Source organism: Paenibacillus taichungensis (assembly GCF_003287275.1).
GTDB lineage: Bacteria > Bacillota > Bacilli > Paenibacillales > Paenibacillaceae > Paenibacillus > Paenibacillus taichungensis_A.
On record NZ_QEVW01000006.1, the window covers coordinates 634386 to 692056 of the forward strand.

48 protein-coding genes and 1 pseudogene (1 of these 49 only partly in view) are annotated in these 57671 nt (G+C 45.8%); 8 read left to right on the forward strand and 41 right to left on the reverse strand.

Going from position 1 to position 57671, the window contains the following annotated elements; all coding sequences use genetic code 11:
- Positions 1–140, reverse strand: partial view of a sensor histidine kinase gene (locus tag DC345_RS11990; protein ID WP_113053280.1) — the beginning only. It extends 1078 nt beyond the left edge of the window; 140 of the gene's 1218 nt are visible here — the first part of the coding sequence; it begins with the start codon at positions 138–140; its stop codon lies off the left edge, out of view.
- 273 nt (positions 141–413) lie between these two features.
- Positions 414–1553 carry a 5-methyltetrahydropteroyltriglutamate--homocysteine S-methyltransferase gene (locus tag DC345_RS11995; RefSeq protein ID WP_113053281.1) on the reverse strand — a complete coding sequence of 380 codons (1140 nt, stop codon included), beginning with the start codon at positions 1551–1553 and terminating at the stop codon, positions 414–416.
- A 242-nt stretch (positions 1554–1795) separates the two neighbouring features.
- On the opposite strand from DC345_RS11995, the gene DC345_RS12000 reads away from it, so the two are divergent.
- Both DC345_RS12000 and DC345_RS12005 read left to right on the forward strand, forming a co-directional pair.
- Positions 1796–2182, forward strand: coding sequence for a MerR family transcriptional regulator (locus DC345_RS12000; protein WP_113053282.1), 387 nt, complete (start codon positions 1796–1798; stop codon positions 2180–2182).
- Positions 2183–2198: 16 nt separating this feature from the next.
- The gene (locus tag DC345_RS12005) at positions 2199–2960 is read left to right on the forward strand and encodes an SDR family oxidoreductase (protein WP_113053283.1); all 762 of its coding nucleotides are present in this window, start codon (positions 2199–2201) and stop codon (positions 2958–2960) included.
- A gap of 149 nt (positions 2961–3109) precedes the next feature.
- Here the strand turns inward: DC345_RS12005 and DC345_RS12010 are convergent, their stop codons facing one another.
- The 4 genes from DC345_RS12010 to DC345_RS12025 form a co-directional block, all read right to left on the reverse strand.
- Positions 3110–4963 (reverse strand): hypothetical protein, encoded by a 1854-nt coding sequence (locus DC345_RS12010; protein ID WP_113053284.1) that lies wholly within the window; start codon positions 4961–4963, stop codon positions 3110–3112.
- 11 nt (positions 4964–4974) lie between these two features.
- Positions 4975–7266, reverse strand: coding sequence for a glycosyltransferase family 2 protein (locus tag DC345_RS12015; protein WP_181586565.1), 2292 nt, complete (start codon positions 7264–7266; stop codon positions 4975–4977).
- A complete protein-coding gene (locus DC345_RS12020; protein ID WP_113053286.1) occupies positions 7266–8363 on the reverse strand; it encodes a bifunctional glycosyltransferase family 2/GtrA family protein in 1098 nt (365 codons plus the stop codon). The genes DC345_RS12015 and DC345_RS12020 overlap by 1 nt, the downstream gene beginning before the upstream one ends.
- A 233-nt stretch (positions 8364–8596) precedes the next feature.
- Complete coding sequence (locus DC345_RS12025; RefSeq protein WP_113053287.1) at positions 8597–9130, reverse strand: YceI family protein; 534 nt, start codon at positions 9128–9130, stop codon at positions 8597–8599.
- 224 nt (positions 9131–9354) lie between these two features.
- On the opposite strand from DC345_RS12025, the gene DC345_RS12035 reads away from it, so the two are divergent.
- On the forward strand, positions 9355–10077 hold the full coding sequence (locus tag DC345_RS12035; protein ID WP_113053289.1) for a YheC/YheD family protein: 723 nt from the start codon (positions 9355–9357) through the stop codon (positions 10075–10077).
- 93 nt (positions 10078–10170) lie between these two features.
- Here the strand turns inward: DC345_RS12035 and DC345_RS12040 are convergent, their stop codons facing one another.
- The 3 genes from DC345_RS12040 to DC345_RS12050 all read right to left on the reverse strand — a co-directional run bounded on the left by DC345_RS12040 (position 10171) and on the right by DC345_RS12050 (position 11609).
- Positions 10171–10509 (reverse strand): hypothetical protein, encoded by a 339-nt coding sequence (locus DC345_RS12040; protein ID WP_113053290.1) that lies wholly within the window; start codon positions 10507–10509, stop codon positions 10171–10173.
- Between the two features lie 444 nt (positions 10510–10953).
- Positions 10954–11262: a hypothetical protein gene (locus DC345_RS12045; RefSeq protein ID WP_113053291.1), complete on the reverse strand. Its 309-nt coding sequence runs from the start codon at positions 11260–11262 to the stop codon at positions 10954–10956.
- Entirely contained in the window at positions 11253–11609 is a 357-nt protein-coding gene (locus tag DC345_RS12050; protein WP_113053292.1) for a collagen-like protein, read from the reverse strand. Before DC345_RS12050 ends, DC345_RS12045 begins: the two co-directional genes overlap by 10 nt.
- Before the next feature lie 219 nt (positions 11610–11828).
- Between DC345_RS12050 and DC345_RS12055 the strand changes: the two genes are divergently transcribed.
- The gene (locus tag DC345_RS12055) at positions 11829–12398 is read left to right on the forward strand and encodes a DUF4062 domain-containing protein (protein WP_113053293.1); all 570 of its coding nucleotides are present in this window, start codon (positions 11829–11831) and stop codon (positions 12396–12398) included.
- A 199-nt stretch (positions 12399–12597) separates the two neighbouring features.
- On the opposite strand, the gene DC345_RS12060 is transcribed toward DC345_RS12055, so the two are convergent.
- The 3 genes from DC345_RS12060 to DC345_RS12070 form a co-directional block, all read right to left on the reverse strand.
- A complete protein-coding gene (locus DC345_RS12060) occupies positions 12598–14721 on the reverse strand; it encodes a 5'-nucleotidase C-terminal domain-containing protein (protein WP_113053294.1) in 2124 nt (707 codons plus the stop codon).
- Between the two features lie 185 nt (positions 14722–14906).
- The gene (locus DC345_RS12065; RefSeq protein ID WP_181586566.1) at positions 14907–15767 is read right to left on the reverse strand and encodes a polysaccharide deacetylase family protein; all 861 of its coding nucleotides are present in this window, start codon (positions 15765–15767) and stop codon (positions 14907–14909) included.
- 435 nt (positions 15768–16202) lie between these two features.
- The gene (locus tag DC345_RS12070) at positions 16203–16850 is read right to left on the reverse strand and encodes a hypothetical protein (RefSeq protein WP_258530631.1); all 648 of its coding nucleotides are present in this window, start codon (positions 16848–16850) and stop codon (positions 16203–16205) included.
- Positions 16851–17405: 555 nt separating this feature from the next.
- Here DC345_RS12070 and DC345_RS12075 point away from each other — a divergent pair.
- Together DC345_RS12075 and DC345_RS12080 are read left to right on the forward strand one after the other, a co-directional pair.
- Entirely contained in the window at positions 17406–18401 is a 996-nt protein-coding gene (locus DC345_RS12075; protein ID WP_113053297.1) for a YndJ family transporter, read from the forward strand.
- Between the two features lie 154 nt (positions 18402–18555).
- Positions 18556–19008 carry a HEAT repeat domain-containing protein gene (locus DC345_RS12080; RefSeq protein WP_113053298.1) on the forward strand — a complete coding sequence of 151 codons (453 nt, stop codon included), beginning with the start codon at positions 18556–18558 and terminating at the stop codon, positions 19006–19008.
- Positions 19009–19274: 266 nt separating this feature from the next.
- Here DC345_RS12080 and DC345_RS32425 read toward each other — a convergent pair.
- Positions 19275–19448 (reverse strand): annotated as a pseudogene (locus tag DC345_RS32425) (aldehyde dehydrogenase family protein); the annotation flags it as partial.
- Between the two features lie 543 nt (positions 19449–19991).
- Here DC345_RS32425 and DC345_RS12085 point away from each other — a divergent pair.
- On the forward strand, positions 19992–22595 hold the full coding sequence (locus DC345_RS12085; RefSeq protein WP_113053299.1) for an S-layer homology domain-containing protein: 2604 nt from the start codon (positions 19992–19994) through the stop codon (positions 22593–22595).
- A 189-nt stretch (positions 22596–22784) separates the two neighbouring features.
- Here DC345_RS12085 and rlmH read toward each other — a convergent pair whose 3' ends face one another.
- The 4 genes from rlmH to DC345_RS12105 all read right to left on the reverse strand — a co-directional run bounded on the left by rlmH (position 22785) and on the right by DC345_RS12105 (position 26159).
- On the reverse strand, positions 22785–23264 hold the full coding sequence (gene rlmH, locus DC345_RS12090) for a 23S rRNA (pseudouridine(1915)-N(3))-methyltransferase RlmH (RefSeq protein ID WP_053781980.1): 480 nt from the start codon (positions 23262–23264) through the stop codon (positions 22785–22787).
- A gap of 296 nt (positions 23265–23560) precedes the next feature.
- On the reverse strand, positions 23561–23728 hold the full coding sequence (locus DC345_RS12095; protein WP_063870633.1) for a CxxH/CxxC protein: 168 nt from the start codon (positions 23726–23728) through the stop codon (positions 23561–23563).
- A gap of 324 nt (positions 23729–24052) precedes the next feature.
- Positions 24053–24574 carry a hypothetical protein gene (locus DC345_RS32170; protein ID WP_258530632.1) on the reverse strand — a complete coding sequence of 174 codons (522 nt, stop codon included), beginning with the start codon at positions 24572–24574 and terminating at the stop codon, positions 24053–24055.
- Positions 24575–24881: 307 nt separating this feature from the next.
- A complete protein-coding gene (locus DC345_RS12105) occupies positions 24882–26159 on the reverse strand; it encodes a S1C family serine protease (protein ID WP_063567361.1) in 1278 nt (425 codons plus the stop codon).
- Positions 26160–26888: 729 nt separating this feature from the next.
- On the opposite strand from DC345_RS12105, the gene DC345_RS12110 reads away from it, so the two are divergent.
- Entirely contained in the window at positions 26889–27101 is a 213-nt protein-coding gene (locus DC345_RS12110) for a hypothetical protein (RefSeq protein WP_053781978.1), read from the forward strand.
- Here the strand turns inward: DC345_RS12110 and DC345_RS12115 are convergent.
- From DC345_RS12115 to DC345_RS12235, 24 genes are all read right to left on the reverse strand, one after another.
- A complete protein-coding gene (locus DC345_RS12115; RefSeq protein WP_062327768.1) occupies positions 27070–27876 on the reverse strand; it encodes an MBL fold metallo-hydrolase in 807 nt (268 codons plus the stop codon). The two genes, DC345_RS12110 and DC345_RS12115, sit on opposite strands and share 32 nt — an antisense overlap.
- A gap of 6 nt (positions 27877–27882) precedes the next feature.
- On the reverse strand, positions 27883–28626 hold the full coding sequence (yycI, locus tag DC345_RS12120) for a two-component system regulatory protein YycI (RefSeq protein ID WP_091001357.1): 744 nt from the start codon (positions 28624–28626) through the stop codon (positions 27883–27885).
- Between the two features lie 274 nt (positions 28627–28900).
- Positions 28901–30181: a YycH family regulatory protein gene (locus DC345_RS12125; protein WP_113053300.1), complete on the reverse strand. Its 1281-nt coding sequence runs from the start codon at positions 30179–30181 to the stop codon at positions 28901–28903.
- Positions 30165–32015, reverse strand: a complete 1851-nt coding sequence (walK, locus tag DC345_RS12130; RefSeq protein ID WP_076287197.1) for a cell wall metabolism sensor histidine kinase WalK — start codon at positions 32013–32015, stop codon at positions 30165–30167. The genes DC345_RS12125 and walK overlap by 17 nt, the downstream gene beginning before the upstream one ends.
- Positions 32015–32737, reverse strand: coding sequence for a response regulator YycF (gene yycF / locus DC345_RS12135; RefSeq protein ID WP_062327757.1), 723 nt, complete (start codon positions 32735–32737; stop codon positions 32015–32017). Before yycF ends, walK begins: the two co-directional genes overlap by 1 nt.
- 263 nt (positions 32738–33000) lie before the next feature.
- A complete protein-coding gene (locus tag DC345_RS12140; RefSeq protein WP_113053301.1) occupies positions 33001–34533 on the reverse strand; it encodes a peptidoglycan DD-metalloendopeptidase family protein in 1533 nt (510 codons plus the stop codon).
- A gap of 458 nt (positions 34534–34991) precedes the next feature.
- A complete protein-coding gene (locus DC345_RS12150; protein WP_113053303.1) occupies positions 34992–35762 on the reverse strand; it encodes a hypothetical protein in 771 nt (256 codons plus the stop codon).
- Between the two features lie 223 nt (positions 35763–35985).
- On the reverse strand, positions 35986–37272 hold the full coding sequence (locus DC345_RS12155; RefSeq protein WP_076287194.1) for an adenylosuccinate synthase: 1287 nt from the start codon (positions 37270–37272) through the stop codon (positions 35986–35988).
- 445 nt (positions 37273–37717) lie between these two features.
- Positions 37718–39079 carry a replicative DNA helicase gene (gene dnaB / locus DC345_RS12160; protein WP_062327745.1) on the reverse strand — a complete coding sequence of 454 codons (1362 nt, stop codon included), beginning with the start codon at positions 39077–39079 and terminating at the stop codon, positions 37718–37720.
- A gap of 1 nt (position 39080) precedes the next feature.
- A complete protein-coding gene (rplI, locus tag DC345_RS12165) occupies positions 39081–39524 on the reverse strand; it encodes a 50S ribosomal protein L9 (protein WP_024629550.1) in 444 nt (147 codons plus the stop codon).
- On the reverse strand, positions 39521–41509 hold the full coding sequence (locus DC345_RS12170) for a DHH family phosphoesterase (RefSeq protein WP_113053304.1): 1989 nt from the start codon (positions 41507–41509) through the stop codon (positions 39521–39523). The genes rplI and DC345_RS12170 overlap by 4 nt, the downstream gene beginning before the upstream one ends.
- Before the next feature lie 11 nt (positions 41510–41520).
- A complete protein-coding gene (locus DC345_RS12175; protein ID WP_076287681.1) occupies positions 41521–42432 on the reverse strand; it encodes a DUF2232 domain-containing protein in 912 nt (303 codons plus the stop codon).
- A gap of 5 nt (positions 42433–42437) precedes the next feature.
- Positions 42438–42740 carry a MazG-like family protein gene (locus DC345_RS12180; protein WP_024629547.1) on the reverse strand — a complete coding sequence of 101 codons (303 nt, stop codon included), beginning with the start codon at positions 42738–42740 and terminating at the stop codon, positions 42438–42440.
- Between the two features lie 264 nt (positions 42741–43004).
- Positions 43005–43430 (reverse strand): CBS domain-containing protein, encoded by a 426-nt coding sequence (locus DC345_RS12185; protein WP_063567369.1) that lies wholly within the window; start codon positions 43428–43430, stop codon positions 43005–43007.
- 184 nt (positions 43431–43614) lie between these two features.
- The gene (locus DC345_RS12190; protein ID WP_063567370.1) at positions 43615–44649 is read right to left on the reverse strand and encodes an LCP family protein; all 1035 of its coding nucleotides are present in this window, start codon (positions 44647–44649) and stop codon (positions 43615–43617) included.
- Between the two features lie 320 nt (positions 44650–44969).
- Positions 44970–46559, reverse strand: coding sequence for an MFS transporter (locus DC345_RS12195; RefSeq protein WP_113053305.1), 1590 nt, complete (start codon positions 46557–46559; stop codon positions 44970–44972).
- A 234-nt stretch (positions 46560–46793) separates the two neighbouring features.
- Positions 46794–49214, reverse strand: a complete 2421-nt coding sequence (locus DC345_RS12200; RefSeq protein ID WP_258530640.1) for a S9 family peptidase — start codon at positions 49212–49214, stop codon at positions 46794–46796.
- A 164-nt stretch (positions 49215–49378) separates the two neighbouring features.
- On the reverse strand, positions 49379–50269 hold the full coding sequence (locus tag DC345_RS12205) for a D-alanyl-D-alanine carboxypeptidase family protein (RefSeq protein WP_113053307.1): 891 nt from the start codon (positions 50267–50269) through the stop codon (positions 49379–49381).
- Positions 50270–50517: 248 nt separating this feature from the next.
- Positions 50518–52344 carry an oligopeptide ABC transporter substrate-binding protein gene (locus DC345_RS12210; RefSeq protein WP_113053308.1) on the reverse strand — a complete coding sequence of 609 codons (1827 nt, stop codon included), beginning with the start codon at positions 52342–52344 and terminating at the stop codon, positions 50518–50520.
- A gap of 19 nt (positions 52345–52363) precedes the next feature.
- Entirely contained in the window at positions 52364–53269 is a 906-nt protein-coding gene (locus tag DC345_RS12215; RefSeq protein ID WP_113053309.1) for an ABC transporter permease, read from the reverse strand.
- Positions 53270–53298: 29 nt separating this feature from the next.
- Positions 53299–54261, reverse strand: a complete 963-nt coding sequence (gene opp4B, locus DC345_RS12220; protein ID WP_099857737.1) for an oligopeptide ABC transporter permease — start codon at positions 54259–54261, stop codon at positions 53299–53301.
- 7 nt (positions 54262–54268) lie between these two features.
- Positions 54269–55201: an ABC transporter ATP-binding protein gene (locus tag DC345_RS12225; protein ID WP_113053310.1), complete on the reverse strand. Its 933-nt coding sequence runs from the start codon at positions 55199–55201 to the stop codon at positions 54269–54271.
- Positions 55202–55205: 4 nt separating this feature from the next.
- A complete protein-coding gene (locus DC345_RS12230) occupies positions 55206–56204 on the reverse strand; it encodes an ABC transporter ATP-binding protein (RefSeq protein WP_113053368.1) in 999 nt (332 codons plus the stop codon).
- Between the two features lie 732 nt (positions 56205–56936).
- Positions 56937–57530, reverse strand: a complete 594-nt coding sequence (locus tag DC345_RS12235; protein WP_113053311.1) for a M15 family metallopeptidase — start codon at positions 57528–57530, stop codon at positions 56937–56939.
- Positions 57531–57671: the final 141 nt, after the last annotated feature.

The window sequence follows — 57671 nt, forward strand, 5'->3', positions numbered from 1 at the left end:
AAAAAATGGATAACATACCCTGCTGTAATTCCGCTTAATTCTGTCGTTGATAGGATTAATCCAGATAGCATAAGAGCAATGAGAGTTAACATGGAAATATAATATGTTTTTCGGTTCACCTGACTGTACAATTCTTTCATTCACTCACCACTTTAAATTAATGTCGACACCTTCGGTATGTATGTAATCCTTTTCATTCCTATATTTAAAGGCATCCAACTGGATGCCCTTATCTATAATAGCATTGTATCTCATTTAACTAGCTATACAATATGAAAATTTGAAATAAACGATTCCCTACAATATAAACCCTCCATTGGTCATACTTAGGCAAGGCTTAGAATGCGAAGTAGCCGTACGGATCACTGTCCGTACGGCTACTCCCGTGTAAAAAAATGCTTTCAGCTTATGGATTATTTCCAGAGCTCTTCTGCAATTTCCTTGATAAACGCAAGCTTCTGCCACTGCTGCTCTTCTGTCAGATGATTACCTTCTTCTGTGGAAGCGAATCCGCATTGCGGGCTCAGGCAAATCCGATCAAGATCCACATATTGCTTCGCTTCTTCGATACGCTTCAGAATATCTTCCTTATTTTCAAGCTCACCAAATTTGGAAGAGAACAAACCAAGCACAACCTGTTGGTTGTCCTTCAGGAAACGAAGTGGCTTGAAATCGCCTGCCCGTTCAGTATCAAACTCCAGATAGTAACCGGAGTAGTTATCAATGTTCAGGAGCGTTTGCGCGATCGGCTCATAACCTCCACCAACACCGGCATATGTTGATACGTAATTCCCACGGCATACATGTGTCGTTACGACGAGGTCCTCCGGCAAACCGGATACAACTTCCTCGTTCAACTTTGCAAGTTCGTTCGCATAATCGGCCACATTTACGCCAATCTGCTCCATGAATGCCATGAACTGCTGGTCGCAGAGTGCGCCCCACGTGCAATCGTCAATTTGAACGCTTCGGCATCCCACTGCATACAAGGCCAGAATCGCCTCTTTGTAAGCTTTGGCAATATCCGAAAGAAGTTCTTCCCGGTTCGGGTAAATGGCTTGCGTACTTTCCTTATTTTCTGCCCGGTCCAATTCAAACAGGAACTGTGCTGCAGCAGGGATGGATTGACGCGCAACGACGTCATCCCCAGCAACGCTTTTTAAGAATGCATAATGTGAAACAAACGGATGGCTGCTGAAACTTACTTTGCCCGTCAGACGTGCTGTTTCGGGTCTGGATTTGGCACCGTTAAACTCATAGCCTTGATCAATGATGGTCCGGTCAACACCGTCAAGTCCCCAGAAGAAGTCCAGATGCCACCAAGAGCGACGGAATTCCCCGTCAGTTACAGCTTGAAGGCCAACTTCTTTTTGTTTCTGCACGAGCTTCACAATCTCAGCGTTTTCTACTTCCTCTAGTTGCCCAGAAGTAATTTCACCGTTTTGGTATTTCGCTCTCGCCTCTTTCAACGTGGTTGGGCGCAAGAAGCTGCCTACAATATCATATCGAAATGGAGTGACAGTCCGCTGTTTAGGTTCTGTTTGAATGCTCATCGTTTAATCTCCCCGTAAATTAATTATAAGATTAAATATAACATATCCGATCGGATTTACTGTTATATGAAAGGACTATAGCAGGTTATAGTTATTAGCTATAGCTGAGTTCAACTTTCCTTTTACCCGTCAGGCTTAGTCCATCCAAAAGAGAAATTTAATTACCTTATTGACTTAAACCATAGTTTAAGTCGTATGCTATTCCTGTCGACAGAGTTAACACCTATTTGGAGGTCTCCAACATGAAGTACTTTTCCATTAGCGAAGCTTCAGCTCAATTGAATATTCCAGATTCAACGTTACGTTTTTATGAAAAAAAAGGACTTCTGCCTATGATTGAGCGTGATGATGCTGGCAGAAGATTATTTTCAGAAGTTCAGATGGCTTTATTGGAAACCCTTGTTTGTTTAAAAAACACGCATATGCCCATTAGTCAGATTAAGCAATATATGGATTGGATCATAGAAGGGAACTGTACGCTTGAGGCAAGGCTTGAAATGATGCAAAATCACAAGCAGGCAGTGCTGGATGAAATTTCGTTGATGCAGGAATCCCTCAAGGGAGTAGATTTTAAAATTACACGTTACACCCGTCAAATACAGGAAAGAAACGAAGAAAAAGATACCTAAGAGGAGAGTTACTCTAATGAAACTTTCGGGAAATACAATACTCATTACCGGTGGAAGCTCTGGGATCGGATTAGCATTTGCAGAACGCTTCTTAAGATCTGGAAATACAGTTATTGTTACTGGACGACGTGAAGCTGTACTTCAACATGCGAAAGAAATACACCCCCGCCTTATTACGTATGTAAATGATCTGAATATTGAATCCGAGCGGGTAGCATTGTTTGATTGGGTAACCGCGAACTATCCGGAAGTGAATGTGTTAGTTAACAATGCCGGTATTCAACAACGTTTTAATATCCTGACAGCGGATGCGAAGAATGATTGGAGTTATTTTGCCAAGGAAATTACAACGAATATTGAAGCTCCTTTTCATCTGTCCATGCTGTTCGCTCCTTATCTTGCAACCAAAGAAGAAGCCACAATTATTAACGTTACCTCGGGATTAGCCTTTACACCGTTTGCCATTGCTCCGATATATTCAGCAACCAAAGCGGCACTTCACTCCTTTACGATCAGTCTGAGACATCAGCTTTCGGATACGTCTGTAGAGGTCATTGAAGTTGCTCCTCCGGCAGTAAGTACAGATCTGGGTGGAGCAGGACTGCATACGCATGGAGAGCCATTGGATGCCTTTGCAGATGGAATTTTCGAAGGATTACAAGAAGGTCATAAGGAAATTGGATACGGTACCTCTGTTGCCCGCATACGCATGTCCCGAGATGAAGTCGATGAATACGCCAAACAGATGTATAACGCAACGAAAAACCTCATTGAATAACTCGCCTGCGAGTCATGTGCTGCTATTGAATCGGTTCATCACATACTTTCGTGTGCTTTAAATAGAAGAGGCAGATGCAAGCTAAACGCCGCATCTGCCTCTTTTTCATGCTATCCTTGACCCGTGAACAGTCCATTATCATGTTGATCTCAGGTCAACGTAAGAATGATCTGTTCCCCGGAACGGGTAATCTTGTAGATTCCCTCTTGCATGTCAATGCCATAGTGCTTTTTCAGCAGCCACTTTGCGTTTCGATCCGTCTCCACGACGACCAGATAATCGTATCCGCTCAGGAGATTGTCCATATTATCCTCATAGAACAACACGATCCCATCCACATGCGGGGCATACAAGAAATACTTCCCGACATACTGCATGTAATAATTCGTGACCTGCTGGTCCTTATCCGAGGCATAGAACAGATATCTGTTGTTGTCCTCCTGACCACCTTTATACCAGCGATCGCCGGTAACCGCATGGATTTTGTAAGGGAGCGTTGTATCGTACGTTTTGGCAATCGAGACAATCCCGTTGTATTCCGACAAAAGAATGGTCGCTGCAATCGCCATACAGCCGATGATTCCTTTTTGATAATGCCCCTTCGTCTCGACCGTCTTGAAGGCTTGATAGTCAGGCACTTCACCAATCCGATAGTGGAATGAACGCTCTAGGTCAATTGCAGCGCACAGCACCAATCCACCGGCGAACAGTACCACAATACTCGAGGCATAACGCTCAAAACCGGCCAGTACGATCGCCTCATCCATCGGCATGGAGAAGAGATATAACGCCAGAATACCTGCATAATACAGCAACAATACAACATCCAGTGCAATCAGTGCTTTCCACAAATTCCACTTCTTCTTGAGCACCACATAGGCAAATACCGAAGCCGTAATCGCTACAATCTCGAAAATGACAATACCGATAACCGGCCGTGTCGTAATATCCGTACTCGATTTTAAGAACAGCCACAGAATCTCATGCATCTGCTCCGCCGTTTTACCGGATTGAATCCCCGAAGTAGCCACATCAAATTTGTTATCGACGCCCTGAAACACCGTTGCCATACGCAAGCTCCAGCCGAAGTATGGAATCAGTGTACCGCAGATGGTGCCAATAACAGTAAGTGCAGTTTTCCAACTGAACTTTTGTCTGTGTTTTAGCCATGCATACACCAGAAAGATCAGGCCGATGGCTGCAAAAATAATGCCTGTACTTTTAATGACAGTCAGCACACCTGCAAGCGGGAGCATGATGATACATGCTCGCTTGATATCATGACGATATTGGTATACTACGGCCAGGATAGCGAGCGCATAGATGGGGAGCAGGAAATCCACGAGCAGGTTGGTAATCCGAATCGTAAGGTTGAAGAAAGACAGCGTGGATAACCCAAGTCCAAGAAACGCATACAGCAGAAAACGTTTCTTCTCGGAAACGATGCCAAACATGGCGTAAAAACAGGAAAAGATCAGCAGACCTTGTGCAAGCAGCATCACAGACTGGTCATGCCCCATGAAGCGACAGACGTAATAAATAAAAGATGAGGTTCCTAGTGGATAATTTTTAAAATCAATTAGGTTCGAATCCGGTGTCGGAAAAGCATTTGTGCTAAGCATCTGCTTCAAGACAATCGCCCAGTGGGAAAAATTATCGTAGTGCGTCAATTGATTTTGGAAGAGTACCAGTAAGAAAATGAATGTCCCTGCCAGGAATGAAAACTGGAATAAGGAAAAAGAAATGCGAAAGGATGCCCCTCGGCGCATTCCGAGAAACACCATTCCTCCATACAATAGTAATCCGACGAGTAGAAGGACAAGGCTGCCAATGTAGAGCTGCCCTGCCAAACCGCTAAGAAAGACAATACATGCTATGGAGGAAAACACAAATACAGGGATGAACTCCCAACGTATAGATAGTGCCTTTCGAACAAACTGCATGTAACCAATAAAGGAGAATATCAATAAAACTCCCATCACAAGTTGAAGCATATACAGCATCTCTATCTCTCCTAACCCTCTCTGGTGAAACGCTCGGCATGTGGATGGGTCAAATCACTCAGTAATTGATCAATCAAACCGCGCTCCACGATATCATCAATATTCTCCACCGAGAGAAGCACTTCGCGACGATTGGCTGTTGTTTTCCCTGTATGCTGCAAAATGACTTCAATATTACTCTTCGTATAAAAAGTAACGATCGCTCCTGCCGCAATATCACCATGAAGACCTGTGGCGGAAAAGAAACGATAATTAAAGCTGCGCAGCGTGCATCCAGCATTGTTGGTGAAATGAACTGGAAGCTGAAGGGAAAGCCTCGGCATTTTTCGCTGATCCGATCTAGGTTGAACAATACGTTTTTTCACATTGCGAAGCATATCGTCGTAAGCCGTATCCCACAGGTTCATCTGCTCTGGCAGCGAGTGTTTACGGTCATAGATGATTTGCATGTATTGACGGTTATCCGTCTCATCAATCGGCTGAACCGTCGCGGAATAACGCCAGCCTTCCCCATCCTGTTTCACATAAACGATGACCGCTTGGAGATTGGCCTCATACCGCTCGGATTTTACGACCAGAGAGATCGTCTTCTGTTCAGGCAGATAAATGGGATACGGGACATAAAAGGCAATACCTTGTTCAGATACATCTACTGTCTTGGCCTGATAGCGCAGATCCGTGTCCTGATCGTGGATCATGACATCCTCCTGTGCCCGAATGCGTTCTGTCTCCCGATACGCACGGCGGCCGATCATGAAGAATAGGGCATAACACAGCGCAATCATATTATGAATGAGCCAGAAAATAATGATACTGCTGAAGAACAGCGCGATGCCATACTTGCCGTTAACATATCGGATCACAGCCGCAATTGAAAGCAAAAGCAGGAAGATATGCGGGAGTGCATACAACAGAGCAGACATCCATTTCCGGCCTTTCGCTCTGCTTTTATTCGTAACCTTGAATTTTTTCTCGCGGATGCCCAACGTTTCGAGGAGAACCGGCCATATCAGATAAGGCATAAATATCGTATCAATAACCTGACTCCAGCGCTGATTCCGAATATTGCTCGACAGATAACGCATCGATACGCTGTAGAAGAAATAGGACGGAAGCCAGAATATTAAGATTTGCCAGAAGGTCGTGTTTACAATCTTAAAGTCGAAGAGAGCAAATAAAATAGGTGCCAAAATAAAAATCAATCGGTTGAAAAAAGACCACCAGTACAGAAAACTACTCACATAGGTTATTCTTGTCCAGAAAGGAAGTTTCTCGGATAAGGGTGCGCGCGTATTCTGCAAGCTCTGAATAATACCCCTTGCCCAACGAATTCGCTGCTTGATCATGCTAGGAACTGTTGTTGTCGTCTGTCCAGCAGCTTGAACCTCTTGAGTCGCATAGGTAATATAGCCTTCCTGTTGTAAGCGGATGCTTGTCTCGAAGTCCTCGGTGATCGTATTCAGCGGAAAACCGCCGATGTCTTCCATACCTTGCCGGGAAATGATCGTATTGCTTCCGGTATAGGCTACCGCATTGGAGGCATTACGCAGGATGTTCACTTCTCTGGAGAAGAAATCCTGTTCATTCGGAATGCCCTGCTCTGCATACAAGTTAAACTGAAACAGATCCGGATTATAGAAGCTTTGAGGGGTTTGTACCAGCCCCAGCTTGAACTTTTTATCTATTTCATCCTCACGACGAAGCCGCCATCTCCCTTTCTCTTCTATAAACGTGGAGAGCAGGAAATACGGGACGGTTTTCATCAAAAAGGTGTGCTGCGGAATCATATCTGCATCAAAGGTTGCAATGAGTGGAGAAGAGGTTTTGCTCAGGGCATTATTCAGGTTACCTGATTTGGCATGCTTGTTGCCGGGGAAACCCAGATATCCTACGCCAAACTGCTTCGCTAGCTCCTCCACCTCAGGCCGTGCTCCATCATCACACAGATAGATGTGAACCTTCTGCTTGTCAGGGTAATCCATAAACGTACAAGCATTGACGGTTTTATACAAAAGATCAACCGGCTCGTTATGGGTGGCAATGAACACATCCACATGAGGATAAAAATCGGGAGGGACGATGGGAAAGTCGAGCTGCGTACGTTCCTTTTGCATTTTTTGAAAAAACAATTCAAAGGTGGTCAGTACGGTTACCGTCTCAGCCACAATTAAGAGCATACCGAAGATGACGTTCAGTACGCCTTCTCCCCATGGCAGTGTAAAGAACATCCGCCATAACAAATAAATCGACATCAGGATCATGGTGATGACAAAGAAAATATGTTGCCTTTTTTCGTTTTGCACTACAGCTGCTCCCTCCTTGCCGCAAATACCCATCTTCGCTGCAATTGAAAACTGAGCAGGAACAGCAAGGCATCACAGACAAATTTCGCGATTTTCTCATCCACGAAGAAAATCGTATGGAACAAATATACCCCCGTACTGGACAGCACAATCACGAATCCACACAACGTCAAATAGCGCCATAGACTGCCCTGGCTATCCTCTTTGCGGAATACAAAATACCTATTCAGTACATAGTTGACGACAATAGAAATAATTCTCGCAATCACGGTTGCGAGCAGAATCCTTAGATAATCCTGCTGACCCAATATAGGCCGCAAAAAGTCGATCAAAAACCATGCAATTCCCAAATCAACGACAGAACTCGCAACTGAAGAGGAAATAAACCGCAGGAAGTTGGAGAACAGCACACCCATCACCCGAGCGCTGTCCTGAATCGCTTTAAAGTGTGTGCCTGCATTTCCATTCTCATAGATGACTTGAATCGGCATGGTATGAATCGGTATACCGGACTGAATACACGAGATGAGCATCTGCAGCTCGTATTCAAAACGAGTGCCGCGAACATCTTGCATGAAAGCTAGCAGTCCGGGGCCAAAGGCTCGAAGCCCGGTTTGGGTATCTGATAGCTTTTTGCCGTAAAGCATAGCAAATATAAAGGACGTCATTCGATTACCCAGCAAGGATTTCGGCGGTATGCCTCCCTCACTGAAGTTTCTTACCCCAAGAACCAATGAGTCAGGATGCTGCCTGGCTTCTTTCGCAAGTCTGTATACATCCTCTGCTGCGTGCTGCCCATCTGAGTCCGCAGTGACGACGAACGAAGATGCATCGAACTGCTCTCCGATATACTTAAATCCGGTCTTAAGTGCAGCACCCTTTCCCAGATTTTCCGCATGACGCAGCAAAACACACCCGTTTTCACCCAGCTCTTCGAAAATCGACTGATACGCCTCACCAGATCCATCGTCCACAATGACAATATGGGTCAAGCCATATTCTCGCAATTGCCGTACATAGGCTGGAAGTCTCTCATCTGGCTCAAGCGATGGAATAAGGATGATCGTTTTGCCGTCTTCAGTTTTATCTATAATCATCCTAGTTAAGCCTCAATTCGACATATTTTCACAAATTCTTTTTGAATACTGTGAGTATAACATCGAAAGAGTAGACAGTAAACGAACAACTTGTATATATTTTGGTAAAAAAGTTGTATACACATTCGTATTAATGTATAGGCAAAAAATACTAGGAATAGGACTGTGGTATACACAACGAAAAACTCGCCACGATTATGGGCGAGTGGATATTCAGATATCATGTAACAATGCTATTCTATTCGAATGGCTTCGATATTAAGCTCGATGCTTACTTCATTTCCGACGACAATTCCACCCGCTTCCAGAGGCGAGTTGAAACTCAAACCAAATTCATTACGATCAATACTGGCTGTTGAACGAAAGCCCACACGTTCCCGGCCACGAGGGTCTTTATTAAACCCTTCAAAAACGGTATGAAAAGTGATAGGTTTTGTTACGCCATGCAGCGTTAGATTGCCTGCAAGTTCATATTGCCGTTCGCCAGTAAGAACGCATTTGGTGCTTTGAAACGTAATGGCTGGATACTTGGCAGTATCAAAGAATTCTTCGCTCCTCAGGTGTTCATCGCGTTGCCGCTGGCGAGTTGTGATACTATTTGCGTCGATGGAAGCCTGAATACCCAAGATTGTTACATCGTTGGGGTCAAAACTTAAAACCGCTTCGAAACGCTCGAAAACACCTTTGATTTTATTAATCATTAAATGCTTCACCGAAAACTCAACAGAACTGTGGTCCGGATCCACTTCCCATTTGACATTGCTCATGAATAAATTCCACCTCTATAATAATATGATGAGAAAGGTCGACCTATCTCCAAAGCAGCGCTATTCGCATGCTCTTAATATACAAAAAGGCTACTGACAACGTAATGTCAGTAGCCTTTTTGCGTTCTAGCATTTTCTCATAAATATAGACGAATGGCCGCTTATGCTGATCACTAATTTGAATTAGAATTACCGTAGAAGTCTGGAAAAAGGCTGTGATTCCAATGTTAATCAAAAGAGATAAATGGTTGCAATATCGCATCCTCCGGAAGGGCTCCTCTCTCGTTGGACGTTTACCAGAAACACACTTGCTTAAAAAGGACACTTTAACGAAGATGCTGCTTCAATATCAAAGCGTTGTACTGAAGCCTCGTAACGGAAGTTATGGAAGGGATATTATCTTTATCAAACGGAACAGTGTAAGAACCTATCGTATTCAAAATGAAAATAATGTGGTCATCATGAAAGACACCGACAAGGTACTCCAATGGGTCCACAAAAGAAACAAAAGTCATAGATACATTGTCCAAAAACGTCTGCATCTTGCCCGAATTGGGCACAAGCCGTTCGACATTCGGATCATCGTCCAGCGTCAAAAAGGCTCTTCAACCACTTGGAACGTTACTGGCTCCTACGCTAAAGTTGCGGCGCAAGGATATCTAGTCACAAATGTGACTAGCCGCACCATTCCAGTGTTGGAGGCACTCAAATTATCTCAAATTGGAGATCGCAGCTTGCTTGTCAAAGCGGAACACATTGCACTATTAGCTGCCAAACGACTGGGAGAACGTTACCCGAAGCTTAGGGAAGTTGGGTTTGATATAGGTATCGACAGGAAACAGCGAGTTTGGATTATCGAAGGCAATTATAAACCGGACCTACGGCCATTCCGACTTTTGAAAGATTCCTCAATGCATCGCAAAATATTATGGTACAAGAAACATTAAAGCGAAAAAGAGACGACCAGCCTTTTTCTACGGGGCAGTCGTCTCTTTAGGTTAAGTTGTATGATGCTTATGATGATCATGACGCTTCAGTTATTACTTGATGCGTCTCGTGGCACTTGTAACACGTGTCACTTGGAACTTATTTACCCCTACCTGTATAATGGCAAACTGGCTATAAGAAGTACCGGAAGAAGTATACGGCTCAGCTTCAATATTCCCACTTGGCGTTCTAACCGTTGCGGTGATTCTAGTTACCAAGCAGACTCCACGGCCGGAAGCTCTCCAAGTCTCGTCACGCAGAACACTATAGTTGTCGTCACTACAAAAGATGGATGCATATTCAACTTTTCCAGACGCATTAAACGAAGTAGAGTTATAGATCTGAACAGGGTCATAACCACCTCTTGGTCCTCCAGGTCTTCTATTTCCCATTATCAAAACCTCCTTATTATTGATAGTTTTATTAAATGCAATTCAATTGTTTTGGTAAGGTATAAATGTGGACAAGGAACAAAAAGTGCGTTTGTCCGGTGGTTGCGAGAGGAAACTTATAACGCTGTACCTCAACAAAAAGAACCCCCCTCGTATTCACAAAGTTGGTTCAGGAATTATAGATTTATCAGCAAGCCTATGTAAACATGAATTGCCTAAACTTAATTGATATCCGCTGATTCTAAGGGTTAACAATAATTAACCATCCAAAATTGATCCTGTAGAAGGATCTAAAACTAAGACACTACTCTTATTTAGACACTTCTGATCGAGATAGTTTCCTTTTGTTGAACACATGTCTCATCTAACAACGAAAAAAACACGATCGGATAGCGCACAACGTGTTGTTTCGTTATTACATAGAATCAACCTGTTTAATTTTTGTTACTTCATCTGTCCTTTGATGACTTTCATCATGCTTTTACCAGTTGCTATAATTGCTTCTTCTGCTGAACGTGGTGTCCAACCAAGTATACGTTGGGCTTTTTGATTACTCGTTGACATATCTTTTCCCAAGAGTGTTGCAATCATTCTTAATTTAGGGTTGAAAATCGCCGCAACACGAACAATACTATTGGGGAGTTCTCTCTTAGGCACGTTTATGGCATCTGATAAGCAATTCTCCAGGGATGCGCCACACAACAAAGAGAACAGCCCCAGGCTGTTCTCTTTCGCTGTCTGTCTTAGAAGCATGTGAACGAGCTAATCCGATTCAAATCAATACCGAAGTATCCCCAGAAGAAACCGAACCATCTGAACCCTGCAACAGAATTACGCCCGACAAATACCGGAAAGAACCAGAATTGCTCGCCGTTGTTCAGCCAAATGTATGTGTTGCGGAACATACAGCGTCTGATCCCGCCGGGATCGATAGCATATGTGGCGGTCTGCATTTGCGGTACGAACTGCGGTGGAGGAGCCGTCGGCGCTTGAACCCCTCCCGGTGCACCCCCTGGAAAACCCGGACCCCCCGGCCCTACCGGTCCACCTGGTCCGCCTGGAAACCCTCCGCCAGGTCCCGGCATTGGAAAAAACCCCATATGTGATCGCTCCTTTCGATGAGTAGGCATAATCATCATATGCATTCGCGGAAAGGGCGACTGGGCGAATATCAAAAATATCACCAACAAAGCTTGACCCATATTCAGTTTCTCCACATAGGGGAAACATTGCCGCATGAAACCCCAGTCAATTTTGACAAATAAAGTGAGTGAGTGATAGATTCTAAGTATATTCATTCTTTAAATTGGGGTGGGCCTATGAGAAAAAAACTACAAATTTACATATCGTCTACTTACTACGATCTTATTGAAGAAAGACATACCGCTGTTGAAGCCGTACTTCAAGCTGGTCATATCCCTGCGGGAATCGAGCAATTTTTCAAGGAGAGTCCAATGAAAATTAGGAAGAGATGGATCGACGAGTCCGATGTATATGTCCTGATTCTCGGAGGATTTTATGGTTTAACACTTCCTGAAGATAATTCCAAGAGCTATACCCATTGGGAGTATGAGTATGCCGGAGAAGCGGGCAAACCTAGATTTGCTTTTGTTGTCACAGATGAAGCATTAAGACAAAAGCCATATGACTTCGCAGCAATTGAATACTATCAGGAGTTTCAAGAGTTTAAGCAAACAGTCATGGAACAAATCCCTATCTATTATGTTGAAGATGTACGGCACATTAAAATGGTACTTCGTAATCAATTGCCGGGGTATGCAGCAAGAGACGATTTGCATGGTTGGGTTTCTGGAAAGGATGTCCCAGACGTCCAAAAGCTGTTGGAAGAGAATGCACGATTAAAGGCGGAGTTGGAGAAAAAGAAATGAAAGAGGGGCTGGCATAACCAACCATTACCATTATTAACCATACCTGCCCAAAACAAGGTACCACCAACCTGAGATCAGTTATAGATCATGTAAACATGAAAAAACACATCCTAAATTGGGATAAGCATTCTCTTGGAAAGCTTATTTACCCAATAGGATGTGTTTTTTGTTTTAATATAAAGTTTGAATAAGTTCTATATTATGAAGCTTTTGCTGCAACAGCTTTTTGAATTAAAGCTTTTGCATCGTTAGTAGAAAGACCTTGTTTAGGTTGAAGCAGATTTTTCTCTGCTGCACTAAGAATACCTTTGTCAATCAGTTTTGCCATGGATTTCACCGCATAAGTAGAAACCGATTTTCCATCTTCAAAACCTGCAATGATCGTAGCTGCATTTTTGTCAGAAGCTTGATCTTTCAACAATTTAGCAAGAATGGTAGCCGCTTCTTCACGAGTGATATCACGATCAGGATTGAAGTTACCACCGTAGCCTTGAATGAATCCAGCATGAGTCGCTTCAGCGATTGCATCTGCATATGAAGCGTTAGCAGCTACATCCTTGAATGCAGGTGCTGCAGCTACTTCGTTCAGTTTCAACAGTTCTACAAGAGCACTTACAAATTCAGCACGAGAAATAAATTCTGTTGTTACAGGTGTTTCTGTTTCCTCTGTGGATGCAGCTAGGTTCGTGATACGTCCTTCCGTTTTAGCCACAATGTCAGCGCCTTTATACGTATCTACAATGTACTGGTAGAATACATCCAGATCGATAGGACCAGCCAAGGATGATTTAGCATCTACTAGCACTTTATAGTTATCTCCACCTGCAGCCATAAAGTTGTTAACTACAGCCGTATATGTTTTTGCAGGATCAATAGATGTGCCATCTTCCAGACTAAGGCTAGTAACACGTTCTGCAACTGGCTTGTTAAAGTCTGCAGTATATTTCAAACCAGAGATCTGTAGAGTTTTTGTGTTTGGTGTACCATCAGCGTTGGTACCCCATTGTTGCTGCAACAAAGTTTTAATTTGTTCGCCAGTCAACTCCAGTTTCACTAGAGTATTGCCAAACGGTTGGATTTTGGCAAGATCAGCAAAGGTCACATCGCCTTTTGGCAGATCCGCACGAATACCACCTGGATTCATAAATGCAAAGTCAGCAGCACTTGCCTTATCCCCAAAGTCTGCTTCACGCATTGAATCTGCAATGAGGTTACCCAGAGCGGCTTCATTATTATAAGCATCTGTACGGGTAACAGAACCATCCGTTGTACCTACTGGCTTAGTCAGCTCAGGATGCTTGTCTAATGATTTTTTAATAATAGCCAACGTTTCAGGGTCTTCTTTTACACCCTCTTGGAAAGTCGTTGTAACGGTAGCTGATTTCTCTGTTACATCCCCAGTAGCAGGGTCAATCATCAATTTAATATCTTCAAATGCTGTACCATAAGAGAACGCTTGAACGATCAATTTCCCATTTACTTCACCATTAGCCAAGGCATGATTGTCACCTGCGACGATAACGTCAACAGGGGAATCTGCTGGCAAAGCTTTTGCTAAATCAGCCGCTTCTCCAGTCGTTACGCCTTCTTTGGTTGTTGCCGGATCATGTGCCAAGACGATGATCGTTTCTACACCTTGATCTTGTAATTCTTTTGCATATTTATTAACGGCTTCAACTTCTTCTTCTGCGCTTAGGAAACGCACACCAGCTGTACCAGATGGAGATACTTTAGCAGGTGTGGATTTCGTTACTAATCCGATGAATCCGATTTTAACTCCGCCTACTTCTTTAATAACATACGGCTTAATCAATGTTTTGCCAGTGGCAGTTTCAATGACGTTTGCATTGACGTAATCAAATTTAGCACCAGCATGAGTTACTTTGCCTTCTTTTGGATCAAGGCCACCAAAGATTTGTGCCTTCAAGGCAGCGATACCCTGGTCGAATTCATGATTGCCTAGAGAACCTACATCAAAGCCCATCATATTCATCCATTCCATGGTAGGCTCGTCACGATCGAGAGATGAGACCGGAGCAGATGCACCCACAGAGTCTCCATTATGGAAGAGTAGGGAATGTTCATATTTTGCTTGAGCTTCTTTTAAGTAGGTTGCTAGAATTGGAGCCGTTCCTGCCTTTTTATCACTAACGATCGATGTGGTATCCAACTGACCATGGAAGTCATTGATACCAATCAAGTGTACTTCTACATCTTTGCCTGCGGCAGAGACAGAACCTGCTGCGCCCAATAGTTGGGTGAGTAATAGTGCGGCAGTTGCCACACGAATTGTGCTTTGGCCAAGAACTTTTTTCCAATACATGAATTAACAAAACCCCTCTCCAATTATAGATCCTGAAATATTTTACCATAGTTCAATTCATAAAAGTCGTAGAATATATTAAATGGGTGTAAAAAAGTTGAGAGATTGATAGAGAAAGGAAATACCTGTATCTGGATTTTAACCAAAGCTAGTTCTTGGGGTTTCAATCTGCTCTGAGGTCTATTTTATTTGAAGATGACGAATTTTAAATTCTTTTCTTTTAAGTGTTTAAGAATAGCCGGAAGTGCTTCTAATGTGTTTTTGTTTTCATGCAGCACATATACTCCGCCAGCAGCTTCGACCTGATGAAAGTATCGAATAATATCCTCTGGCTTCTTCGCATTCCAGTCCTCTGGATCTCGATTCCACAGAAGGGTCTTCATATTCAACTTCTTAACCTCGGAGACAAGTTTGTTGTTAACCGCACCGTATGGTGGACGGAACAAAGTAACCGTTTTATGCGTCAATGATTCCAGAACGCTGTTTGTCTTCGACAAGCTCTCGCTCTGATTCTGTGGGGTGTCCTTCGGAAGCAAACTGTGATCCCAGGAATGATTCCCAATCGCCATTCCATGTTCACTCGCATAGATAACAGCATCTCGATTGCGTTCCACCTTCTGCCCTACAAACAGGAATGTTGCCACTACCTTCTGTTCTGTCAGAATGTCCACAAACTGCTTCGTAAGCGTGGAAGGTCCATCATCAAAGGTTAAAGCCACATATTCCTTCGGTAAACCAAAGAAAGACTCCTCTTTATCAATATCGATGACTTCAAAGGATTCGTGATTACTGTCAGGCTGATCGGATACGTGTGATAGGACGATAGGATTTGTTCTGGCAGCCGTAACTGAAGTTTCCGTCTTGTATGGTTCACTTATAGCTGTAAGCACCATCGGCGCTTCAAAATCATCGTCTTTTTCCCCAGCCATCGCCACCCCGACTGATCCGCTAAACGTATTTGCAGAATCGTCATTCCCCTTCGAAGTGATAGATAGAACAATCAGCAAGCCGATAGTTACAAGGGACAGAATCAAAATTTTGGGCATGTGTGCAGAGAATTGCCGCAGGAGTTGTGTCCATTGCTGAGCGGGTTCCTCTACTCTGTCCTCCACTGAAACGGGCGGAAGGTTCCTGATCCGCTTAATTTCATTTATGTATGCTTCGCTGCATGCAAAATACTGCACATCCCGGGAAACTTCTGTGGTTCTGATTATGGAACTATAAAAGGTATTCCGGTATGGATCCCACTTGGAATAGGGAGAGAGTCTGATCCTGTCTCCATTTAGTGGCTTCAACATTTCAAGCCCAAGATATGTAAACTCGTCAATATTAATTTCGTATATAGCCTGCCTATCCTCTTGGGACACTGCGACCGTGATTTGATTTACACCATCCGAGGTCTTCCCAAGCGATAACAGCTCCATTACCTGCGTAATGTATGTCTCCATACCATTCGTCCTCTCTTCCGATCAGCAATGACTTTAATCGATTGGAGATTCCTCGGTTGTTCCTGCGTTCGATGCAAACGGAGATGTCAATCTGTTAGTAAAGTCATTTACAACATTAAGCAAATGCGTTTTCTCCTGGCGGAGAGCATCGAATTTCTGTTTCATTTGAGTGAGCTCGGATTCATATCTTACATTCTTCTCCTCAAGCTCGCTGATTCTCTTATTCTTATCGGTAATCATCTCATTGTGCTTCTGAAGCAGGCCGGCATAATTCTGGCGTTCAAGTTCAATTACACCTTTAAGCTCCTCATTTTGACCAGACATAGTGGATTGAAGCTCCCGAAAGTCCTCCATTATTTGATCGACCTTCAGATTCTTATCGGCCAGCTTTCGCTCCATCTCCAAAATGCTCTTCTCGCGTTCCTCAATGACCTTGCCCAAGTTCTTTAGGTCTCTGTTCAAACGATCGTTTTGTCCGTTCGAATGGTTTAGTCGATCCTGCAAATCATTATGACTCATTTCGACATGCTGCTTGTCCTTAATCATCTGCTCTACAGCGAATACCAGATCAAGCGAGCTCTTATCCATAAGACCCTTATTGATTAAAACAGAACTTGAAGGCTCTTCCTTCACCTCGGAAGGAGTCGAACTTAGCGACACTTCCTCCTGTGGTTCATCCAAGTCCCTCCTCATGTCAAGGTCCTCTCTCGATTGTTGCTGCTCAAGTCTACTCTTCTTCTTTTGGAACGGTGAAAACATATATTAAATCACCTTTTCTAGGAAAATGTTGATAATTGTCGATTTATGGCATATAACCGCATATTTATTATCGGAAATTGAACTTTATTTTTTAATATATTCGATAAATAAACATCAGAACGCAGAAAAAAGAGACGCCGACATCACTCCAGCGTCTCTTGGGTATATTTTCCATGACTCCATCAACCTGTCCTCTGTCGGCGTGGCGAAGGAGATTGCCGTCCTCGATTTTCCCGCTCTTCCTTGTACGAGCGATTCGGTGAACATAGCTTTCATTTTCTTGGGGAAAATCATAGTACTGATCTAACCGATATTCTCCCATATCGATCCTTCTCGCAGTAAGATAAGCTTATTTTCATATATTGACAAATTAATGTGTTAGACTACTAAAAGAAGAATTGCCGATCTATACTAAAGAACGCTGCACAACTGGATGCAGGCAGTTATTACGATAAACGTAGTTAGAAAGAAAACCCCATGAATCGTTTCTTGAAGCAATTAATGAAATCATTATTAGCACCAGCGTTCCCCGGTGGAATCATAACCATTCTGATATTTTATCTTGATTACTTTCAATTCGAACTTGTTGAAAAGTTTCTACTTTTTGCGGCTTTCGTCATTGTACCTCTTGTGATTTTACTTATGAACCATGACGAAAAGAATAAACATCAACGAATGGTTTATGCTGCTATTAAATGGCTTCAGTTTCCCGCTGCGCTTCTTACCCTAGCCTCGGTAATGAGTAGTAAGATGTGGGGGTTAGAAAGTACGGCAATCCCAGGGATTCTGTCCCTTGGGTGGCTACTGTTCACACTGCTGCTTGGCATCTATGGCTTGACCACTATTGTGATTTCTAAAGGAAACGCAGCGGAAATAGCAATTGGTGCGGGGCTTGTTTATTTTTTTATCGGGGGCATTTGGTTTACCTTATCTCAATATCAATTGAACCTCTTCCAAGCTAATCCTGCAACGCACGCGTTAAGCTCGCTCCACTTTCATTTCTCATCTGCCATCGTTCCAATTTTTATTGGTGAACTTGGACGCATCATGACGAAGAAAAGCTGGTATCCTTGGGTCGTTGCCATCGATATCATTGGACCCATCTTGATTGCTATTGGTATGATTTTCTCCAAGCCAATTGAATACATTGGTGTCACTTTGTTCGCCTGTAATATTGTGATTTACACCGCTTATCTCCTTGCTTACTTGAGGAAAAACGCTTTGGATAATAAGGCGACCTTCTTTTTAGGCCTATCTTGTCTAGCCTTTTACACGGTTGTTGTGCTTTCCATTTTATATCCGCTACTAAAAAAGATATTTTTCTTAACCATACTTGATTTCATTCCCGTTTACGGATCTCTGCATGCATTTGGTTTTGTTTTATGTGGACTGATTGGTTGGGTATATACGGTAGACTTCATTAAGAGAAAAAAGATTGCCAAGGAGAATAGATATGTTGATACATCTATATGAGTGATTACATACAAAACATGAATTGGTGAATGTGATTTTTAGGCTAACCAATCGGCTTTAATGAAGTAGTTTAGCCAGGTTCGTGCTATAATGGTGTTTACCTGATTAACATTCATCATTCTGCCGAGATGGCGATGATTAAGGAGATTGTACTTTGACGAACAACCATGATATTGGAGCAGTTAACGAACTACCGGAAAACTTTGAAGAGCTCAAACGGGCGAGCAAAGGGACAGCAAACTGGAGAGAAAGACTTAATGCGGTGAATGAATTGGGGAACTGGGATACAGCCCCTACCATTAAATTGCTGCAAAATGTTTTGACAAATGACCAAGTGTTCCAAGTGCGCGAAGCCGCATATCTCAAGCTCAAGCAGTTGGATGAAGATGTACAAATGCCTGCTAAAAATAAGGGCGAGCTGTTTAAGGGCCTTAACAAAATTTTGCTACGGATTAAAAAAAGCCTTCCTGCAGATCACTCATTTGAGCAATTTAAGGAAAAACTGCAAAAGACACGTCTGGATATTTATGATACTTACGAGGGCGACAAAGATGCTGAGTTCGACTCTTGGCTCCATGGAATTTGGGAGTCACTAGGTAGAAAATAGCCGTCGTTCCAGCTACAATGTAGTCTTTACACAGTCTCCATCGGGCTGATTTGATATTGTAACTTTAACTCGACCCTTTGCTTTAACACTATCGCTACTATACCGTTCACCGTATAATAGCTGAGTACAAAGCCACTCCAAAAAATGGAGTGGCTTCTTTATTTCTTGTTATTTTGATTGTCACCAGATTTTATCTCACTCTTTGGCACCCATTATCCACCGTCTTAGCCCCAAATTCTTATTTTCTTCATGCTTCGTCAACAAGCCTAGCGTTCCCTACTTATTCGTTCAAGATCAAGCGTCAGGGTCACTTTCATCAGATATGGGTTAATTTTTTTCTCTAAAAAGTTGCTACCAATACCAGATTGCTTGAAGCCACCGAAAGGGAACCGAACATCGAGACCCTGCACAGCAGCTGTATTAATTATTGTCGTTCCAGCTTACTTATGATACGTTTCTCCGTATCATAAGTAGAGCGAAATCGAAGGAACCCCACGATTGACTTCTTTGTGTAACTGTATCAAAAGACAGTCTGCCGATCTGGTCTTGGACACTGCGCTGGCGAACGGCGCACTGCCCTCTCCTATTAAGATAGCCAATGGTGGCCCCTAGCATGTGCTATAAGCAGCAATCGCCACGAACATCGCATGATGAATTGGATACGTTTATCGAATGGCTGCAATTGAGGGATTAACAAACCGAAAAGCGAGCTATTCTCTTTGTGTGTCTTTTTTATCGCGTACTACTTTAGTAGGATTACAAACTCATATGATTCAACTTATGATGACTTGTAGAGTCGAATCATAGGAGCTTTTTGCGCGGAGAAAGAAGGGTTATGTTACAGAATTCATAAATTACGGCACTTCAAAAAGTAGTCGTTTGTCTTTGGTGTTTGTGCTGGTGTCCAGATTACGGCACAGAGCAAGCGTACGCTATGCTCTTAACTTGGAAAGTATATATCACGATAAAAAGGCGGAATCGTAATGGAGAATAAAAACAAACGGTTTGAATCAACGATGAGTTTACGAAAAATACTTGTATTTCTAGTTATACTTGCAATAGCACTTCCTGTAACCGGTACGGCTTCTGCAGACGCTCCACCTTCACTTGTTATGACTACTACAACCTCCAACATAACGCTGCCCAGCAGCGGTACCGTGACGCTCTCTGCGAATGTGACTTTTACTGGGGGGACCGCCCCTACAGGCTGGATTGAGACCACACTGACTACACCCAGCGGCTTATTAACTGCTCCCCTTTATGTCTCTGGAAATAAGTCAATTACTGTGTCAACCACTCTCCCCACCACTGGACGGATAGCCGGCACGTATATCTGGACTGCAAGCTTTACTGATGATGTTATTTCGGACAATAATACTTCCAGTAATCAAGTCCAAACTATCGTGAACGCGGCACCTACTACCCTTGCAACCGGCACCGCCACCACTACCTCCGCCACGATCGGATCGTTCGACACGTTGCTCAGGTCTTCCGTGGACCTAACCGGAGGGTATTATCCGACCGGTACCATTACATTCAGTCTGTCAGCTCCCGGCGGAGCCACTGTTGATACTGAGACAGTCACTGTTAATGGAAATGGAACTTATACGACTCCAACAGGATTCACCCTTACCCCCTCAGAGGCGGTAACCGGCACGTATACCTGGAATGTAACCTACTCTGGCGATTCTAACAATATCGCTTCCACCTCTTCCAGCGACTGTTCTGTAACGGTAACTCCCCAACAGGCAGACCTCAGCATCACCAATACGGTGAGTAACGCAACACCAAATGTTGGAGACACAATAGCGTTCACCATTACTGCTACAAATAATGGGCCTGACAGTGCAACAGGTGTCGTTGTAACCGATTTGCTGCCTGCCGGTCTGACATTCGTAGCTGCAACGCCAAGTCAAGGAACCTACTCATCAATAATAGGAACTTGGTCTATCGGAGCTGTCTCGGTAGCTTCTCCTGTATCTCTCATGCTCCAAGCCAGAGTTGTCTCGCTGGATGCGCAAACAAACACAGCGACAATATCGCACGCTGATCAGACCGACCCAGACACAACCAACAATTCGGCATCGGTAACGGTAACTTCCACAGCCCCAACCTATACGGTCACCTTTGACTCCCAGGGCGGAAGTCCAGTATCCAATATTAGCGGCGTTACCTCAGGCTCCACAATAATCGCACCAGCTGCACCTACATTATCAGGCTATACATTTATTGGCTGGTATAAGGAAGCCTCCTATACGAACGCATGGACATACAACGTAGATACCGTAACCGATAACCTCACCCTATTTGCTAAGTGGAAGTACAATGGAGGCGGTGGAGGCGGTGGAGGTGGTAGCAGTAGCGGCAGTAGCAGTAGCAGTAGCAGTAGCAGCAATCCCCCTATCACGTCGACTTACTATGCAGATATATCTGGAACCGGCCTATCAGGCACTACCCTTCCTATTATTACAAATACGGAGGCAGGAAGTGCGGCAGTAGACCTGAGAGCCCTTGGGGAAAGTATGCCCATTGAAGAGGAAACGATCATTATCACGATACCTTCCATCCCTGGTGTGAATGCTTTTACCCTGGGGATTCCCGTTGATTACCTGTCCGCGCCAGATAGGAAAAGGGTTTTAGTCTTAAATACCAATACAGGCAGTATAACTCTTCCTGCGGGTATGTTGGCAAATATCAGGGGATTAGAAGGACAGAAAGCAGAAATCACCATCAGCCAGGGTGATAAATCAGGTATGCCTGACAGCGTAAAGACAGCCATAGGCGAAAGGCCGCTGATTCAACTGACAGTGAGTATAGGTGGAAAGCAGATCGAGTGGAATAATCCCAATGCACCGGTCATGATATCCATCCCCTATACACCGAAAGCGGACGAACTTGCATACCCTGAAAGCATTGTTATCTGGTACATCGATGGTGACGGCAAAGCGGTCTCCATACCAAACGGACGATATAACCCGGTCACAGAAAGCGTGAGTTTTGCCGCCACCCATTTCAGCAACTACGCCGTAAGCTACAATCTAGTTAGCTTTAAGGATGTGGCAGCAGGCACGTGGTATGGCAAAGCGGTATCCTTTATAGCTGCAAGAGAGATTACCACTGGTACAAGCGACGGGAATTACAACCCGGATACCAACCTGAACCGTGGAGAATTCCTTGTCATGCTGATGAAGTCATATGGCATAGCAGCGGATACTAATCCGACGGATAACTTCTCTGATGCAGGCAGCACCTACTATACCGGCTATCTTGCAGCGGCAAAACGGCTCGGCATATCCTCAGGCGCGGGTAACAATAGCTTCACACCTGAAAAGGATATCACACGCCAGGAAATGTTCACCCTGCTCTATAATGCCTTGAAGGTTATCGGAAAACTTCCACAAGGTAATACCGATAAGACGCTCTCTGATTTCACCGACGCCAGTCTGATCGATTCCTGGGCGCAAGAAGCCATGACTTTGCTGGTCGAAACAGGAAGCATCGGCGGCAGCGCCGGAAAGCTCACCCCCACAGGCACGACTACAAGGGCGGAAATGGCGCAGGTGCTCTATAATCTGTTAGCGAAATAGATAAATATAACGTATTAAAGAACAGGCCGCGAGCCAAACAACTCGCGGCCTGTCTGCCGCTAGGGAGCATTTTCATGTTAGTTTAACATCATGAATCGAGCCTGTAATAGCAAAAATCCACAACCTCACGCGGTTGTGGATTTACATGGTGGAGCCGAGGGGTGTTGAACCCCTGAAAGTATTTTCGCTCTATTTATGATACGGTTCATTCCGATTGATCTTCACCGCGCGATAAATCTGCTCCACCAGTACCAGCCGCATGAGCTGATGCGGCAGGGTCATGCGCCCGAAGCTCAAGCGCTGCTTCGCGCGGCGCAATACCTCATCGGAGAGCCCATGGCTTCCTCCGATGACAAACACGACATGGCTCGTCCCATACGTGCCGAGCTTGTCGATCTCCATAGCCAGCTCCTCGGAACTCCAGAGCTGGCCGTCCAACGCGAGCGCAACGACATGCGCCTCGCTCTTCACATGCGCGAGGATGCGTTCACCCTCGCGCTCCTTCACCGCCCGCACCTCAGCTTCGCTCAGGGTGTCGGGCGCTTTTTCGTCTGCGACCTCGATCATCTGAAACTTGATGTACGGGGCGAGTCGCTTGGCATATTCCTGAATGCCCAGCGTCAAATATTTTTCCTTCAGTTTGCCTACGCCAATAATCTGAATCAACATGAAGATTCATTCCTCCTAATCGTCCTGCGAAATAATCTATAAGTAAGATGCTTCAAGCCCATCGTTTGTTCCAATAAATAAAGCTAACGAACTCCTCACACCTTAGCTAGCTCCATTTCGTCTCCTTTAAATCTAAAGAATCTGAGACACGCTATTACAGGCAAAACACGCCAAAAACACAAAAAGAGCGCTCCGACACGCTCTCTTTGCTCCTTACCTGTGATGTTCATACCGGATGGCAGGCGAGCGAGTGCATCCATGACAGACGCACCAACTGCGGATGCCTACACAGTACGCTAGACGACCAGATACTCGGCCTTTTGTTCGCACTCGGCGCACTTCGCAGGCGGGTCCCAATCGGCAAATTCCGTCTCCTTCAGATCAACGATATCCGGAGCGTCCTCATACTCATCAACAAACATGTCGATGGCGATGTCCACGTGTTCTTTGCATACAACGTACATCCGTTCAAGCATCCTTTCTGTATCCAGCTATGCTCCCGATTCACAACCGCTTATCCATACAGGATAGCCACTTCTCTGTTCTATCACACCTGCCGCGGAAAAGAAACCCCTAGCCCCCATTTATCGTGCCAAATTCCGTCAATCCTCTCATTTCAGCACAAAAAAAACCAAAAAAGCGTCACTTCTCGACACCCGGTTGGCATCCCAAAGTAACACTTCTCCAAATTCCGAATCTATCCCACTCATTCGTTACTATTCATATTACTGCACATATGAAAGCCATCGTCCTATTGTATTCAATCCATCCTCAATGGATAGTGTATCTTACTCCAGCCCCGACTGCGCCTTCGTCAGCAGCTTGCCGCCCTGGAATGCGATTACTGCATTGGCTCCCGAACCCCCGGTGCCCTTATAGTTATAAACCACCATATTTTCCGCTTCGCTCAATGCTTCGCCTTCACCGCCAAGAATATCGATAACTTCCTCTACCGCCATGCCAACCTCAAGCTTTTCATACTGGGCAAACGTAATCAGCACCCCATCGCCCTTTCCAGCCGATCCGTTGTTTCCCGAGCCAACAGGTGCTTTACCTCCAGGCTCATTCACCGCAATCACGGTGGAGCTCAGCTCTTCCAGCTTTTTCTCCAGATCCGCGATCTTTTTGTTCTGCTCACTATTCTTCTCGCTCTGATCAGCAAGCTTCTTCTCCAAACCTGTAATCTTCTCCTGTAAACCACTAACATCAGCAGTCCCTGACGGGGACACCTCAGAAGTACATGCGGACAAAACAAACAGCGCAGATACCAAGCCTGTTCCACCCAACATGGTTTTCGTCAAACGTTTCATTGAAATAACCCCTTCCACTCCAGATTAGAATACAGATCGACAAACAGATGTTACTCGCACAGCCGCCCATCACCAACACATTCCCAACAGTTTACCATAAATGAAACCCTTTATAACAGAGACTTTGGCTCTGGTCCTAACCTATCATTGGGAAACGACAAAATCCCCTCTATAACCTCATGAATTTGGTTTATATGTAAATCAAGATTAGTGCAATAAAAAAGAGCGGATCAACGAGTTGACCGACTCTCTTTTATTACCCTATTTCTGTGTATTTCTGTGTGCCATGCACATGAGAGCAATTCTCTTACTCCGGTTTATCCGTGAGCTTCACCGACACCTTCTCGGCGTTGCCATCCCGGTAAAAGGTGATTTCAATCGTATCGCCGATCTTCTTCTTATCGTACAGATATTTCCGCAGATCCAGCGTAGAGGTAATTTTTTGCCCATCAAATTCCGTAATGACATCATTCAGCTTCATGCCCGCTTCGGATGCTGGACCGGACGCCTCCAGCACAACCACACCGCTGTCCACGTGGGATGGCAGCTTCAGGTCTTTACGCTGCTCGTCATCCAGTGGGGCGTATGGATTGCTCAGATCGACGGTATACACACCCAGATATGGACGAGATACTTTGCCATTCAGCAGCAGGGAATCGACAGTCTTCATCACTTCGTTCATCGGAATCGCAAAGCCGAGGCCTTCAACGCCTGTATCCGAGATCTTCATCGTGTTGATGCCGACCAATTTGCCGTTCAGATCGGCCAACGCTCCACCACTGTTGCCTTCGTTAATCGCCGCATCCGTCTGGATTACGTTTTGTTCCCAGTCGTACACACCATCCTGATTAATGGATACCGGCAATATCCGATCTGTATAACTCACAATACCGGATGTCAGTGTGCCACCCAGACCGAGTGGATTACCGATCGCCAGCACCGTTTGACCGCGCTGAAGTTTGCTGGAATCACCAAGCTCAGCGGCTGGACCGATGCCCTTATCATCTTGCACAGACAATACCGCAATGTCACTCACCCGGTCTTTGCCCACCAGCTTCGCCTTATGCGTTTCCCCATCCACCGTTACAATCTCCAGATCACTCGCGCCTTCCACGACGTGATGGTTGGTCATGATGTAGGCTTTGCCATCTTCCTTCTTGAAAATGACCCCTGATCCCAACGCGGAATCCTCCATCGACAGGCTGCTGCCCGTTTTATGGTTCACGATACTCACCACAGAAGGGCGAACCTTCGCCGCTGCCTGGATAATCCGGTCGTACGGATCAGCCGCCTGCGCTGTCTGTGTACCGCCTCCGCCGTTCCCTGCAGCGTTAGCCAGAGGTAATGATGCAGGCTGCATGATAAAGCTGAACAGCGTAACGGTCACAATGGAGCTGATTACCGAACTGATCACGGCTACCTTGACCGTGGAGCTAAAGCCCGAGCGTGACTTACGTGGATTCTGCCAGCGGTCCCGTCCTCTGCCCCTGCCTCCAGGGCGAATGATCTGAAGTTTACCTTTCTGTTCAGGTTCGGCGCGTCTTGATACTTTGGTTGAATAAAAATCGTCTCCAAACAATCCCATCGTGATCCTCTCCCCTTCGTTGTCACGCATCAAGACCCTGACTGCCGCCCGATCGTTTTGGCATGGCCAACGATGGTGTTCTCACATAGCCCACTCCGCCGGCAGACGAACCTTCCGATCGCTGTTACTCACAAATTTTATTGATTACCCTCTAATAAGGTAAAAATTTGTTCATAAAGGCGAGCACTCCGTTTCTTCAGGTTCCTTCTGCCGTCTCCGTTACGTGAAGACCCCAACTCATTCTTCCATGCCTTCTTGCATAAAAAATCGTTTTGCATATCGCTGCCATCCCCACTAACTCGAAATGAAGCGTCTATGTACAACAGAACGGACATCCCATTCTGCCTGTGACTCTATCAGAAATGCTCTCGCATTCTACGACATGCCTTTTTGCGCGCAAAACAGCCTCTACTATAAAAGCTCCTTATATACTAAACACGCCAAATCTTAAAAAGTTGCATAATTACGAAGATTAACGGAAATTTCCGCTATAACGCGCTTAACAATAAAGGTCCATAGTATCTATCACCACAAAACTCAGCTCGCTAAGCGCAATTTTGCCTATTCCCGTGAACTTTTTCATCTTCTTAAGCAAAATGCAGCCCCTGGTTCAGCATACACGTCCCTTACGTGTAATTATAGCGGCAAAAAGAGGAATGTTTTCCATCAAGCCTGACTACAATAATAGTAAAAGACAATTCGAAGCTTCATAGAAGGAGGATTCACATTATGGATCGCACGCGTACACTCACAGCCATGGATGAAGTTCATATGGCGGCCAAGCTGGCCGATCTCAAGGAAGAACATTACCGCAATACCCTTGCCCTAAGCACGATTATTGAACTGCTCGTCGACAAAGGCATTCTGACCCGTGAGGAAGTGGAGCGCAAAGCTACCGAACTCGACAGCTTTATGGCTCACCCACCCTATCCCATGGCGTAGGCCGATCATAATACGTATCACAGAGCTTGAACTCATGATCCCGATAAAAGCAACCACGGCTCTCCATCGCATCACGCACGGTCATTTTCGCCAAGTCCATCATATTATGATCCCGGCTCAAATGTGCCAGATACGTGCGTTTGATGCGTCCGTTCATCAGTTCACTAAGCGCAGCTCCCGCCGCTTCGTTCGACAAATGCCCAATGTCGCTCAGAATGCGGCGCTTGGTGTTCCATGGATACCGCCCCATGCGCAGCAATTCGACATCATGATTCGCCTCCAGCACAAGTACATCCGAATCCGAGATCGCATCGCGAACCTTGTCGCTCATATATCCGAGATCCGTCGCGACGGACAACTTCTCACTGCCATCGTCGAACGTGTAACCTACCGGTTCCGCTGCATCATGGGAGATGCCGAAGGATTCCACGCGCAGGGAGCCAAAATCATGCTTTTCACCCGTCTCAAACACCCTCCGGTTTTCCTCTGGAATCGCCCCCACGGACTTCTCCAGTGCGGCCCACGTATTCGTGTTTGCATAGATTGGTAAATTATATTTCCGAGACATCGCGCCTAGTCCTTTAATGTGATCGGAATGTTCATGTGTAACCAGAATCCCGTCCAGCTCCGTTCCCGAAATCTCCCGTTCCAGAAACAATGCCTCCAGCCGCTTCGCGCTGAGACCCGCATCAATCATGAGGGATGTGCCCCCATGCTGTATAACCGTGGCATTCCCTGTCGAACCGCTGGATAACACGGTAAAATATATCCCCATAACGCATTACTCCCCTGGTTTGTCTGTCTTGGGACTGAATACATCCCCACTGATGCCCTGCACGTACAACACTTCGCCACTTTCCAGCACGAACCGCCATGCCGGCATCGCCACCTGCATATCTGAATTGAACAACTGGCCGTAATAGCCCAACTGAATATCTTTGACAATCGCATCATTTGGCAAAAAGTTCTCGATCAGCGTACCCAGCGCCTTCGACGCCGGAAGCACCTGCTGATCGCTTTCCTCCGCTGTCGTAATCCGCACCGGAGTCTGACGGTAACCCGTAATTTTCTGATCGCTGTAGAATAGCTCCAGACTAACATTGAAGAGCGGCCATTTGCCATCCACTAACGGATGAAGCACAAATGCCCCATCCTCCGCCATCAACTGATCCCATCGATACGTACCGATCTGGGGAATCTCGTCTTGTAGTGCATCCTCCAACTCGCTTTGCGAGAAGATCAGCTTGCTGTCCACGGTATTTTCCAGTTCAACATCAATGCCTGTCTTGTTATCTTCAATGAATTCATACGACAGCTTCGGCAGCTTCGGCGTCTCATTCGGAATAGGAGCCAGCACTTGAATGCCCTTCTCCTCCATCGCCTGCTGTGTATTATCCGCCAGTGAGGTGAAGTCCAGATTGGCTCCGGCCGTCTCCCGCGCATCCATCCAGATCTGGTATCCCAGCACCAGATTGAGCAGCAGGAAGGCATAGATCAACACATTTTTCGCCCGTCCCCAATCCAAAACATACACCTCCTTCATTAGACTTCTTGAAATACTTTCTATAGTTGCCCAACCTGCCACCGCTACTTTAGTCTTTTATAGACTTTGAACATAATGCTTCACGATAACGGAGAGGGCAGAAAAAACCTGAAGAAACGTAGTGCTCGCCTTTATTCCGGATTTCTCCCTTTAACTAAAGGGAATCAATGAAATCTGGGAATAACAGCGATCGGAAGGTTGTTCTGACCGCGGAGTGGATAATGCAGCCCACCTTATGTTTAATGACTATAACCCATCAAGAAACGGTGGTTTCCTCCCCGTTTCCGAAGCGGATTACCCATACCGGGATCAGCTTCATCCCATCCTCAATGCTGGATGGACGGTACGCCGGATACACGTCTACGACCTTACGATTGGTACCCGCCACCTTCTGGATGAGCGCCTTCAGCTTGTCCCCACCGGGCAGGGTGACCGATTTCTTCGTCTCCGCGCCTTCGTTCAGATATTCGAGCGAACGCTCATAACTGGACACCGTCTCCTGCTGCATTTCCATGCTGATCGTGCCGAACCGGAACTGCATCGAGTCCATAATCGGAAAGCTGCTGTAATATTGCTGGAACTGAAGCTTCGTCTTTGTATCGGTAGTATCCAGCATCATGCGTGATCGACCTTTCCAGCCACCGTGCTGATTCACAAAATCAACCGCGGACAGCGCATCCTTCGCTGCATCAATCTGTCCCGCAGGCGGTGCCGCCGGATCGGTATAGCTAATCCAGCGCTGTTCTTGCTTCACTTGCAGACTGCGTTTGCTGTCTGTATAGATCTCCGATCCATCCTTTTCCCGAATGTTTCGGGTCATGCTTGGATCAAAGAATAGGCTGCGCTGCATTTGTTCGACAGTGAACTGGCCTGTAGGCACGTCAGCCTCAATCGTTTCCAGTGCTTCAGCCGGGATATAATACCCGCCATCCATCAGCGTATAAGGTGTCCAGCTGCTGCCGAAGTCGACATGCTGCTGCACGTCCTGTACGGTCAGATCCGCCTGCGTCGCCTCGTAGACCACATCGCCTTTGGCGCTGAAGAACAGGGCGTGAGCCTTGGTTTCATTTTTGGCCGTATAGATCGAGATCCGGTTAATCGTTTCCCCCTGGAAGAGAGAGTCTGTCCCGAGCCGCATCACGCGCTGTAACAACGCTACAGGGATGCCTTCCTTGAACGACAGCTCAAAGCCAGGATTCTCCTTGCGAATCTGATCCCAGTTGACCGATTGCACGCTCCGACGCTGGAAATCATCAAACGTACGCCCCTGCAATCGTGAATAAATCAACTGATAGAACGTATTGCCCGGATAAAACACCGTATGTTTGTCCTCTCCCAGATGAATAACCATCTGATCAGGGAAAATTAAATCTTCAATATTGCGCTCCTGACCCATATTCTCGGTTTTTACATAGTTCGTCTCTGACGTCACAATCGAATCGCCCCCGCCGGGCAAACGATAGATCAGGAAGTAACTTTGTACCAAACTGGCAACGACGAGGGAAGCAAGCACCAGAGATTTAATCCGCTCTTTCAAGGTGCTCACCTCCTTCCTCACGCATGGGCAGTGTGAAAGTTACCGTCGTCCCCACATCCACCTCGGACTCCAGTGAGATATTGCCGTCATGGGCCTTCACAATTTCCCGGGCAATGGACAACCCAAGCCCTGTGCCGCCCATACTGCGGGAACGAGCCTTGTCTACCCGATAAAACCGTTCAAAAATGCGATCCAAATCCCGCTGTGGAATCCCCATCCCCGTATCGGTCACCGATATGGCGAGAGTATGATCATCATTGCGTCTGGCCGCAATAGTAATTGTGCCACCTTCGAGCGTGTATTTCAGCGCGTTGGACACGACATTATCAAGCACCTGATCAATTTGGTCGCGATCCAGCGGAACCGCTGGAATCCCGTTCTCCACAGAAAGCACAGGCTGAATATCCTTCTGATGCATCTGGAACGAAAAACGGTCCGACACTTCTTCCAACATCTCCATGATGTCGGTTGGCTGTTTGCGCAGCATCGCTTCCTTGGAATCGAGCCTGGACAGATGCAGCAGATCCGTAACCAAGCGAATCATACGCTCCGTCTCATTCTGGATTACTCCAACGAATCGTCCAGCGAGCTGCGGATCTTCCAGAGCCCCATCATCCAGCGCTTCTGCGTAGCTCTTAATGGTGGTAAGTGGTGTACGTAGCTCATGGGAGACATTCGCCACGAATTCACGTCGTGACGCTTCCAGTTCTTCCTGCTCGGTAACATCCTGAAGCACAGCGATCGTACCGGTAATGCCTAGCTCACGACGATGAACCGGTGTAAACGTCATGCGAATGACAACGGGATCTTCTTGTCCCGCAGGTGCAATCTGGAGCAGTGTCGAACCTGTAAAACCACTGGCTAACGCTTCTGCATCTTCCGGATCAATACCGAGCAATACGGCAAAGTGTCGTCCCTCAATGTCCGCCGGACGCATGCCCAGAATGCTGCTGGCACGGCGATTCACCAGAATGACTTTGCCATATTCGTCCGTTGCGACCACGCCATCGCTCATATTGGTCAGAATGGACGTGAGCTTCTCTTTCTCCTCTTCGTTCTGGGAGAGTGCATCTCGCAATCTGCTGGTCATATAGTTGAACGCCCGACTGAGCTGTCCAATCTCATCCGTTCCGAATACAGGGGTCTGCTGATCGAAGTTGCCTTCCGCGACCGCCGTCGCCCTTCGGGTGACTTCCTTGATCGGCTGCGTAATGGTATGTGACAGAATGACACCGAGCACCGCAGTTAATACCAAGGCAATCAAAATGCCGGAGATAAAGATCTTGTTAATGCCCTCCATTGTGGCATATAACTCATTCATGGAGGCGGCGATGTAAACCGCGCCGATAATCTTGCCGCCGGACAGCACCGGCTTGGCAACGACCTTTTTGCGAACATTATCCTCATCCACGATATATTCCTCATTGTCCCGAATGCCTTGCAGAGCACGGCTGACAACGGTTTGGGTGTTTTTGCGCCCAACATAGTCCGAATGGGAACTGAGCGAGGTGGTCAGCACTTTGCCGCTGGCATCCAGTACCTGAATTTCGGCACCATTAATGTTGAACAGGTTGTTAACCAACACACGCAGGTTTTCCGTTTTGTCCTCGCCAGCCTCAGCTTCCCCACCAGCCATCGTCTCCCCTACAAGTACAGAGAGCATCTCAGCCCGTGCCTGCAAATCCTCAGTGAAGTTGCTGGTTAACGAGTTCTTCATCGCACTGACAAAATAAACGCCGATCAATTGCATCGCAATCAGAATCAGCAGTACATAGATAATAATCAGTTTCGCCTGAATCGTTCGAAAGAACGAAAATCGCGAGAAACGCCCCATTATATCCCCACGCTTTTGGGACTGCGCACGAGATAACCCAGCCCGCGGCGAGTCAGAATCGTTTCCGGTTTGCTCGGGTTCTCCTCAATCTTCTCACGCAGACGACGAATCGTAACATCCACGGTACGCACATCCCCGAAATATTCATATCCCCACACCGCCTGCAGCAGATGTTCACGTGTCATGACCTTGCCGGAATGCTTCGCCATATAATAGAGAAGTTCGTACTCACGGTGGGTCAGATCCAGCGGTTCGCCACCTTTGTAAGCTGTATACATGTCCATATCAAACGCCAGATCGAATAAACGCATGACCTGCTTCTCCTCGTCTTCTGGCGCTTCAGCCGTAATGGCAGGCTTCTGCCGTCTGCGCATCTGTGCCTTCACCCGGGCGAGCAGCTCGCGCGTACTGAAAGGCTTTGTTACGTAATCATCCGCTCCCAGCTCCAGACCGAGCACCTTGTCGATCTCGCCATCCTTTGCAGTCAGCATAATGATCGGCATCTCCAGATGGGCACGCACCTCGCGGCACACATCCATACCATCCTTACCTGGCAGCATCAGGTCCAGCAGCATCAGATCCGGCTTCTCGGATAACGCCAATTCAACCGCACGAATGCCATCAAAAGCGCAGATGACCTCGTACCCCTCTTTTTCCAAATTAAACTTCAGAATGTCCGCAATGGGCTGTTCATCGTCCACCACCAAAATCTTCCCCTGCATCGGCTGTCTTCACCCCTATATCCTGCTTGATCCGCCTGAGCGGTCTATCTCTCTTATTCAACTTATATAAATTGTGTTTCCTACGATTTCATTGAATATAGTCTATATCATATGGCTTGTTGCCTATAGTCTATAGTTTAACATACCTGAAGCACCGTCACATCCCGATCAGGGCCAATGTGCAGCCCAAACTGAAAAATTTTTACAGCAGCAAAAAACAAGGTCAGCATCAACTGCCAACCTTGCCCTCGATTGCGATATAACTAGTTCAAGTATGTCAACGGATTTTCCACCGTTCCGTTCTTGATAATCTCAAAATGCAGATGCGTTCCGGTCGAACGGCCCGTGTTGCCCATGACGCCGATGCTTTCACCTTTTTCAACGACTTGTCCAACCTTAACACCAATGCTGTTCAAGTGCCCATAAAGTGTTTCGTATCCATTACGATGGTTAATAATAATAACATTGCCATAACCACTCTTCTGTCCTGCAAAAGTAATCACGCCCTCATCAGACGCTTTCACGTCCCGATTACCGACAAGATCGACACCTTTGTGCTGACGACCCCAGCGTTGTCCAAAGCTGCTGCTCATCGTAGCGTTTGATACCGGCCAAGCAAATTCGCCTGTACCTTCACCGACCACTTTGGTTCCACTCAGAACCACTTCAGTAACCGCTGCTTTGATGACTTCCTGGCCAAGCCATTCCTCCTGAACGACTTCACCATTTTCCTTCGTTATCCGATATTGCATGCTTTTCAGACCGCTTTGACCTGGACGCACCACTTTGGTTGTGCCTGCTTTGAGCTCAGCACTTTTGCGTACTTCCACCTGCGGTTTAATCTCAATCTGTTCAACCACCTGTTCTACCGATTTAACAGTAACGGCTGGTTTTGGCACCGTCAGTGTAAGCTCGTCCCCAATTTGCAGCGACGTTTCTTTGATGCCCGGGTTATGTTTGCGAATTTCGCTTTGCGTAATTTCGTATTTGGCGGCAATGGAAGAGATCGTATCTCCTTCACGCACGACATAAGTTACAGGCGCGTCTTTACCAACGGTTAAAGCTTCAACCGCCTCGGACACATCCCATATTTTGTTTGGATCAGCCTTCACCACATCTGTCGCTACATCTTCTTTGATGCCCACCGACTTCAGCGTAGTACTTGGCCCCTCGGCTTTCTTCGATGAGTTTGCCGATACCGACTTCGTCTTGAGCGAACTGCGCACAGCCGATGCCGATATGTACTTGTTCTGCACTTGTTCCAGAATCGCGTCTGCTGTTGCCTGATCCTTCACAATGCCGATCACTTCACCGTCTACCTTGAGCTCTACACCCTTGGCATAGGCGGTAAGCATGTCGCCGAGCTTGTCCAGCGTCTCATCGCTGTTGACTACGGGTTTGTATGCTTTAATGGTTTCGGTCGTGATGCCGTCTGTGTTCAGCACCATTTCCGCCTCTGGATATTTATTTTGAAATTCATCGGTTTTGTCTGCAAATAATTTCTGTAATTGCGCCTCATCCGTGATGGTACCAATCTCATTTCCTTTAACCATCACTTTATAATATGGGACGGTGTTTGCAGCAACGTATTGTTTGCCTGCGAATCCGATCGATGCAGCGATGAATAAACCGCATGCTGCTGTAATGATCCATTTGCGCGAGGCCAGAACGCGCTTTTTGTTTCCACTGAAGTTGGACATGCTCATGTTGTTTTTGTCTTCGGCCGTCCGGTGTTCCCCGGATTGTTCGTGTTCCCGGTTCTTGCCCGGTTGGCGTATGCCTCTGAAACCTTTCATGATTCTCTCCTTTTCAGCACTTCTCAGTTCGCATTTCTGTCAAGACATCACCCAGTGTGTCTGTCCCATGCTTGTCGATATTTGTATTCGGGTGTCCGCAAATCAGGACTTTAGCTGCGCTCGTAAAAGTGTCAAAATTTTAACCTTTTATCACACCCGTATACTTTAACACAGGTTTTACACTCATTTCAACTGTACACGTCATAGCGCAAAGCCGCGCCACGCTTGCTTTTCCTGTATTATCCATAAGATGGCAGAACAGAATTCTTCCCCATAACGCTTCTACTTCAGGTATACTATGTACTTTTGACCATTTTTTAAGACTAGGTTCTAAGACCCACCGAAATGTGTTTTCTTTTTCATAAAAATACAAACCGAATATCCCTCCCCAGATCATCTCTAGTGAGGGACTTCGTTAACTCTTGCTATAGAGTGCCTCATATGGCTGGATTGTATGCTTATTCCGCCTGAAGGACTTCCATCAGATTATCGTATTCTTCGCTCGTCAGATACTTGGAGATCACCTGCTCAATATCACGCAGCTCCTGTTCCGTTAATCCACCTTCCATAGCGCCTGAGATTTGCTGCATCTCTTTCTGAGGCAGCTTGTTCATCAGCAAGCTGAAAATCTTTTCTTTTTCCTCCAACGGCAGCTTGTCTTTCTTGCCTGTGATGTCATCCGGAGATACTACAATCTCATCATTCCCTGAAGAAGCCGTACCTGTGGAGTTGCCGGATGCTGTATTGTTGCCAGTTGTTGTCCCAGAATCGGTACCGGCATTTGTACCAGCATCTGGATCTGTTCCCGTGCCTGAGCTCTCCCCTGGACTTGATCCGGTAGCAGAAGAGTTCGTTCCTGAACCTGCTCCTTGACCCTCGCCTGTTCCCGTAGCCTCTCCTGAGCTGTTGCCTGTATTCGCACCTGTTTCTCCATTTTCTGTTCCATTGCCCATGACAGATATCGCATCTTCTGGAACATGTTCCTCCTCTGCTCCTGCCGGCTGATCTGTCGTTCCCGTTCCAGGCTTCTTCTCTTCACCGGACTTACCACCTAATGCACCCTGAAACATGGCCGTTAACCCCATGGGCTGCCCTTCCCACTGAATATTGAAACTCGCCAGCAGCGATTTTACATATGACTGAACGATTAATCCGGTTGTCAGCAGGGTCAGTGAACTGACCAGCATCACGGTAAGCAATATTTTAATGAACCATTGAAGCAACTTCATTCCCGTTATCTCCCTCCGTTTTCCGACCCCATATCACATTCGATGTTCAGGTCTATGAGTCTACTGTTAACCAGTATTGACGGAAATTCAGGGATTATATCAGGAAGACATGCGAAAAACCCCAGCCATCGCTAATTAAGCGATACCTGGGGCTCTATGATGCCATATAGACATATCATTTGGATGAACGTTTAACTTCGTATTGCCGGGTTAACCTAGCTGCTTATTCGTAGATAGGAAGAACCTGATTCGTTTGCTCACGATTACGACCTACAGAGAAGATAGCGATTGGAATGCCTGTCAGTTCAGAAACACGTTTCACATAGTTCTGTGTGTTCACAGGCAGGTCTTCCAGCTTCTTCGCTGCTGTGATATCTTCGCTCCAGCCTGGAAGCTCTTCGTATACCGCTTCACATTCTGCCAGCATTTTCAGGCTTGCCGGATAGTGAGTGATAACCTCGCCGCGGAATTTGTATCCTGTGCAGATTTTCACCGTTTCCAGGCCTGTCATTACATCCAGGGAGTTCAGGGACAGACCCGTAATTCCGCTGACACGACGAGCGTGACGAACAACTACACTGTCGAACCAACCGACACGACGCGGACGTCCAGTTACAGTACCGTACTCATGTCCAGTCTCACGGATTTGGTCACCAACTGCATCATGCAGCTCTGTCGGGAAAGGACCATCTCCTACACGTGTTGTATAGGCTTTAGCCACACCGATAACCTGTTGAATACGAGCTGGGCCTACGCCAGAACCGATACATACGCCGCCTGCAGACGGATTGGATGAAGTAACGAATGGATAAGTACCTTGGTCAAGATCCAACATAACGCCTTGTGCGCCTTCGAACAATACTTTTTTGTCCTCGTCGATATATTCGTTGAGCACCACTGAAGTATCACGCACATAAGGACGCAGAATTTCTGCATATCCCAGGTAATCTTTCAGAATTTCTTCTACATCTACAGGCTCGCCGCCATAGACTTGCTCGATTACACGGTTTTTTTCTTTTACCAAATGACGCAGTTTTAGTTCGAACTCTTCCGCATCCAGCAGATCAACCATACGAATACCGATACGGGCTGATTTGTCCATGTAACATGGGCCAATTCCCTTGCCAGTTGTACCGATTTTGTTCGGGCCTTTGCTCTCTTCTTCCAATGCATCCAATACCATGTGATATGGCAGGATGATGTGTGCGCGTTCGCTGATGGACAGGTTTTTGGTCGTAAAGTCATTGTCATGAATATAGTTAATTTCTTCGATGAGTGCCTTCGGGTTGATAACCATACCGTTACCAATTACACATGCTTTATCTGTGTAGAAGATACCCGATGGGATCATCGTCAATTTATATTTTTTGTTATCAATCAGAATCGTGTGTCCTGCATTGTTACCGCCTTGGTAACGTGCAACCACGTCTGCGGATTCCGCCAAATAATCCGTAATCTTGCCTTTACCTTCGTCTCCCCATTGCGTTCCCACTACAACTACCGTTGACATAGTACATACCTCCGTGGGTGCCTTGCGCACCTTTGTATTGGTCTGTCCGTCCTCTATCTCGGCAGGAATTTGAAGTGAAATTACCAGCGGAGAAGCGTGCTAACGGACAGTGAAAATCCCCCTCGGTTTACATCCAAGGGAAGGTTTTCGCTGCTTTAACGCAGCAGTACTAGTGTACCAGTCCCTTTTTTCAAAGTCAAATCAAATGGCGAACAATTAGATATAGTCAAACTCTAATGTTCGGAATTGACTCTATATTGCGACGCAAAAAACCGGCGAAGCCAGTCAAATCTTGCTTGACGGCTAACCCCGGTTATACGCTACGCGTTTAAATCCAACGCTATATGTCGTATTCACAACGTATTTATGAGTTCATATGATCTAATGATTGATGTCGGGGACAGACGATTTCACTTTCCCAATGGAAGCAGTCTGTGCCTGTCCCCTACATGGCAAAGGCATCATTATGTGCCCGCTCGTAGTTAACGAATTTATTAAAGTTTTTTAGGAAGACCAGTTCCACCGTACCTACCGGACCATTACGCTGTTTGGCGATAATAATCTCGATAATGTTTTTCTTCTCGGTCTCCTGGTTATAGTAGTCATCCCGGTATAGGAACGCAACAATGTCGGCATCTTGCTCAATCGAACCCGATTCCCGCAAGTCACTCATCATCGGGCGTTTATCCTGACGCTGCTCTACACCCCGGCTCAGCTGAGACAAGGCAATAACCGGAACTTCCAGTTCCCGGCCAATCTGTTTCAGTGTACGCGAAATCTCGGATACCTCTTGCTGACGGTTCTCGCCGGCTTTACCGCGTCCACTAATCAGTTGAAGGTAGTCGATCAGAATCATGCCAAGGCCTTTCTCTTTCTTGAGACGACGGCATTTCGCACGAATGTCAGCTACGGTGATCCCTGGCGTATCGTCAATGTAGATATTGGCTTCATTCAAGGCTGCAATACCCATCGTCAGCTTCTGCCAATCTTCGTCACCTTTGAAGTCACCCATACGCATGACACCCGCATCCAGATTGGCCTCTGCACAGATCATACGCTGTACGAGCTGTGCGGCTGACATCTCCAGACTGAATATCGCAACCGTCTCCTGCGCTCGAATGGCTACATTCTGAGCGATGTTCAGGGCAAAGGCGGTCTTACCTACAGATGGACGTGCAGCTACAATAATCAAGTCACTCCGCTGGAATCCGGCGGTCATCTTGTCCAGATCGATGAACCCTGACGGAATGCCCGTCGTCGTTCCCCGGTTCTGATGCAGCGTCTCCACGCGGTCGAATACTTCCATCAGTACATCCTGAATGGCTATAAAACCGCTACTGGAACGTCGGTTGGAAATCTCCAGAATGCGCCGCTCTGCTTCTCCAAGCATAGCCGCGACATCCTCACCACCCGTGTATCCTTCACTCACAATTTGCGTAGCTGTACGAATCAGGCGACGCAGCATGGATTTCTCTTCGATAATCTGAGCGTAATAATCCACGTTCGCGGCAGTCGGAACACCATGAGCCAGCTTCGCCAGATAACTGACGCCGCCGATGTCCTCAAGCTCGCCTTTATCCTTCAGCAGCGAAGTCAGTGTCACAAGGTCAATCGGCTGATTTCCCTCGCCAAGCTGGATCATCGCTTCAAAAATTAATTGATGGGGTTTATCATAGAAATCCTCGGTTTGCACCCGTTCCATCGCTGTAATCAGGGCTTCGCCCTGCAACAGGATTGCACCCAGCACGGCCTGTTCGGCTTCCAGGTTCTGTGGGGGAATCCGGTCGAATAACATTTCGCCGCCCATCTTACTCTTCCGTTACCTGTACCTTCAAGGTAGCCTTCACTTCAGGGTGAACCTTGACGGTGACTTGTGTTACGCCGAGTGTGCGAATAGGCTCGTCCAGCTCAATTTTGCGTTTGTCGACTTTCAGACCTTTCGCTGCCAGAGCTTCTGCGATTTGTTTGCTCGTGATTGCTCCGAACAGACGGCCGCCTTCGCCAGATTTTGCTTTCAGTTCAGTCACTTCAGCTTCCAGCTTTTTAGCCAGAGCTTCCGCTTCTGCTTTCTCTTCCTGCTTACGTCTGTCTTCCGCTGCCTTCTGGTTATCCAATGTTTTCATGTTTCCATCTGTTGCTGGACGTGCGATTCCCCGTGGCAGAAGGAAGTTCTGTGCGTATCCCTCGGACACTTCCTTCACTTGTCCTTTTTTACCTTGACCCTTCATATCTTTTATAAAAATGACTTTCATTCGAACAAACCCTCTTCCTTTTCGATTTCAGCCAGTACGTTCGTCAGCCGTTTTTCCGCCTCTCCAAGCGTTCCTTCAAGCTGCACGGCAGCATTCGTCAAATGTCCGCCACCGCCCAGTCGTTCCATGACCACCTGAACATTCATGCGACCCAGCGATCTCGCGCTGATGCCAATCAGTCCATCCGGTCGTTCACTAATGACAAATGAAGCGACCACGTCGGTCATATTGAGCAATGTGTCCGCCACTTGGGCGATCATCATCTGTGGAATCTTGTTGCCAGGGTCTGTGACCGCCAGCGCAATGTTCCCGTATACCATTTTAGCATGCTTTATGATTTCTGCCTTAGCAATATATTCTGACAAATCTTCTTTCATCAGCCGCTGGATCATAATGGTGTCTGCACCACTACGACGCAGGAAGCCTGCCGCTTCAAACGTTCTCGATCCCGTATGGAGTGCAAAATGCTTCGTATCCACCGTAATCCCGGCTAATAATGCCGTCGCTTCCAGTGGAGTAAATTGCACCTTGTCGTGAATATATTGGAGTAGCTCAGTCACCAGTTCTGCTGCCGAGGAGGCATATGGTTCCAGATAGATCAACACAGCATCGTTAATGAATTCTTCACCCCTACGGTGATGATCCACAACCACGACACGCGTAGCGGATTGAACCAGCTTCGGCTCCATTGTCATGGATGCCTTGTGTGTATCGACAACAACGAGCAACGTATGCTCCGTCATCATCTGGGTGGCCTGTTCCGGCGATACAAAGGCTTTTGACAGCTTTTCATCCTTATTTACCTGTTCCATCATGCGTTCAATGGAAGGATTGGGCCCATCCAGTACAATTCGTGCTTCCACATTGTACAGACTTGCCGCTTTCCATACCCCAATAGACGCACCAATCGCATCCATATCAGGCATTTTGTGGCCCATGATAATTACCCGGTCGCTCTCCTGCATCAGATCACGCAATGCATGTGCGATAACCCGGGCTCTTACCCGTGTACGTTTCTCAACCGCGTTAGACTTCCCACCGTAAAAGGACAACCGTTGTCCAGATTTGACGGCAGCCTGGTCACCACCACGGCCAAGTGCCATATCCAGACTGGACTGAGCTAGTTCTCCCATCTCACTGATGGAATCCGAACCAAATGCCAGTCCTACACTTAGTGTCATTGGCACCTTAAGATCAGCGGTCATCTCACGGACTTCATCCAGAATGACAAACCGGCTCTGCTCCAGTTCCTGCAAAGACTTATAGTTCAGCATCATGAGATAACGATCAGAAGAGAGGCGGCGCAGGTACACCTCATACCGTTTCGCCCAGGACGTGATCTCACTTGTTACGCGGGCAATCAGTGCAGTTCGCTGCTGGTCGTCCATGCCTTGGGCTGCTTCGTCCAGATTATCGAGAACCAGAATGCCCAGTGCAATGCGTTCATTCTCATATTTATCACGAAGAATGGCTAGCTCCGTAATCTCGTAGACATATACATACCGTTCCTGCGGATTATGGATAACACCATAATATCGATCATCCAGTTGGAATTCGTCATGAAGTTCCTTGGACGGCTCCTTGGTCCCATCCTTTTTTTCCTTCGGTTGAGGAAGTTTAGGAAATAAATTTTGCAGCGGATTGCCTACCATCGTCTTCTCTTGGAACATGTCCGCGACGAAGCGATTATGCCACTCTACGGTACGATCTTCGCTGTACAGCACAATACCGAATGGGAGCATGCTGACCGCTTCTCCCTCCATTCGCTTAATCCGAATGGACAGGCCATTAATGTAGTCGTTAAGCTCACGACGGAACGCGAGCTCCGCCTTAATCATGACGATTCCCAGCGCCGAAGCCAGTATCAGACTAATCAAACCAAGCGTCCAGTTGTAGATGGTCACGAACATAACAAGCAAAAGCAGCAGTATGAACGCCCATACGGTATAGTAGCCGTGCCAGCGTTTCTTCAGAAATTTAGGCATGACTCATCACCCTATCGTTTTGGTTTCGATATTGCCTCGCGAAGCGGGAACGCCAGATCGATAATCCCGATAATCCGCAGCGGTCCAATGAAGAAGACTGCTGCCGCCAGCAAATATGGTACAACCGGATTCCATTTCTTTGCATGTGAGAGAAAGAAGAAGAAGCCGATAGCTTGAATCATGAAGCCCAAATTGATTAGAGGCGACAAGTTCATGGCAATCATGGTCCAGTACGATCCGTCACTCTGTCTGGATATCACTTCGAACAACAATGCCAGGAAGTAATACCAGATCAGGGCACGCGGCATACGCCATTCACGCGCAGGTGGAAATTTCGGTACAACCACACCCATAACGTTCAGAATCGGACGTGCAATGAGATGTGTGATTAGAGCCATGACCAGAGACGTGACCACCAAGGCGAATGGAATCATAAGCTGCGTCTGTCTTGCGACATCCTGTGTCATTTCAGGTGTCCATACAAACCCATTTACCATCTGACTGGATGAATTCGTCAGCGGTTCAATCGTCAATCTGACGACATCATCAATATAACTCGACAAATCAAACTGGAAGATTACACTTCCAATCAACAGGACCAACAGATATTCGGCCAGCATGGCTCCGCTTCCTACCATTAGGGCGAATAGGGCTGACTTTTTTTTCTTGTACGCATTGCCCATAACAATGGCGGGCAGAGTGAACAAAAGCAGTAATAACAAATAAATCGGACTAAATATGACCAAAATAATCGCCACTGGGACGAGATGCCATATGAATGATTTTACCGGTAATGAAGCAAACAAAATAACTCCAGGTATCATCATGAAAAATATGGCCAGAACCGATAAAGGAGTTAACAGCGAAAGTAGCAAGAGCAGATAAACTACGCTCCAGACAGCTGATTTAAAGCTAAATTTCAACAAATTCACCTCTTACGCATGTGATCTTCTAGCGCGGAAATATCCTGGTACCAATCTTCCAACTGGTGACCTTCCTGTTTATGCTTTTTCAATTTCTCAACAAGCAGTGCATCCAGATCCTTGAAAGGAATACCGAGCCTGCGGCCCAATATGTAACTACTCATCATCAAACTGGCGAGACTGTCCCCGATTCGGGTTGTACTGCCTTCCCATAACGCTTTGAATAATCGGGATACCTGATCAAGTACTTCGGTTTTAAGCCATTCAATCACTTTAGCGCGTTTGGCTACATCCAGTTCTTTAGGCATATTGGCGAAAGTCACTCTCCCCCGAAAAAGCTTTATTCTCCATTATAGCATAAAAAGGGGGGCCGCAAAATTACCCCAAAAAGCGGAGAAGTCCTCCGAAACTTATCTCAGGTACTTTGCGGGGACCCCGTAGAACGAATTCGTATTTTATCTTGTCGAAAACTCATTTAAGTTCGCTCTTGTTCAGCTCTCCTTAAGTTTAACATGATACCGGACGGCTGTGATTATCCACGTTGCTGCAACAATATCGAAATTTGTTTCGACTTACTTCACTTTCATGGATTCCTTGGCCACAATACCCTCGCAATACTCAATAATTTGACTCCGTCTTACGATCCCAATGAAACGCTCCATATCATCAACAACCGGCACAAAGTTCTGAACTTTGGCCAAATTAATCAAATCCTCCATGTTGGCTTCTATGGATACCGGTTTGATATCCAACCGAAGTGGAACGTCCTTGAGCAGAAATTTTGAAGCGTTTTCAAATGTGATCTTTCCCTCGGCGTTCTTCATATACCATAACAGGTCACCTTCGGTAACCGTGCCGATATACTTGCCTTCCTTATTCAAAATGGGCACCGCCGTGAACCGATGATATTCCATCCGTTCCAACGTTTGCCGCAGAGTAGAATCCGACGTTACGCACGTAACTTCTTGTTTGGGCAGCAAAAAAAATGCGATGTTCATACCCTTAAGTATCCTCCTTATGAATTTCATCAGTCAGCTTATTACATTCAACTTACATAGTACGCATTAGAACGCAAGATGTTCCAAAAGGACATGATTCCTTCTACAAAGTAAAAAAAACAGCAGCCCGCCAATAAACGCACTGCTGATCGTTGTCAAAAACATAACGGCTGTATGGAATTGGTTACTCGATCTTCTGCCGGTCAGGAATCATCACTTCACCGGCTGGGGTCGACTCATCCATCCAGTTGTTAATCAGCTCTTTGGCATATTGGACGTCTTTCTCATCTGCCTTGCCATAATAAATTCCGTTTTTCCGCATCCCTTCGCCCAAAATAGTGAAGCTTGAGATCTGCGGTTTTTCCTGAGTCAATACCTGCTTGGCCAGATCAATAATGAAGGAAGGCTGCATATCCGTCTGGAAGCTGTCTCCCATAATCTGAATCAATTCAGGGATTTTACTAATGGCGTTCAGATTAAGCATCTCATTCGCCATGGCATTCAGGAAAATCTGCTGCCGTTTGGTGCGATTAAAATCGCTATCCTCACGGTATCTTACATAGTAAAGTGCTTCCTGCCCGTCGTAGATCGGCTTACCACCTTCTATTGTGAACTGCACATGTTCAGGGTTCTTGTTCACAATGTCCTCATCAATCGGCAGCTTCACGCCACCAAGCGCATCCACGACTTTTTTGATCCCGTCAAAGTTAATCGTTGCATAGTAACCTACATCCGCATCGAGAAATTTTTCCACCGTATTGATAGACATATTCTCCCCACCGAAGGCGTAGGCATGCGCGAGCTTGTCATAATCATCCTCGCCATCCTTGTTGGCATCACGTCCAACAATCTGCACATAGGTGTCACGTGGAATGGATACCAGGAGTACGCGAGATTCTTTCGGACGAACAACGGCATAGATGACCGTGTCTGAGCGCCCACGTGTTTTCTCATAGGCACGTTTGTCTGAGCCTAGCAGCAACACCGAGAACGGTTCTTTGCGATATACTGTTGGGTCAGGCGTATTGTTGCCCTCCTGTGGTACATAGGAACGGGACAATTGGTCTTCTACTGAACCAGCGAGAAACAGATCGAAGGCCGCTACAGCAAGCTGCTGACGAAACAAATAGCCCCCGATTAACAAAACAACGAGCGATACGAGCGTTATATATAGACCTTTTCTTCTTTTCTTCTTCTTATCTTTAGTTCTGCTTGTCATCCATCGATTCCTTCTTCACTGTCAAAATGAAATTCGATACTACTATTATATAAGTTGAATTTAACTTATCCTGACCCCGCAACGGTACAGTGTTAATGATCCGTTCAACTTATATACTTACCATTAAACGTGCGCAATGGCTTGTGACACGGTGTTCTCTGAAGTTTTCTCTATCTGAAAAGAAAACGCCGCTCACGCTCGTTCTATTGTAATCATTGCTGGATGATGAAAAGTTACAATACGGTTAAATTGAAAAGAACAGCGGCCTTTTTTTACTGGCAAAAGGCGCACTGTTCTCTTGATGTGGAATGGCCATCCATTCAGTTTGTTGAGGCTGTCTCCACCCGATTCCTCTTCTCTTTATGACGCTGACGTCCTGTAATAAGCGCAGCGATTAACGTGAGTACACTGAAAATAACCGCAGACCAGAACAGCCCATTATACCCCTCGCCGGTTGTCTGATGTAGAGCCTGAAGCAGCACATCTCGAATGCCCGGATCAGGGATTTGGGACAGTCCTTCGGTTATGCTGGAAATGTCGCTTCCTGAAGCTGCACCGCCAGAAGCATATTGTTGAAGTGCTTCGGGCGGCACCTGAATGCCCTGATCTGCGAAACCTTGCTGAATATTGGAACCCAGGTTGGAGAACGAGCGGGCCAGGAAACCGGCAAAAATGGTTGGTGCGATCGCCATAGCCATCTGACGGAACAAGGAACTGGTCGCTACTGCAATCCCCTTGTTGTTCTCACCCGCTTGTTCAGTAACGAGCACGTTGACCGGAGCTCCCAGCATCATACCGAAGCCTATCCCCACGAGTACACTCGCAATCACGAATTGAGAGATATGTTCTACCCATAGCGGGAAGAGCAGGAAGCCGATAGCGGACAGCAATCCTGCTACAGATAACGTCCAGATTGGCCCTTTGCGGTCAACCAGATAACCACCACCACCCGCACCAATGCCTGAAGCAAGAGCAAGCGGTGTAAACCAGTAGCCGGAGGCTGTGTTGGATACCCCGAGGTACTGCTCAACAAAGCCTGGAATAAAGATCACAGATGCCAGAATGGCTCCTGAGAAAAAGGCAATCAGCAACGTCCAACGAAAGGACGCAATGCCCAGAAGCTGTGTAGATACAACAGGTTCACGTTGTGATCCTTCCAGCCTTTTTTCAAGAAAGTAGAAGAGGACCAGAATCACCACACCTGCCAAGAAGAAACCATAGAACGTCGGTGAGCCTAGACTTTGCAGCATATTTACGCCATCCAGGTTGCTGAAGCTGTACATCAGACTGAGCACACCCAGCGTCAGGACCGCGATTCCACTCCAGTCCACTGCCTTACGGCTCAGCTCCTGTTCTTCATGAATATAACGGATACCTGCAATAAACAACAAAATGGCGATCGGTACATTGATCAAGAACAACCAGTGCCAATTCCCCGTAATGTCGAGGATAAAAGCACCAATATTCGGCCCAAGAATCGCTGCAACCCCGTTCATCCCTCCCAGAAGACCCAAGGCTGTACCCTGACGCTCCGCCGGGAACTTGCTTAATACGTAAGAGCTCGCAATGATAAAAATCCCGCCACCACCCAACGCCTGGATGACACGAGCAATCAGGAAGAAGGTAAACGATGTGCTTAACGCAACGAGTAAAGACCCAATTCCGAACAAAGCCACTTCAATCAGAAACAGCTTCTTGCGTCCATAACGGTCGGAGAGCTTACCCGCAATTGGCACACTCACCGCAAGTCCGAGCGTATAAAGCGTAATTGTCCATGCTCCCCACGTCGGCGACACGCCAAACGACGCATTTAAAGTCGTCAGAGACGACGTAATAATTCCGTTATCCAGCGCAGCCATAAACACCCCGATAGCAAATAGGATAAGCGGCCATTTCATTTGTTTTTGCATCACATATTTCCTCCCCAATCAGATTGCAATCCAGTAGCGTAAGGCTGTATTGATACATATATATTAAACCGACTCGAACATTAATGACTCACTGGTCATTTTAAAACAGAAGGGTTTCATATGTCAATTTGATAATATGCTTGTATACCTCACTCAATTCCCTGCTCCAACAAATAAGGCCGTCCCTCAGGCTGAATGGAACCCGTGGGACGGCCTTCTTGTTGAACTAAGCTACTATTGCTGCATTAGTTGGCGGTTCAGGAATTTCTCAATGGCACGATATAAATCCAATTGATTTTCAACATTGCCGAAACCATGTCCTTCATTGGCTTTTAACATATAAGGCACATCCACTCCACGCTTGCGCAGAGCCTCCACGATCTGATCAGACTCAGCCTGTTTGACACGCGGATCATTAGCACCCTGTACCACGAACAATGGGGCTTTCATCTGATCAATATGGAACAGTGGTGAGACAGCTGTCAGCAGCTCCTTGTCTTTCTCAGGATCACCCATACGTTCATAGAACATGTTGCGCTCCGACTCCCAGTAAGGTGGGAGTGAATCCAGTAGCGTGAACAGATTAGATGGCCCGACATAGCTAATTCCTGCGGCATACACTTCTGGTGTGAATGCCAGTCCTGCCAGAGCAGCATATCCGCCATAAGATCCACCGTAGATGGCTACACGCTTCGCATCAACCGTTCCCTCTTCAACCAGCCAATTTACACCGTCTGTGAGATCGTTCTGCATCGCTTTACCCCACTCTTTGTTGCCAGCATCCAGGAATTCCTTGCCGTATCCAGTAGAGCCACGGAAATTCACCTGTAGTACGGCATAACCACGGCTTGCAAGAAATTGAATTTCCGGATTGAACCCCCACGAATCCCGTGCCCAAGGTCCACCATGGGGAACAACCACCAGTGGCAATTGAGAAGCCTCGGCTCCTTGTGGAAGCGTCAGATAACCATGAAGCGTTAAGCCGTCACGTGACTTGTACGTAATGGGTTTTACATCCGACATTTTACTCTCATCGATCCAAGGTGCCGCGTCAGCTAACTTATCCAGCTTACCCGTTCTGGAATCGTAGAAGTAATAGGTGCCCATAGATTTATCGCTATACGCAATGAACAGAACCTGACCTTCTTCACTTATGTTTGAAATGCTTACTTCTTTACCCGGAACTTTTGCCTGAATATCCTGCATCAATTTTTTGAAATCATTATCGAAGTATTCATAGTTAACCTTGTCAGTCTCATAGACAGCTGCAAGGATTGTGCCTTTTTCTTTAGAAGGAACGAAACTGGATACATCCACATCCTTATTTTCATAGATGGTTTTCGTTACTTTTTTGCTGCTTGGGCTATATTCGACAATCGCTGTTTTATCCCGCTCCAGATTGGATACAGCATAGATGTTTTTGTTATCATACGTGAACATCACCGGCGCAAAGGTTTCCCCCAGCTTGGTGGTCATCAAATTCTCAAATGCTTTATCTTCCGATTCACGATACATCAACGAAGAGACGTTGCCATCACTCGATATGGCCACACGGATTTTACCCTCATGGTCCGTAAGCCAGCCCGTAATATTGCCCGGGTTCTCTGCAGCAAGCACAGCCTCACCTGTTTTAATGTTAATTCGGTACACGTCAAAGATCCGCGGATCACGTTTGTTCATCCCTACTAGAATTTCATCCGGAATATTCTCCAGCGAGTCTACCAGAATCGCTCTTGTATTCAGATAGGGTGTCAGATCCTTGCTGTTCTTCCCATCGATATCCGTTACATAAATATGATAGTTCTCGTCCCCTGCTTCATCCTTTACATACAACAGCTTATCCTTTGTCGCCCATACAAATCCCGCTATACTGCGTTCAGTCTCACTTGTGATACGTACCGACTTGTCCTGACCATTTTCTTTTACCACAATATTCATTCGGTTGTTCCACGGCTCCATGTAAGCCAGATGTTTACCATCCGGAGACATTTGGAATCCTGCTTGAGCCGGCTGTTTGAAGAAGTCTTCCAGAGGCGTGAGACCCTCTGACTGCACATCAAGTCCAAGAGCGAGGTACAGCGCATCAGCAAACTCACCATGAGTCACTGAATTTTTGGCGTTAAACGCACTACCTTCAATAATAAAATGCTGCTTCAGACGAATGGCATCCTCCGTATGTACCTTGGGAATCTGCGCCATATCACTGTATACAACCTGAATGCCATTATCCTTCAGTTCAAATGCCCGAGTAAACAATGATGCCATCTGTGCTCTTGTGAGAGGTGCATCTGGTGCATAACCTTTGGCTTGTCCTTGAATAAGACCACTTTGCTTCAGCGCGTAAATCGCAGGAGCAGCTTCATCCTTAGCCAACACATCTGCGAAACCCGTAAGAGACGCTGGAGCATCCAGTTGAAGTACACGCTGCAGGATGATTGCCGCCTGAGCACGAGTAATTGGCGTTTGTGAGTCTCTCATTCCATCTGTTGTGCCATCTATGTATCCCAGTTGCTGTAGTGTCTGTGTTGCCTTCGAAGCAATGGATTCAGCGACTGTCGCCGTAGGCTTCACCGCTTCTGCTGCCTGGACCGCTGGTTGAATCAGAGCGATGGACAACGCCATGCTAAGCGTGAGAGCATATACCTTTTTACTCATTGCGTTCAAGCTAGTTCCCCCTTTAAAGTGAATTACATCATAATTTGGAATTATACGTAAATCATTTTACCATGATCCACCATTGGTTAACAGCGTGGAACCAATCAAAGTTCCATTACAAAGCATTGTCTTGTATAACATGTCATGTAATATTCAAATATCCCTTACTTTGAACCGGAGAATCCATAATTAAATAACTTTCGTGTCTCGATAAAACGTCCTTCACGACTATCCGAACCCAGTACAACGGAGATCAGTCGCTTGCCATCTCGCTCAGCCGTTCCAACGAAGTGATAGCCGGACTCTTCATCATATCCGGTCTTCAATCCATCGTTGCCATCGTAAGCATAGGGTCCGCCAATAGAGGAAAGCATCCAGTTGGTGTTGCTCAAATACATTCCTTTTTGGTGCATCGATACCTGCATTTGGCTGGAAACTCTCAATATTTCGGGGTAGTTATTTAGCAGATAACGAGCAAGCTTGCACGCATCTACAGCGGTCATTACAGTCTGCCCTTGTATTTCCTTCGGACGATTCGGACCAAGTTGTTTTTCGCTTAAACCTGTTGCATTGGTAAACACCGTCTTGTCAGACAGACCGATCTCGGTAGCCTTCTGATTCATCTTTTGTGTAAAAGTCTGCTCTGTCCCACTGATATGTTCAGCTAGAGCAATAGCTGCATCATTCGCGGAATAGACCGCCACAATCTGGAATAGCTCCTGCACAGTAAATTGCTCGCCTTGTTTCAAACCCAGGTGGTTACCACCTACTGAACTTGCATACAGGCTGATATTCACCGGGTCGTCCCAACGCAATTCTCCGTTAATTACGGCCTCCATTATCAGTAGTTCTGTCATCAATTTGCTGATCCCTGCAGGTGCAATCTCTTCAGAACCGTTAAAGTTGATTAGAATCTGCTCGGAGTTCATATCCATTAATACAGCCGATTCGGCTTTAATTCCCGGTTTGCCCACCAGCATGTCCGGTTTTACACCCAAATATATAATGACCAGTAGAGCCAGTAGCATTCCTGCCCGTATCCACCATCTTTTCATCGGAAAATCACCTCTTACAGATATAGACGAAGTGAAGAGGCATTTTGTCTGCACTTTTTTGAAAAAAAGTTAAATTTTTTTTATTTTTTTGTTACCAAAAAAAACATGGACCCCATACCCCCATGCCAGAGTGTACGAAATCCATGTTTTTAAGACTTTTTCTATTCATACCTAGAAGAATCTTTTCAATTAGATCTAGCAACCGAATTCTTTTAAGGACCCCAATCCTTATTGTTGCTAAAGTTTTATTACTCTGCTACAACAGCTTTGTCTGCATTAACTTGAATGTCATTCAAGTAGAGTCCTGTTCCGTCACCAATCGCGTAGTTCATTACACGTTTGTTCACTGGTGCTACAACAGCACGGTACAGTGTCGGGAATACAGGAACTTCATCAACCATGTACTGCTGCCATTCGTTGTAGATTTCTTTACGCTTGTCTACGTCAAAAGCTTCAGCAGACACACCTTGTGCGAGCAATTTGTCATTTTCTTCACTGGAGAATCTGGAGAAGTTGTACAGTGCATCACGCCCATACAGACCTGCTGGATCTACGTCAATACCTACGCCCCAAGCAGCTTGATACACATCAATATTCGGATCATCTTTACCTGTGTTACCTACACGGTCATAGAAGTTGTTGAACTCAACCATTTCCAGGTTTACTTTCAGACCAATTGCTGCCCACGATTGAACGTAGTAACGTGCCAGTGGTTCAGCTGTATCGCCACCTGTCATCGATACAAAGTTAATTTCAAGAGGAGAACCGTCTGGTTTTGTACGGAATTCTCCATCCAGTTTATAACCTGCTTCATCGAGCAATTTTTTCGCTGCTTCTGGATCATACGCTACACCTGGATTGTTAGAATCATGGAATTCCGGGTGAGACGGCGGAATCAGTGTTGTTGCATTCCAACGCAGACCGTTATAGAAACGTTTACCAACTTGGTCATTATCTACAGCAAGCCACATCGCTTTACGCAGATTTTTGTCAGCCATTTTTGCATCCGGGTTTGTTACAACTTTGCCGTTGTCCGCATCCCATGTGCCCAGTTTGAAGCCAATGTAGGTGTAAGCACGATCGATTGCACCCAGGAATTCAACGTTGGACATATTGGCATTATCTTTATATTGATCTGTCGGGAATGAATCCACGAGATCTACCCCGCCAGATTTCAATTCTTGAACAACCGTTGTTGGGTTGATTACTTTCAAAGTCACTTTGTCCAGTTTTGGAGCCCCACGCCAGTAGTCATCATTTTTAACGAAAGTTACAGACTCACCTGGAGTGATTGTTTCCACTTTAAATGCACCAAAACCGATTGGTTTTTCACGTACTTCTTTGGAAGAAGACATTTTTGCTACATCCATATCACCAAAGATATGTTTAGCCAGCGGATATGTCCATACGCCACCTGTCAGCAGGGAAGGTGTAGATTCCTTGTACGTAATGCTGATTTGTTTTTCGCTAAGAACTTTGATTCCAGAGATTGTTTTTGCTTTTCCAGCATGATAATCATCCATACCTACTACACTTGTGAAGTTGGAATCGTAACGTGGGCCATCATAAGCCTTGTTACCGATAACTTCATAAGCAAACTGCAAATCTTCAGCCGTTACAGGCTTGCCGTCATGCCAGTTTACATTATCACGAATCGTCAGTGTGAACGTTTTGCCATCTTCCGATGTTTCATACGTTGCTGCACCATCGTTGGTATATACATAGTCTTTGTCCCAAGTCAGCAAACCTTCGTCAAACCATTGCAGAACCATTGCATCCGGATTACCGGAATAGAAAGTATAGTTCAAAGTTCCTTCAAAAGCAGTATCGGATACAAGTCCGTATGTTATGGATCCACCCTCAATTGCAGTGCCTTCATTCGTTTTAACGTTGTTGAAGTCGTCGATGGAGTATACGCCCTCTTCGTTAGCAGGCTTTTCCTCCGTTTTTGTTTCCCCTGTGTTCGTAGAAGGCGTTGGTGTTGCCGCCTCTTTCTCTGAGCACGCCGCAAGCGCAAGTACGAAGACCAACATCATCGTGAAAAATAGTCCCCGTGAAAATAATCCCTTTTTCATGAACCTTTCCTCCCTTTTTTTAACCTCTTCTTTGTCTTGCATCAGTCGCACGCTTCAGGGCTTGTCCGACATTATTTATACTCAACATCAATACCAGAATAAGTACTGACGCAGGTAGCCATATCCACCATCTGTATTCCAGTGTTTGCGGATTACGAGCATAGCTTACGAGTGTTCCAAGACTGGGTGTACTTTCCGGGAATCCAAATCCCAAGAAGGACAGTCCCGATTCGAGGCCAATATTGGCAGCGAGATTCAACGTCATCGTTACGATGATGATGGAGCTAAGATTAGGAAGAACCTGTGAGAGCATAATCTTAAGATGGGACGAACCTAATGTTTTAGAAGCTTTTACATAGTCCAGTTCCCGTTCCTGCAATGCTTTCGAGCGGATCAACCTGGCAATCCCCATCCAGAGAAAAGCTGTCATGATTAATGAGAAAGATACAATATTATATTTGGGTACTGCAGTAACAAACGCAATAACAATCATCAGCATCGGAAGAATCATGAAGAAATCAACAACGCGCATAAACAGGTTATCAATCATTCCACCGAAGTAACCGGATAACAGACCCACCAGGATACCTATACAACCCGTCATTAGCGTGACGATAATACCAATGGTTAGAGAGTTACGTGTACCGATAATCAGTTGTCCGAACACATCACGACCGCCGTAATCCGTTCCCAGCCAATACTGCGCGGAAGGCGGTTCATATAAAGCGAACAAATCTACCTTAACAATTTCAGCTTGATCCAGGATTAAAGAAGTACCATAGACCAGCAGTATGACCAGTCCCAAAAATATGAGCGAGATTAGTGCCACCTTATCTCTGACAAGCTCCCGCCACAAGATATTCAAGCTGGAGGGGCTCTTATCAATCTTCTGTGAAGTTATAACGACATCATTGGCCTTGCTCATCTTATTTTCACCCCGAAATCTTCAAGTTCTTACTTGATCCGGATACGCGGATCAACAATACCCAGAATAATATCAGACAGCAACGATCCTAGGATTGTAGCTATGCCATATAACAGAACGAGTGCAGTTACTACACTGAAATCCCGAAGAGAAATGGAATTCAAGAACAACTGTCCCATACCTGGATAACTGAATATACTCTCAATGAAGATGGTACCTCCGATAAGTCCCGTAATCTCATACCCGAAAAATGCGGCGATCGGCAACAACGAGTTTCTTAAAATATGCCTGTTGTAGATTCGAGATTCCGAAGCACCCTTGGCTCTCGCAGTAAGAACGAATTCCTTGTGCTTGATATCGATAATTTCACTACGCAAGTATTGGACGGTAGATACCGTTGCAATTAATGCCATGGATAGTGATGGTAATAACAAATGATAGAATTTGCTTGTAATATAGCTGAATGTGCCTGGCGTAAGTCCAGGTTCCACACTTCCCCCGGTTGGGAACCAACCAAAATGGAATCCAAAAATCCATAACATCACCAGTGCGAAGATAAACAACGGGGCTGCAAAGCCCAAGTAGGTGTAACCTGTGATCAACCGATCAGACCAGGTATCGTTGTAACGTCCACTGATAATGCCAAGTGGAATGGCAATCAGATAGGTAAACACGAGTGTCGCCAGTGCAAGCCAGAACGTATTGGCTACACGTTGACCAATCAGATCAGACACTGGCATTTTGAATCGGAAAGATTGTCCGAAATCACCTTGTGCAGCATTTTTGATCCAATCCCAATACTGTACATACCATGGATTGTTTAATCCCAGCCGTTCCCGCTGTTCATCCAGCGCTTTTGGATCAATACTCGGATCGAGTAATCCGGTAAGTGCATCCCCAGGCATCGCCTTGGCCATCAGAAAGACCAACAGGCTAAGCAAAAAGATCTGAGGGATCATAATGATAATTCTGCGTACTATCGTTTTCCACATATGGTCTTCAACCTTTCTGAGGTAGAGCTACTCGGTGAGTATCGGAAATGGATTGGAGCGAGTATGCCAGCCCTTCCTCATCAAAGAAGTTTCGGTATGAATGTTCATACTCGGATTTGACCTGCTGACGGAAGGCTACCATTTCTTCACGTTTGGTTGGGTCCATATCCGGAATGGCTGCTATTAAACGCTTGGTATAGATATGTTGTGGATTCTCAAAAATATCATCCGTTGTGCCCTGCTCAACATACCGACCTTTATACATAATTCCGATCTGATCACACATATGGCGGATAATGCCGAGATCGTGACTGATGAACAAGTAGGTCAGATTCAACTCTTTTTGAATTTCCTGCATGAAGTTAAGCACCTGTGCTTGTACAGATACATCGAGCGCGGATACTGGCTCATCTGCGATAATCAGCTTTGGCTTCAATGCAATCGCACGCGCAATACCAATCCGTTGCCTCTGGCCTCCAGAAAACTCATGAGGATACTTATAGATCGATTCGGGACTTAATCCGACCTTCTCCAGAAGATCACGGACCTGACGTTTCTCTTCAGTAGCCGTCAGTCGTTCATAATTGCGGAGTGGCTCAGCAATGATGTCGATAACACGTTTCTTGGGATTTAACGAAGAGTACGGGTCCTGAAAGATCATCTGCACATCACGCTGCAGTTGTCTATCTTTCCGCCTCTCTGTAGCCAGATCTCTTCCGTTGAAAAGAATTTTCCCGGCTGTCACATGGTTTAAGCCAATAACAGCTCTACCCGTAGTCGTTTTGCCTGAGCCTGACTCACCTACAAGGCCGTACGTTTGCCCTTGTTCAATGGAGAAACTCACATCATCAACCGCTTTGATGTTACCAATTTCACGCTTGATCAACCCTCCGCGAATCGGAAAGTGAATTTTTAGTCCTTCTACTTCGAGTAATGCCATTATGTTATTCCTCCTCAGCTTGATCAGGGAAATGAAAGTGCTGATAACAGGTACACCGTACAAAATGCCCTGGCGCAATTTCATGCATCTGTGGGTTTTCTTCATGAGCCGAATCACTTATCCATGGAATTCGAGCCTTGAATCGGCACCCTTGACGAGGAAGATTTTTCAGTGATGGAACAATGCCTTGAATGACATGAAGCTTCGATTTTTCTTCAGAGATAGTTGGAATAGAGTTTAGTAGAGAACGTGTATATGGATGCTTGGCATCCGTCATAAGAGTATAGATGTCTGCAATCTCCACAATTTCTCCTGCATACATAACTGCTACGCGATCAGCCATCTCGGCAACGACTCCCAGATCATGCGTGATCAGGATGATTCCTGCGTTTATCTCGTTCTTCAATTCGCGGATAAGCTCCAGAATTTGTAGTTGGATTGTAACGTCAAGAGCTGTCGTTGGTTCGTCGGCAATCAGCAATTCAGGTTTATTGGCAATCGCAATCGCGATAACAACTCTCTGTCTCATACCACCCGATAGTTCGTGAGGATATTGCTTGTATAATTGTTCGGGACGCGGAATCCCTACTTGGTTGAGTAAATCAATGACTTTGTCTTTCTTTTCTTTCGAAGATAGCTTGGGTTGATGCAGTGTCAGAATCTCTTCGATCTGTTCACCGATCACCATCAGAGGATTTAATGCGGAAAGCGGGTCCTGAAAGATCATTCCCATCTCTTTACCGCGAAGTTTGTTTAATTTGTTGGGAGATATACCAGCAATATTCTGCCCTTTGTACAGAATCTCCCCATCAATTTTGGCTTTGTTATGCAGACCCATTATCGAAAAAGCAAAAGCACTTTTGCCCGATCCTGATTCTCCTACAATAGCCAATACTTCATTCTTTTTAACCGTAAGGTTAACGTGATCAACTGCTGCATAATAGTCATCTTCAATTCTGAATGATGTAGTTAGATTTCTGACTTCCAATAGCTCTGTATTCAAATCAATCACCCTAACCCCATAATTTCTGCAGAATGTATTCATGTGTAGAAGAATGCATCCACTGTATATTTCCATGTTCTTGAAGATAACGAACGAAAGTGTATACAAAATACCAAATCATTAGGAGAATCCATTTTTGACGACTGCTATTTAGACCGTTGGTCAATTAATGCTGACAATTCCTAGCGGGATTATAATGCAAAATAATTAATGTAATCATACGTGTAAATTTAGGTGACGTCAATGCTTAATTTGAGATTTATGGTATAAATGTTTTTTATAGCACAGTTTTGGGTATTAGTTATACTTTAAAGGGAATAAATCAAGGAATTTTAGAGTCAATCGGTTGCTTTTGATGGAAGAGTTTAAATCTTAAAAATACTAATTATCTAAATATATGACATTACTATTACACGAGTTGTGTAGTTAAATGTTAGAAATGTAGATATAACAAACTATTATGTTAGGTATGAGGGAATTGTAGAGGTCATATTCAATTTGGAAGTAAAAATGATTTCCACCCAAATTCTGTACTTTTAGAGGTGTAATTTAGATATTACTAATGGATTGAAGTTAAATTTCTAGTTATTATAGTATAGTTTCATTTAATCGCTTATGTAAAGAACAAATTGTCATCTTTTATCATTTATTTTACAAAAGAAAGAAAAAAGCCCTGCAAAATGCAAGGCTTTTCTAATATTTATACATATAGATGTATATATAGTATCCTATTTACTGTGTGTCTGGAGGTCTTTTCCCACGCTTCAAATCATTAATGCTTAATCCAAAGTCCATCTGCAAGTGAGGATAATCCGGAAAGTTAGCCCAATCTCCTCCCCACGTAAACCCTAGTTCTTTGGCTAGGTCCACAACTTCCAGCCAATCTGCCTTTCCATTGCCGTTGTCATCACGTTCCATATCCCACACTACATCTCCTTCAGGAGTCCGCAAGGCAAAATCAATGGCCAAACCATAGTTGTGATAGGATTCTCCCCCTTTGGCGTTGGTAACGATATTTCCGGCAATGGAGCGTCCTTGATTGTAGAGAGCATCTTGCTCATCAATGCTGCGAAAATCATGTGTAATCACGACTTCAATTCCTCTTCTAGCTGCCTTTCGAACCAACAACTTCTCACTTTCCGCAACTACCGGGTGAAGTTCTGTGATCGGTAATGCTTCTTGCACGTTGTTTCGTGGCCATATGTCATAGGTATCTCCTTTTTGCTGTAACCACACATATATAATGGAAAGCAAAAATGTAGCTACGAGCCAAAATCGCAGACTACTCTTGCGTCTCTGTTTTACTTTACGTTTGGATGTATTCATGTTATCTCCTGATGATGGAATCTATATTCGTTCATACTCACGCTATCTGATATCAGCAATATAATAAGACTCTATTATAAATCATTTACGTCATAATTGCTTCTATCGTCGCAGCTCCTTACGAAATCCAATTACCAGGAG

What these genes read in the sequence shown, in the direction of transcription:
- DC345_RS12155 (WP_076287194.1), bottom strand. Translation starts at nt 37,272, where the DNA reads ATGTCAACGGTAGTTGTAGTGGGAACGCAATGGGGAGACGAAGGTAAA.
- DC345_RS12235 (WP_113053311.1), bottom strand. Translation starts at nt 57,530, where the DNA reads ATGAATACATCCAAACGTAAAGTAAAACAGAGACGCAAGAGTAGTCTG.
- DC345_RS12215 (WP_113053309.1), bottom strand. Translation starts at nt 53,269, where the DNA reads ATGAGCAAGGCCAATGATGTCGTTATAACTTCACAGAAGATTGATAAG.
- DC345_RS12185 (WP_063567369.1), bottom strand. Translation starts at nt 43,430, where the DNA reads ATGAACATCGCATTTTTTTTGCTGCCCAAACAAGAAGTTACGTGCGTA.
- DC345_RS12095 (WP_063870633.1), bottom strand. Translation starts at nt 23,728, where the DNA reads ATGTACGTTGTATGCAAAGAACACGTGGACATCGCCATCGACATGTTT.
- DC345_RS12045 (WP_113053291.1), bottom strand. Translation starts at nt 11,262, where the DNA reads ATGCTTCTAAGACAGACAGCGAAAGAGAACAGCCTGGGGCTGTTCTCT.
- DC345_RS12065 (WP_181586566.1), bottom strand. Translation starts at nt 15,767, where the DNA reads ATGCCCAAAATTTTGATTCTGTCCCTTGTAACTATCGGCTTGCTGATT.
- DC345_RS12115 (WP_062327768.1), bottom strand. Translation starts at nt 27,876, where the DNA reads ATGGGGATATATTTTACCGTGTTATCCAGCGGTTCGACAGGGAATGCC.
- DC345_RS12005 (WP_113053283.1), top strand. Translation starts at nt 2,199, where the DNA reads ATGAAACTTTCGGGAAATACAATACTCATTACCGGTGGAAGCTCTGGG.
- DC345_RS12110 (WP_053781978.1), top strand. Translation starts at nt 26,889, where the DNA reads ATGGATCGCACGCGTACACTCACAGCCATGGATGAAGTTCATATGGCG.
- DC345_RS12210 (WP_113053308.1), bottom strand. Translation starts at nt 52,344, where the DNA reads ATGAAAAAGGGATTATTTTCACGGGGACTATTTTTCACGATGATGTTG.
- DC345_RS12205 (WP_113053307.1), bottom strand. Translation starts at nt 50,269, where the DNA reads ATGAAAAGATGGTGGATACGGGCAGGAATGCTACTGGCTCTACTGGTC.
- DC345_RS12085 (WP_113053299.1), top strand. Translation starts at nt 19,992, where the DNA reads ATGGAGAATAAAAACAAACGGTTTGAATCAACGATGAGTTTACGAAAA.
- yycF (WP_062327757.1), bottom strand. Translation starts at nt 32,737, where the DNA reads ATGCAGGGGAAGATTTTGGTGGTGGACGATGAACAGCCCATTGCGGAC.
- DC345_RS12075 (WP_113053297.1), top strand. Translation starts at nt 17,406, where the DNA reads ATGAATCGTTTCTTGAAGCAATTAATGAAATCATTATTAGCACCAGCG.
- DC345_RS12200 (WP_258530640.1), bottom strand. Translation starts at nt 49,214, where the DNA reads ATGAGTAAAAAGGTATATGCTCTCACGCTTAGCATGGCGTTGTCCATC.
- DC345_RS12105 (WP_063567361.1), bottom strand. Translation starts at nt 26,159, where the DNA reads ATGGGATTGTTTGGAGACGATTTTTATTCAACCAAAGTATCAAGACGC.
- dnaB (WP_062327745.1), bottom strand. Translation starts at nt 39,079, where the DNA reads ATGGGCGGCGAAATGTTATTCGACCGGATTCCCCCACAGAACCTGGAA.
- opp4B (WP_099857737.1), bottom strand. Translation starts at nt 54,261, where the DNA reads ATGTGGAAAACGATAGTACGCAGAATTATCATTATGATCCCTCAGATC.
- DC345_RS32170 (WP_258530632.1), bottom strand. Translation starts at nt 24,574, where the DNA reads ATGAAACGTTTGACGAAAACCATGTTGGGTGGAACAGGCTTGGTATCT.
- DC345_RS12020 (WP_113053286.1), bottom strand. Translation starts at nt 8,363, where the DNA reads ATGATTATAGATAAAACTGAAGACGGCAAAACGATCATCCTTATTCCA.
- DC345_RS12010 (WP_113053284.1), bottom strand. Translation starts at nt 4,963, where the DNA reads ATGCTGTATATGCTTCAACTTGTGATGGGAGTTTTATTGATATTCTCC.
- DC345_RS12170 (WP_113053304.1), bottom strand. Translation starts at nt 41,509, where the DNA reads ATGCCTAAATTTCTGAAGAAACGCTGGCACGGCTACTATACCGTATGG.
- DC345_RS12040 (WP_113053290.1), bottom strand. Translation starts at nt 10,509, where the DNA reads ATGGGAAATAGAAGACCTGGAGGACCAAGAGGTGGTTATGACCCTGTT.
- DC345_RS12025 (WP_113053287.1), bottom strand. Translation starts at nt 9,130, where the DNA reads ATGAGCAATGTCAAATGGGAAGTGGATCCGGACCACAGTTCTGTTGAG.
- walK (WP_076287197.1), bottom strand. Translation starts at nt 32,015, where the DNA reads ATGGGGCGTTTCTCGCGATTTTCGTTCTTTCGAACGATTCAGGCGAAA.
- DC345_RS12000 (WP_113053282.1), top strand. Translation starts at nt 1,796, where the DNA reads ATGAAGTACTTTTCCATTAGCGAAGCTTCAGCTCAATTGAATATTCCA.
- DC345_RS12060 (WP_113053294.1), bottom strand. Translation starts at nt 14,721, where the DNA reads ATGTATTGGAAAAAAGTTCTTGGCCAAAGCACAATTCGTGTGGCAACT.
- rlmH (WP_053781980.1), bottom strand. Translation starts at nt 23,264, where the DNA reads ATGTTGATTCAGATTATTGGCGTAGGCAAACTGAAGGAAAAATATTTG.
- DC345_RS12195 (WP_113053305.1), bottom strand. Translation starts at nt 46,559, where the DNA reads ATGCAAAAACAAATGAAATGGCCGCTTATCCTATTTGCTATCGGGGTG.
- rplI (WP_024629550.1), bottom strand. Translation starts at nt 39,524, where the DNA reads ATGAAAGTCATTTTTATAAAAGATATGAAGGGTCAAGGTAAAAAAGGA.
- DC345_RS12190 (WP_063567370.1), bottom strand. Translation starts at nt 44,649, where the DNA reads ATGACAAGCAGAACTAAAGATAAGAAGAAGAAAAGAAGAAAAGGTCTA.
- DC345_RS12150 (WP_113053303.1), bottom strand. Translation starts at nt 35,762, where the DNA reads ATGAAGTTGCTTCAATGGTTCATTAAAATATTGCTTACCGTGATGCTG.
- DC345_RS12225 (WP_113053310.1), bottom strand. Translation starts at nt 55,201, where the DNA reads ATGGCATTACTCGAAGTAGAAGGACTAAAAATTCACTTTCCGATTCGC.
- DC345_RS12180 (WP_024629547.1), bottom strand. Translation starts at nt 42,740, where the DNA reads ATGCCTAAAGAACTGGATGTAGCCAAACGCGCTAAAGTGATTGAATGG.
- DC345_RS11995 (WP_113053281.1), bottom strand. Translation starts at nt 1,553, where the DNA reads ATGAGCATTCAAACAGAACCTAAACAGCGGACTGTCACTCCATTTCGA.
- DC345_RS12035 (WP_113053289.1), top strand. Translation starts at nt 9,355, where the DNA reads ATGTTAATCAAAAGAGATAAATGGTTGCAATATCGCATCCTCCGGAAG.
- DC345_RS12055 (WP_113053293.1), top strand. Translation starts at nt 11,829, where the DNA reads ATGAGAAAAAAACTACAAATTTACATATCGTCTACTTACTACGATCTT.
- DC345_RS12140 (WP_113053301.1), bottom strand. Translation starts at nt 34,533, where the DNA reads ATGAAAGGTTTCAGAGGCATACGCCAACCGGGCAAGAACCGGGAACAC.
- DC345_RS12050 (WP_113053292.1), bottom strand. Translation starts at nt 11,609, where the DNA reads ATGGGGTTTTTTCCAATGCCGGGACCTGGCGGAGGGTTTCCAGGCGGA.